General features: G+C 54.8%; 39 protein-coding genes, 1 tRNA gene and 2 rRNA genes. 25 read left to right on the forward strand and 17 right to left on the reverse strand.

Annotated elements, in window-relative coordinates; genetic code table 11:
- Positions 1-157: 157 nt before the first annotated feature.
- Both yhcN (OTG14_RS20345) and yhcN (OTG14_RS20350) read left to right on the forward strand, forming a co-directional pair.
- Positions 158-421, forward strand: a complete 264-nt coding sequence (yhcN, locus tag OTG14_RS20345; RefSeq protein WP_024906333.1) for a peroxide/acid stress response protein YhcN — start codon at positions 158-160, stop codon at positions 419-421.
- Positions 422-532: 111 nt separating this feature from the next.
- Entirely contained in the window at positions 533-799 is a 267-nt protein-coding gene (gene yhcN / locus OTG14_RS20350) for a peroxide/acid stress response protein YhcN (RefSeq protein ID WP_024906332.1), read from the forward strand.
- Between the two features lie 63 nt (positions 800-862).
- Here yhcN (OTG14_RS20350) and OTG14_RS20355 read toward each other — a convergent pair whose 3' ends face one another.
- The 5 genes from OTG14_RS20355 to aaeX all read right to left on the reverse strand — a co-directional run bounded on the left by OTG14_RS20355 (position 863) and on the right by aaeX (position 5841).
- A complete protein-coding gene (locus OTG14_RS20355) occupies positions 863-1135 on the reverse strand; it encodes a barstar family protein (protein WP_008502839.1) in 273 nt (90 codons plus the stop codon).
- Positions 1136-1180: 45 nt separating this feature from the next.
- Entirely contained in the window at positions 1181-2635 is a 1455-nt protein-coding gene (locus OTG14_RS20360) for an NAD-dependent succinate-semialdehyde dehydrogenase (protein ID WP_061716408.1), read from the reverse strand.
- Positions 2636-2724: 89 nt separating this feature from the next.
- Positions 2725-4692, reverse strand: coding sequence for a p-hydroxybenzoic acid efflux pump subunit AaeB (gene aaeB, locus OTG14_RS20365; protein WP_045329685.1), 1968 nt, complete (start codon positions 4690-4692; stop codon positions 2725-2727).
- A 5-nt stretch (positions 4693-4697) separates the two neighbouring features.
- Entirely contained in the window at positions 4698-5630 is a 933-nt protein-coding gene (gene aaeA, locus OTG14_RS20370) for a p-hydroxybenzoic acid efflux pump subunit AaeA (protein WP_023309394.1), read from the reverse strand.
- Positions 5631-5637: 7 nt separating this feature from the next.
- On the reverse strand, positions 5638-5841 hold the full coding sequence (aaeX, locus tag OTG14_RS20375; RefSeq protein WP_003860416.1) for a p-hydroxybenzoic acid efflux pump operon protein AaeX: 204 nt from the start codon (positions 5839-5841) through the stop codon (positions 5638-5640).
- Between the two features lie 179 nt (positions 5842-6020).
- Between aaeX and aaeR the strand changes: the two genes are divergently transcribed.
- Positions 6021-6947, forward strand: a complete 927-nt coding sequence (aaeR, locus tag OTG14_RS20380; RefSeq protein ID WP_023309395.1) for an HTH-type transcriptional activator AaeR — start codon at positions 6021-6023, stop codon at positions 6945-6947.
- A 219-nt stretch (positions 6948-7166) separates the two neighbouring features.
- Positions 7167-7781 carry a YagU family protein gene (locus tag OTG14_RS20385; RefSeq protein WP_267215678.1) on the forward strand — a complete coding sequence of 205 codons (615 nt, stop codon included), beginning with the start codon at positions 7167-7169 and terminating at the stop codon, positions 7779-7781.
- Positions 7782-7827: 46 nt separating this feature from the next.
- Here OTG14_RS20385 and tldD read toward each other — a convergent pair whose 3' ends face one another.
- The 8 genes from tldD to csrD form a co-directional block, all read right to left on the reverse strand.
- Positions 7828-9273: a metalloprotease TldD gene (gene tldD / locus OTG14_RS20390; protein WP_024906327.1), complete on the reverse strand. Its 1446-nt coding sequence runs from the start codon at positions 9271-9273 to the stop codon at positions 7828-7830.
- Between the two features lie 84 nt (positions 9274-9357).
- Positions 9358-13161, reverse strand: coding sequence for an AsmA2 domain-containing protein YhdP (gene yhdP, locus OTG14_RS20395; protein ID WP_248272487.1), 3804 nt, complete (start codon positions 13159-13161; stop codon positions 9358-9360).
- Between the two features lie 41 nt (positions 13162-13202).
- Positions 13203-14672 (reverse strand): ribonuclease G, encoded by a 1470-nt coding sequence (gene rng / locus OTG14_RS20400; protein ID WP_032650437.1) that lies wholly within the window; start codon positions 14670-14672, stop codon positions 13203-13205.
- Entirely contained in the window at positions 14662-15255 is a 594-nt protein-coding gene (locus tag OTG14_RS20405) for a Maf family protein (protein ID WP_032650440.1), read from the reverse strand. Before OTG14_RS20405 ends, rng begins: the two co-directional genes overlap by 11 nt.
- Before the next feature lie 9 nt (positions 15256-15264).
- On the reverse strand, positions 15265-15753 hold the full coding sequence (gene mreD / locus OTG14_RS20410; RefSeq protein ID WP_023309399.1) for a rod shape-determining protein MreD: 489 nt from the start codon (positions 15751-15753) through the stop codon (positions 15265-15267).
- Entirely contained in the window at positions 15753-16769 is a 1017-nt protein-coding gene (gene mreC / locus OTG14_RS20415; RefSeq protein WP_023309400.1) for a rod shape-determining protein MreC, read from the reverse strand. Before mreC ends, mreD begins: the two co-directional genes overlap by 1 nt.
- Positions 16770-16831: 62 nt before the next feature.
- Entirely contained in the window at positions 16832-17875 is a 1044-nt protein-coding gene (gene mreB, locus OTG14_RS20420; protein WP_000913396.1) for a rod shape-determining protein MreB, read from the reverse strand.
- Between the two features lie 282 nt (positions 17876-18157).
- Complete coding sequence (csrD, locus tag OTG14_RS20425) at positions 18158-20098, reverse strand: RNase E specificity factor CsrD (RefSeq protein ID WP_267215679.1); 1941 nt, start codon at positions 20096-20098, stop codon at positions 18158-18160.
- A 182-nt stretch (positions 20099-20280) separates the two neighbouring features.
- On the opposite strand from csrD, the gene acuI reads away from it, so the two are divergent.
- The 14 genes from acuI to OTG14_RS20495 all read left to right on the forward strand — a co-directional run bounded on the left by acuI (position 20281) and on the right by OTG14_RS20495 (position 33198).
- Positions 20281-21255: an acrylyl-CoA reductase (NADPH) gene (acuI, locus tag OTG14_RS20430; protein WP_248272489.1), complete on the forward strand. Its 975-nt coding sequence runs from the start codon at positions 20281-20283 to the stop codon at positions 21253-21255.
- A 77-nt stretch (positions 21256-21332) separates the two neighbouring features.
- On the forward strand, positions 21333-22334 hold the full coding sequence (gene msrP / locus OTG14_RS20435) for a protein-methionine-sulfoxide reductase catalytic subunit MsrP (protein WP_148769722.1): 1002 nt from the start codon (positions 21333-21335) through the stop codon (positions 22332-22334).
- A complete protein-coding gene (gene msrQ, locus OTG14_RS20440) occupies positions 22335-22934 on the forward strand; it encodes a protein-methionine-sulfoxide reductase heme-binding subunit MsrQ (RefSeq protein ID WP_024906321.1) in 600 nt (199 codons plus the stop codon).
- A gap of 234 nt (positions 22935-23168) precedes the next feature.
- A complete protein-coding gene (gene aroQ, locus OTG14_RS20445; RefSeq protein WP_024906320.1) occupies positions 23169-23621 on the forward strand; it encodes a type II 3-dehydroquinate dehydratase in 453 nt (150 codons plus the stop codon).
- Between the two features lie 21 nt (positions 23622-23642).
- Positions 23643-24104, forward strand: coding sequence for an acetyl-CoA carboxylase biotin carboxyl carrier protein (gene accB / locus OTG14_RS20450; RefSeq protein ID WP_010436174.1), 462 nt, complete (start codon positions 23643-23645; stop codon positions 24102-24104).
- A 10-nt stretch (positions 24105-24114) separates the two neighbouring features.
- On the forward strand, positions 24115-25464 hold the full coding sequence (accC, locus tag OTG14_RS20455; RefSeq protein ID WP_024906319.1) for an acetyl-CoA carboxylase biotin carboxylase subunit: 1350 nt from the start codon (positions 24115-24117) through the stop codon (positions 25462-25464).
- 108 nt (positions 25465-25572) lie between these two features.
- Positions 25573-25815 (forward strand): YhdT family protein, encoded by a 243-nt coding sequence (locus tag OTG14_RS20460; RefSeq protein ID WP_267215680.1) that lies wholly within the window; start codon positions 25573-25575, stop codon positions 25813-25815.
- Positions 25805-27256, forward strand: coding sequence for a sodium/pantothenate symporter (gene panF / locus OTG14_RS20465; RefSeq protein WP_032650448.1), 1452 nt, complete (start codon positions 25805-25807; stop codon positions 27254-27256). Before OTG14_RS20460 ends, panF begins: the two co-directional genes overlap by 11 nt.
- Positions 27257-27267: 11 nt before the next feature.
- Entirely contained in the window at positions 27268-28149 is an 882-nt protein-coding gene (prmA, locus tag OTG14_RS20470) for a 50S ribosomal protein L11 methyltransferase (protein ID WP_267215681.1), read from the forward strand.
- A 128-nt stretch (positions 28150-28277) separates the two neighbouring features.
- Positions 28278-29018 carry a carbonic anhydrase gene (locus OTG14_RS20475; protein WP_157189959.1) on the forward strand — a complete coding sequence of 247 codons (741 nt, stop codon included), beginning with the start codon at positions 28278-28280 and terminating at the stop codon, positions 29016-29018.
- Between the two features lie 330 nt (positions 29019-29348).
- Positions 29349-30314 carry a tRNA dihydrouridine synthase DusB gene (gene dusB / locus OTG14_RS20480; RefSeq protein WP_045329658.1) on the forward strand — a complete coding sequence of 322 codons (966 nt, stop codon included), beginning with the start codon at positions 29349-29351 and terminating at the stop codon, positions 30312-30314.
- A 23-nt stretch (positions 30315-30337) separates the two neighbouring features.
- Positions 30338-30634, forward strand: a complete 297-nt coding sequence (gene fis / locus OTG14_RS20485; protein WP_000462905.1) for a DNA-binding transcriptional regulator Fis — start codon at positions 30338-30340, stop codon at positions 30632-30634.
- A gap of 178 nt (positions 30635-30812) precedes the next feature.
- A complete protein-coding gene (locus OTG14_RS20490) occupies positions 30813-30977 on the forward strand; it encodes a DUF2556 family protein (RefSeq protein WP_024906314.1) in 165 nt (54 codons plus the stop codon).
- A gap of 139 nt (positions 30978-31116) precedes the next feature.
- On the forward strand, positions 31117-33198 hold the full coding sequence (locus tag OTG14_RS20495; RefSeq protein WP_024906313.1) for a putative bifunctional diguanylate cyclase/phosphodiesterase: 2082 nt from the start codon (positions 31117-31119) through the stop codon (positions 33196-33198).
- Here the strand turns inward: OTG14_RS20495 and envR are convergent.
- On the reverse strand, positions 33114-33833 hold the full coding sequence (envR, locus tag OTG14_RS20500; protein ID WP_267215682.1) for an acrEF/envCD operon transcriptional regulator: 720 nt from the start codon (positions 33831-33833) through the stop codon (positions 33114-33116). The two genes, OTG14_RS20495 and envR, sit on opposite strands and share 85 nt — an antisense overlap.
- A 387-nt stretch (positions 33834-34220) precedes the next feature.
- Here envR and OTG14_RS20505 point away from each other — a divergent pair, with 387 nt between their 5' ends.
- From OTG14_RS20505 to OTG14_RS20535, 7 genes are all read left to right on the forward strand, one after another.
- Complete coding sequence (locus OTG14_RS20505) at positions 34221-35360, forward strand: efflux RND transporter periplasmic adaptor subunit (RefSeq protein ID WP_248272492.1); 1140 nt, start codon at positions 34221-34223, stop codon at positions 35358-35360.
- 11 nt (positions 35361-35371) lie between these two features.
- Entirely contained in the window at positions 35372-38485 is a 3114-nt protein-coding gene (locus tag OTG14_RS20510) for an efflux RND transporter permease subunit (RefSeq protein ID WP_090418920.1), read from the forward strand.
- Between the two features lie 304 nt (positions 38486-38789).
- On the forward strand, positions 38790-39011 hold the full coding sequence (locus tag OTG14_RS20515) for a lipoprotein (RefSeq protein WP_008502867.1): 222 nt from the start codon (positions 38790-38792) through the stop codon (positions 39009-39011).
- A gap of 473 nt (positions 39012-39484) precedes the next feature.
- Positions 39485-40510, forward strand: coding sequence for an amino acid ABC transporter substrate-binding protein (locus OTG14_RS20520; protein WP_024906309.1), 1026 nt, complete (start codon positions 39485-39487; stop codon positions 40508-40510).
- Between the two features lie 67 nt (positions 40511-40577).
- Positions 40578-41759: an amino acid ABC transporter permease gene (locus tag OTG14_RS20525; RefSeq protein ID WP_090418923.1), complete on the forward strand. Its 1182-nt coding sequence runs from the start codon at positions 40578-40580 to the stop codon at positions 41757-41759.
- A 9-nt stretch (positions 41760-41768) separates the two neighbouring features.
- Positions 41769-42872 carry an amino acid ABC transporter permease gene (locus OTG14_RS20530; protein ID WP_032650459.1) on the forward strand — a complete coding sequence of 368 codons (1104 nt, stop codon included), beginning with the start codon at positions 41769-41771 and terminating at the stop codon, positions 42870-42872.
- A 7-nt stretch (positions 42873-42879) separates the two neighbouring features.
- On the forward strand, positions 42880-43638 hold the full coding sequence (locus OTG14_RS20535) for an amino acid ABC transporter ATP-binding protein (protein WP_014171880.1): 759 nt from the start codon (positions 42880-42882) through the stop codon (positions 43636-43638).
- Positions 43639-43745: 107 nt separating this feature from the next.
- Here the strand turns inward: OTG14_RS20535 and rrf (OTG14_RS20540) are convergent.
- The 3 genes from rrf (OTG14_RS20540) to rrf (OTG14_RS20550) all read right to left on the reverse strand — a co-directional run.
- Positions 43746-43861, reverse strand: a 5S ribosomal RNA gene (gene rrf, locus OTG14_RS20540).
- Between the two features lie 43 nt (positions 43862-43904).
- Positions 43905-43980 (reverse strand) — tRNA-Thr (locus tag OTG14_RS20545).
- 14 nt (positions 43981-43994) lie between these two features.
- A 5S ribosomal RNA gene (gene rrf, locus OTG14_RS20550) occupies positions 43995-44081 on the reverse strand; the annotation flags it as partial.

Below are 44081 nucleotides of genomic sequence, written 5' to 3' on the forward strand. Positions count from 1 at the left end.
TTATGCAATTTGGTTATAAAAAATAGTCTGGTTAACACGTAATAACAATAGAAACCATTAGTCTGGTATTAATTTTTACCGTTATTAGTGTATACTTGATTTTGTGATGAGGGTCACGAAACAAGACCCCACTAAAAAATTCGACGAGGTAAGAATCATGAAAATCAAATCAACTGTAGCGGCGCTGAGCGTCCTGTCTGTCCTGTCATTCGGTGCTTTCGCTGCCGACTCTATCAATGCTGACCAGGCGCAATCCCGCCAGGCCATCGGTACGGTTTCTGTCGGCGCGGTCGGCACATCGCCAATGGACATGCGTGAGATGCTGAACAAAAAAGCGGAAGAACAGGGTGCGTCATCCTATCGCATCATCGAAGCGCGTTCTGGTGACCACTGGCACGCCACCGCTGAGCTGTACAAATAAGTTTTAGTAATAACTGAAAACGTAAATCTCCCCTCAACGGCACCAGGCATAAAAATAGCGGTTCAACCCTTCTCGCCGTTGAGTAAAAAACCCTATTCAGGAGTAAAGACTATGAAAACCAAATTGATCATCGCAACCCTCGGTCTGGCATCCGTTCTCTCTTTCGGCGCAAGTGCAGCCGTACAGCAGGTGAATGCCGACCAGGCACAAAATCTGCAGCCAATGGGCAGCGTATCCGTGACGTCAGTCACCGGTTCCCCGATGGATATTCGTCACGAACTTGCCGCCAAAGCTGAAAAAGCAGGCGCCAGCAGCTATCGCGTCACCGAACTGAATCAGGGTGACCACTGGCATGCAACGGCAGAGCTGTATAAATAAACCCTCGTCGTATCTCATCATACGACTTGCCCCTGGCCTCATGGTCAGGGGCTTTTTTTTGATTCAATGCCGCGCGTTAAAGCGCAGCTGCCCTTCAAGCTCTTCTTCCGCTTCATCGAAAAGTAATATCAGCGCGCCAAAACGTCTGCGAAGCTTATCGGGCAAATGGATGAACTCAATTTCCAGCGGTAGCGGCAGCAGGCTGCCGGTCACCACGTCCCACAGCGTATCCAGATTCGTCACGCTTTCCCGTTCAAGATCAAACACCCGGATAAATTCACGGTAGAAGTCTTCCTGACTGTCGATCTCGTCAAAATCAAACGTATAGGTTTTCATTGCCAGCCACCCAGTCCAGGCGAGCGGCAGATGCCGCCCTGTCTATTATAATCCCCCAATATGCAGGGTTTTAACTTCCAGATACTCTTCCAGCCCCAGCACGGAGCCCTCTCGTCCAAGACCTGACTCTTTTACGCCGCCAAAGGGCCCGAGTTCCGTGGAGACGGCACACTCGTTAATGCCAATCATCCCGCTCTCGATTGCCTGTGAAACGCGGAAGACCCGTGAGAGATTCTGGGTATAGAAGTAAGCCGCCAGCCCATAGGGCGTGTTGTTGGCGCGCTGGATAACTTCATCTTCCGAGGTGAAACGGAAGCACGCTGCCACCGGGCCAAACGTCTCTTCTTCTGCCAGCTTCATGCCTTCATGGCAGTCGCCCAGTACGGTTGGCATCCAGAAATTCCCACCAAGCGGATGGGGCTTACCCCCAGCCAATACGGTTGCGCCCCGGGCAACGGCATCGTCGACATGCTCACGCACCTTGTTGACCGCAGAAGGTTCAATCAGCGGCCCGACGACCACCCCTTCGTCAAGACCATTGCCCACCTTCAGCCCATTCACCGCATCGGCAAGTTTATTAACAAATTTGTCGTAGACGGTTTCCTGAATATAAAAACGGTTCACGCTGACGCAGACCTGCCCGGCATTGCGGAACTTGTTGGCGATCGCCCCCTTAACCGCTGCGTCGATATCCGCATCCTCAAAAACGATATAAGGAGCATTTCCCCCCAGCTCCATCGAGACTTTCTTCATGGTTTCTGCGGCGTTACGCACCAGCGTTTTGCCGACGGAGGTTGAACCCGTAAAGGAGATTTTACGCACGTCCCGGCTTGCCATAATCGCATCGCTGATTTCATGCGTATTCCCGGCCACGGCGTTGAGCACGCCGTCGGGTACGCCGGCCTGTTTTGCCAGGGTAAGCAGCGCAAAGGCACTGAGCGGTGTGTTATTGGCCGGTTTGATCACCCCGGTACATCCTGCTGCCAGCGCCGGGCCTAACTTGCGGGTGAGCATGGCCATTGGGAAGTTCCACGGCGTAATCGCCGCGACCACACCAATGGGTTCACGGGTCGCCAGAATGCGTGAGCCGGGTTTGATCGGCGGAATAATTTCACCGTTGGCGCGTTTGGCTTCTTCGGCAAACCACTGGATAAAGCTGGCGGCGTACTCGACTTCTCCCTCAGCCTCTTTCAGGGGTTTGCCCTGTTCGGTGGTCATTAACCGCCCGAGCCAGCTTTTATTCTCAATAATCAGTTCGTACCAGCGGTAGAGAATCGCCGAACGCTCTTTTGCGGTTTTGGCACGCCAGGCCGGGAAGGCTTTGGTGGCCGCTGCGATAGCGTCTTCGGTTTGTGCTTTACCCGCTTTGGCCACTTTCGCGATGACTTCCCCGGTCGCGGGGTTAAGTACATCGAACGTCGTGTCCAGCGTTTTCCAGATTCCGTTGACCAGATAACCGGTCTGAAAAAGGATGTGATCCTGAAGCGCCTGGGTCGTCATGTGTCCTCCCTTCCTGAAATGTAAGAACGTGCTGGAATAAGTATAGCCACAAAAAAACCGACGCTTTTGGCGTCGGTTTTTTACTTCAGTCAGTTATCCGTGAGGGCATTCTGGTAGCGATGCAGCATAAACACCAGCCGTCCTACCGGCTCGGTCACCTGAGGCGGTGCTTCCCAGTGCTTTAGCTTCTCCTGGTAGATATCGAGCTCTTCAAGCAGCTGCGTAAAGTAACGACGTCGTTTGTCATCGCTGCTGGCGGAAAGCACGTGATCGGCGGTACGACGCAGCTGGCGGTGCCAGGCCGACAGATCGTCGTTGATCGGCACGGGCGCGTTACGCAGACGCTGGTGCGCGATGATCATGGTTAACGCCAGGCGGAACTTCGCGATATCGCCCGGGAACTTGTTCAGCAGTAAAAACAGCTGCTGGTAGAGCGCGGGCAGGTGGTTCTCTTTACGGCGCGCGGTATTGGTTGTCATCGACGACACGGCAGCCGACACGAACTGGTTCAGCAGCACGCGGCCCGTTCTTGCCTGCGAGTTATCCCGAACCAGAAGTATCACCATCATGGCCAGGAAACAGCCCACCAGCTGACCTAACGCGCTGTCGAGGAACTGGCTGAAATGGAAGGTCATCGGGTTATCGAGCACGATGATGTTAATCGTACTTGCCAGCGCCCCCAGCGATCCCAGGCGCCGCTTTTGTACTTCAATGCCGATAAAGAACGCCATTACCGCCAGACTAATACAGAGCAGCAGCATGCTCTGCTGGGTAGACGGGATGATGACCAGAAAATAGAGCGCGCCTATCGGCAGGGCGGCAATGGTGCCGTAGAGGAAATCAATGGCGACCATTCGCGGGTTAGGCAGACGCATCGCCAGTGCGGTCACGACGGCAATCATCACCATCGCGCCGCTGCCGGACGTCCAGCCCGTCCACAGCCAGAACAGCGTGCCGAGCATACAGGCCAGCGTGGTACGCCAGAAGTTGACCATGGCGTGATGGCGCTCGGCGGATTCCGCCTTGATCACCACTTCGCCCTGCAGCACCTCTTCTTCCGCCGCGCTGATTTTGGTATTCCCGATCACGCCGCGCTTCAGCAGCAGGTAGCGCGTCGCGGCGCCGACCCAAGTGTAGATGGTTACCGGCGTGTCGCGCTCCCCTGTCCAGGCGATCACCCTGCGCATACGCTTCAGCTGCTTGTGCACATCCTGCACCGTTTCCACCGGCTCGGCGAACAGTTCGCGGAAGGTATCGGTGACCGCTTCCGGCCGGGTGTTCTGAATCAGATAGGTTTCACATGCCTGGGTAATCAGCGTCAGAGAGACGGTGTTGAGGGCCTTCAGGCGACGATTCGCGCGAGCCCAGCGCGAGGACTCCATATTGAGATTGCTGCGCATCCCCTCCAGCGCCTGCGTGCGGCGAACCAACCCGCTCCAGGCTTTATCCACCTCTTCGCTGTCGCCGTGCTTGATGCAGAGCTGCATCAGCTGGTACTGAGCGACAATCAGCGCGTCAAGCTCACGGTCAACTTCCTGCTTGATAGAGCGCGGGGAGAACAGCAGGTCAGCGACGATTGCACTGACAATACCAATGACAATCTCGCTGCATCGCTCCACCGCAAACTGCGGAGCCAGCAGCGGCTCGGACTGGATGGTGATGATAATAATCAGCGCGGTATAGCCCGCCAGCCCCCAGGCGTAGGAGTTCTCCACTTTCACCAGAGACGAGATCCAGGTGCAAAAGCCCGCCCAGATACAGCAGACCATCAGCATCAGCAGCGGCGTGCGGATCATCAGAATAATAATGGTGAGCGCCGCGAAACAGCCGATAAACGTCCCGATGATACGCAACATCCCGCGATAGCGGATCGCGCCTGAATAGGGTTCCCCACCCGCAGCAAAGGCCGGGCCCGCCGCGACAATCGCAGCCGTCAGCACCGCCCAGCGAGGGGTTTCAAGCTGGAAGTGAAAGCCAACAAACAGCGCCAGCACAATGGCACACGCCAGCTTCACGGCGAAGCGAATGTGTTGGCTGGCGATGGAAAAGATGCCCATAGCGATTAACCAAACTCGCGCAGACGGTGGGCGATTTTACGGAAGAACGAGTCCTGGCTGGCATCCCGATCTTTTTCACCGGTAATCACCACCGTCGCCGTGGTACCCGCAGGCCACAGATTTCCCTGCTGCTCGTCCAGGTGGATGCGCACCGGCACGCGCTGGGCCAGACGCACCCACTCGAGGTTGGAATCTACCGTCGCCATCCCTTTAGCATCGTTAGAGCTGCTGGAGTTAGTCACCCCTGCGGCGACGCTGTCGACGGTGCCTTTAAAGACGCGATTGCTGCCCAGCGGCGTGATCTCCGCGCGATACCCTGGACGTACACCCTCCAGCTTGGTCTCTTCCATATAGGCGAGCACGTAGAAGGAGTTCTGTTTAACCAGCGCCACGGCGGTTGAGCCGCGGGTAATGAATTCCCCGGCGTAGACGTTCAGGTTGGTCACCCAGCCATCAGACGGTGCGCGGATCACGGTGCGCTCCAGATCGAGCTTCGCCAGATCGCGCGTTGCCTGCGCTTTCGCCAGCTGGTGTAGCACGGTTTGCAGCACGTTGTTGGACTGGTCAATCTCTTCACGGGACATTGCCTGAACGCCAAGCTGGTTACGGCGGCCAGCTTCGCGACGTTTCTCCGCAGCCAGCGCCTGGTAATAGGCCACGTCCGCTTCCGCCTCTTCCAGTGCTTTCTGGTAACGAGGCTGGTCGATGGTGAACAGAACCTGATCTTTTTTCACCAGCTGGTTGTCGTGGACGTTGACCGCCGTGATAAGACCGGCCACGTCAGGGGCGATCGCCACCACATCGGCGCTGAAGCGTGCATCACGCGTCCACGGTGATTCGGTGTAATAGACCCAGGCGCGGAAAATAGCGATGAAGGCGAGGATAACCAGCGCCATGGTGATGGCAGTGCGGGAGATTTTTCTTGTTAGCGTTTTCACATCAACCTCAGACAAACATGCGCGATATCAGGTAGAACAGGCAGCAATACAGCGCGGTATTGAACAATGCAGGGTGCCAGACGAAATCGTAGATCCCGGTAGGGACCAGCACCTTGCGCACCAGCCAGAAGATCGCCAGTGATAAAAGAAGCTCGAAAAATATCGGTGGGAAGGACAAACCGAACACCACGATAACGGGAAACAGACTCATGTTGACCTTGATTAGAGAGAGTGCAGGCTTCAGAATTTTTTAGCGCACGCCATCGCAGGAGAGCAAGAAACGCCGGGCGAGAATGGCGCAGCCGTTATGTAATAAATAATATATTAACGTAACTGTTATGCTGTTATCTATAATATGTGATCTAAATCACTTTTAAGCCAGAGTGAACAATGGAACGTTTAAAACGCATGTCGGTCTTCGCAAAAGTGGTTGAACTGGGCTCGTTTACCGCCGCTGCCCGCCAGCTTCAGATGAGCGTCTCATCCATCAGCCAGACGGTGTCCAAACTGGAAGATGAGCTTCAGGTCAAGCTGCTCAACCGCAGCACCCGCAGCATTGGGCTGACGGAAGCGGGTAAAATTTACTATCAGGGCTGTCGCCGCATGCTGCTTGAAGTGCAGGATGTTCACGAACAGCTTTATGCCTTCAATAACACCCCCATCGGCACGCTGCGCATCGGGTGTTCTTCAACTATGGCACAAAATGTTCTCGCTGCCATGACGGCGGATATGCTGAAAGAGTACCCCGGGCTTACCGTCAATCTGGTGACGGGTATCCCGGCGCCGGATCTGATTGCCGACGGGCTGGACGTGGTGATCCGCGTCGGCGCGTTGCAGGATTCCAGCCTGTTCTCGCGTCGGCTGGGCAGCATGCCGATGGTGGTCTGTGCATCGAAAAGCTATCTGGCGCAGTACGGTGTGCCGGAGAAACCCGCCGACCTCACCAACCACTCGTGGCTGGAGTACAGCGTACGGCCCGACAATGAATTTGAGCTGATTGCCCCGGAGGGGATCTCCACCCGACTGCTGCCGGAGGGACGGTTTGTCACCAACGATCCGATGACCATTTCGCGCTGGCTGGTGGCCGGCGCCGGGATCGCCTACGTGCCGCTGATGTGGGTGATCAACGAGATCAACAGCGGCGTGCTGGAGATCCTCTTCCCACGCTACCAGTCCGATCCGCGCCCGGTGTACGCCCTGTATACCGAAAAAGACAAACTCCCGCTCAAGGTACAGGTGTGTATTAACTATCTGACCGAGTATTTTGTGGACGTGGCGGAGCTGTTTCAGGGGATGCGGGGAAGAAGGAAGGAATAATCGATTTATCCCTGAAAGTATATGAGCGATGAATATTTCCAGGATAAAACCCCTCTGCATTCTGGAATATTCCTTCGCCACTATCAGGAATAGCTAATTGACACTGCCGCCGCCCGCCCTTTACTTTATAAACAGTCTGCTGTTCAGACTGTTATTAATTTGTTGCTGATATGAATAATAAAATGTATTCCGCAGGATGACGTTAAACAAGGAAAAGAAATGAATCTATTTGAACAAACACCGCCTTCACGCAGGCGCTATGGGCTCGCCGCATTCGTCGGTTTAATTGCAGGGATTGTCTCCGCGTTTGTCAAATGGGGAGCCGAAGTACCGCTTCCGCCACGCAACCCCACCGATCTATTTACCGGCGCATGCGGGCCTGAGCAATTAATAAGAGCCGCAAGCCAGATTGACTGTTCACGTAATTTTTTAAACCCTCCCTATGTATTTTTACGTGACTGGCTGGGTGTTGTTGATCCTAACGCAGCGGTTTATACATTTGCCGGACATATATTTAACTGGGTCGGCGTGACGCATATTATTTTCTCAATCGTCTTCGCTGTCGGGTATTGTGTCGTTGCTGAAGTCTTCCCGAAAATTAAACTCTGGCAGGGTTTGCTGGCGGGTGCGTTAGCTCAGCTCTTTGTGCATATGATCTCCTTCCCGCTGATGGGGCTGACGCCACCGCTGTTTGAGCTGCCGTGGTATGAACACGTGTCAGAGATCGTGGGCCATCTGGTCTGGTTCTGGTCGATAGAAATCATTCGTCGTGATTTACGTAACCGCATCACGCACGAGCCGGATCCGGAGATACCGCTGGGTCACTTACGCTAAAAGAAAGGCGCTACTGATGTAGCGCCTTTTTTATGAAGGAGTCAGGTCAGGCTGTACCGCCCACCGTCAGGTTGTCCACTTTCAGCGTTGGCTGGCCCACGCCAACCGGCAGGCTCTGGCCCTCTTTACCGCAGACGCCCACGCCGTTATCCAGCTTCAGATCGTTACCAACCATCGAGATCTGCTGCATGGCTTCAATACCGGAGCCAATCAGCGTTGCACCTTTCACCGCTTTGGTCACTTTGCCCTTCTCGATCAGGTACGCTTCTGAAGTAGAGAAGACAAACTTACCGGAGGTGATGTCCACCTGGCCGCCGCCAAAGTTTGGCGCAAAGATACCGTAATCAACGGATTCGATAATCTCCTGCGGCGTGGATTTGCCCGGCAGCATGTAAGTGTTGGTCATGCGCGGCATCGGCAGATGCGCGTAAGATTCACGGCGTCCGTTGCCCGTCGGCGCAACCCCCATCAGGCGCGCGTTGAGTTTGTCCTGCATGTAGCCTTTCAGCACGCCGTTTTCGATCAGCACATTGTACTGGCCTGGCGTACCTTCATCGTCGATAGCCACCGAGCCACGGCGATCGCGCATGGTGCCGTCATCCACCACGGTGCACAGCTCCGAGGAGACAAGTTGCCCGATCTGTCCACTGAATACGGACGTCCCGCGACGGTTAAAGTCGCCTTCCAGGCCGTGGCCTACCGCCTCATGCAACAATACGCCCGGCCAGCCGGCACCCAGCACCACCGGGAATGAGCCCGCCGGCGCCGCGACGGCATTCAGATTCACCAGCGCCATGCGGACGGCTTCTTTTGCCCACGCGTCAGCGCGCGCTTCACCGTCAACGTCGCCCAGGAACCAGTCATAGCCGAAACGACCGCCGCCGCCGCTTGAGCCGCGCTCGCGTTTGCCGTCCTCATCGACCTGCACGCTGATGGAGAGACGCACCAGCGGGCGAACATCTGCCGCCAGGGTGCCGTCCGTTGCCGCCACCAGAATCAGTTCATACACACCGCTCAGGCTGGCTGAAACTTCCTGCACACGTTTGTCCGCCGCGCGGGCGACTTTGTCCACGCGACGCAGGATATCCAGCTTCTCTTCACGGCTCATGCTCTGCAGCGGATCGATGCTGGTATAGAGCGCAGAGTGCTGCACTTCTCCGAGGGTTTTCACGCGACCATCGCCGGTATCACGCACAATAGTACGCGCGGCCTGCGCGCTCTGCTCAAGTGCGGTGAGGCTAATCTGATCGGCATAGGCAAAACCGGTTTTCTCGCCGCTGACGGCACGGACGCCGACGCCCTGGTCGATGTTGTAGGAGCCATCTTTGATGATGCTGTCTTCTAAAACCCAGGATTCGTGATAGCTCGACTGGAAATAAAGGTCGCCGTAGTCGAGACGGCGTTCGGTCAGTTGACCAAGAATGGAGAACAGGTCCTGATGGCTCAGGCCGTTCGCTGCGAGCAAATGTTCACTTACCAGGTTCAGACTCATCGTATTGCTACTCGTTCGTTGCCGCCCGTGGCGGTATTAAGATCGTATTTATTGAGAGTGAGGCAATTACCTGCCCACGTCAAATCATTGCTGTGCATCTTTGCGCGGCTGGCGCAGCACCTCGTTAATCTGCGGTTTATCTACCGGACCGGTAATGCGGTAGCGCAGAATGGAGACCTTGCTCCAGAGTGGCCCCAGCACTTTACTGGCGGCAAACACCGCCGCACCAACAATCGGGTTCACCACGAAAGCTGCCGCCACACCCACGCTCGCGGAAATTTCCGGTGCCACGACGGCTTCCATATCCAGTTCGCGACGCACGAGGTTAACGGAGCCTTTCATGGCGATATCCGCTTCAAGGCCATCCACCAGCGTGTCGTCCGTGTGCAGAACGCCGTCCTTGATCCACGCCGTACTGCGGATGGAATCGTAGTAGAAACCTTCGTTGAAGGTATCACTGAAATCGAAGCGCAGCTTGCGCAGCAGCGCGTCAAAACTCAGCAGGCGCAGGATCTGTCCGGCACGCCCCGTGCTTACGTCGGCGATCTCACCTTTGCCGAAGTGGGTTTTCAGAATGCCGTTAAGCGAGGCCTCATCCGGCTTCCACGGGGCGTCGCGCCAGTGAAGATCGTAATCAACGTCAAATGACGAGCCGCGCAGCGGCGTGCTGATACCAAAGAAACTGGCTGCCGCATCCAGTTTGTTGCCTTTAATGTCGCCCTTCAGGGACGTCCGCTGCTCGCCCGGGTTATTCACCCATTCCCCTGCGGCCGTCATGCGGCCAAATCCGGTATCAACCAGACCGCCGGAGAGCGTAAGCGTGTTTCCCAGGATGGCAAAATCACCGTCGATGCGGCCATATTTCTGCCCCCACAGCCAGCACTCCGCACAGCGCAGCTGGAGATCGGGCCAGCCGCTAAAATCGACGCGGGAGGTATGACTCAGCGGCGACGTCTCTGCCGGGTTATCTTTCCCGCTCGCAGCGCTTGCCGGGTTGTAGTAGAGGTAGCGGATCGCCGCCTGCCACGGAGCGTGATTGCGCATGGTCAGCGTACCGTTGATCTCTCTGCCCTGGGCCTCCACCTTCGTGCCGTTAGCGCCAGGCTGCGAGACAATGCTCAGGTTGTTCCACTGCTGCCCGCCCAGCATCAGCGACGGCGTACGTACGGTAATGGTTTGCGGGAACTGGGCGGTTTCATCAACGTTTTGCCCAACGCCTTTCTGGAACAGCGCCAGCCACTCAGCACCGTCCATCGGCGGGAGGTTCAGCTCAATGCCCGTCTGCTCCGGCAGCGGCGGCGTGGAGCGGCTATCCGTTGTCCAAATGGCTTTATCGAGGGTGAGCTTGCGGTTAAGCAGCCAGCGGCTGTTGAAATGGTTTGTCCCACCCGCGCTGCCGGTCAGCGCGAAGCTGTTCAGGTTGCCATCGACGTTCAGCTTTACCGGCAGCGGCTGTCCGGCCTGTTTATCCAGCGGCGCAGGCAGCTGGCTCTGAAGGTTTTTCAGATCGCCCGTGATGTCGACCTTATACTGGGCACCCGCGTGATAAGGCAGGTCGATTGCCACTTTACCCTGCCAGGCAACCGCCCCCTCCACTGACGCCTCAATGGGCTTCGGCAGGACGTCCATACGTGATGGTTGCCAGTTACCGTCCAGATTGACGGCTACCTGATAGGCCTTTTCACCCTCGGTCGTCGTGAAGTCAATATTAACAGGCTGATTAAACCAGCTCGCCGTAAGCGGCTCGCTCTTCAGGTTACCGTTCTCAAAGCTGAACTGCCCGCTGAGATTTTTCAGCGTGCTCTCAAGGGGTTTGATGAACAGGCTGTTGTTCTTCAGACGGACGTCGCCTTTGGCGGTGGTCATCTTGCCGTCCAGCGGGATATCAAGATGTAAGCGAGCATTCACATCGCCATCAAGCTGCAACTGTTGAAGCGTCGCGGCCAGCGACTCTTTCAGCGGCGTCTCCTCAAAGTACGGTCCGACCGCCTTGCCGGGACCGTTGATGTCGGCATCAATCAGCAGCTTCTCTTTTGAGTAGTCCGGAATGTTGGCCGTCAGGTTACTGGCCGTCACGCCGCCCAGCGCCACGCTGTCGGACTTCATCCACAGGCCGTCATTGAGGAAATTAAGTTCGATATCCAGGTTTTTCAGCGCGGGCCAGCCCGGCTGGAACGCGAAGGTGGCGTTATGCAGCGGCACCAGCACCTGGAACTGGCCTTCATTATGTTTATACGGGAAAAGATGCGGATTTCCGCCGTAGACCAGCGTGGCATTGTCCGCCTGACCGCCCTGAATCGCCCCGCTGAGATAGTCTACCAGCGCTTTTCCCATCAGGTTTTCCGGGAAGTAGCGCCAGGCCTGAGAGCCGTCATCGGTGCTGATCCCGGCGAGAATACCCAGCCACGGCTCATCCCCTTCAGGCTGCAGATAGCGGAAATCGCCGCGCGCGTGCACCGCTTTGGCTTTCACATCGATATGGCGGCCATCAAGCTGGAAACCCTTGTCGTTACGGAGCCAGTTAAGCACCGCGCTGCCCTGTTTGATTTCCAGCGGCGCGCGGAAGACCGTCTCGTAAGGCATTTTGGCGTCGTGCATATCAACCGTCAGCCTGCCGTTTTCCACGCTGCCTTCCAGCTTGCCGCTAAAGTGCTCTGCCCCCGGCAGCAGCTTCCACTGCTTCCAGGCAAGATCTTTCCACGTTGCCTGGAAGCGGGTTTTTTCCGTCGCCTGGAGCGGGATATCCAGCGCCAGAGCGTCTATCTTCCCGCTCGGCTGCGTTGCCAGCCAGATCTCGCCGAGATCGGGAGAGAGCTTTGCCGCCATCGAGCGCAGCCCTTCAATGGCAGCCAAATCCAGGTTGCTGGCACGGATGCGCAGCTCGTCGCTGCGTTTACTGGCCGTGCCACCGACGTCCTGCTCCGGCATCCAGGCCAGCGTCAGCGCACCGCGCGGCCACGGCTTGCCGTCCATCGTGATGCGCGTATCGGGAATGGCAAACTGCCAGCCCTCTTTCTCCTGCGTTACGTGTGCGGTGAGGTTATCGACGGAAAGCTGATGCTGTTGTTTTTCGCCTTTCCAGCTCGCGCCCCCCTGCTTGAGCCAGATATCGCCGCTGGCAAATTCGCCTTTCGTCAGGGTCAGCCAGCCTTCAAGACTGAAGCGGGCTGTTTCCAGCTGCATATTTTGCTGGAGCCAGTCGCCCAGCCACGGCTTGACGTCCACATCGTCGGCCTGCAGCCAGACTTTGCCGTTATTTAACAGGCCGTCATCGTCGCGCAGATCCATGCGCACCTGCATCACGCCGTGCTGGCCGTTCAGGCTTGAGAGATTGACCTGCCCCTCGGCGCGGTGCCGATCCTTACCGTTGAGCCAGGTCAGCTGCGGGATCGCCAGCTCGGCGCGCTGGCCGGAAAGAGTAATAAAGCTCACTTCGCTGTCGCGCAGATCGAAATGATCGAACTGGCGGAGGAAAAGATCGCTGAAGCGGTTGGCTTCAAGCCCCTGACCGCTATCGCTACCGGACAGCGGCGTATTGGTCAGGAACTGGAGCTGATAAAAGGTGAGATCGCGAAACTGCCAGCGCAGATGCAGCAGGCTTTGCCAGACGTCCAGCGCCAGGGTCACGCGTTTGATTTTCAGGTAGCCGCCATCTTTCAGGCGGGCGTTGATATCCCGGACATCGAGCGTCGGGCCAAAATTTTGCCAGTTAGCGCTGACCTGACTGACGTTCACCGGCACGCCGGTGGTGGATTCGATTTTCGCCAGCAGCTGCGGACGCCAGCTGTCCAGATGCGGCAATACGAGGCGTAGCCCGCTCACGAGCAACGCGACAATCACGACCAGCGTTGCCCCTGTAAGCAATAAAATCCCCGGCAATCGCCTCACGCATCTCTCCTTGTCAGCATTCGTCACGCAGCGTACTGCGCTTACATCATCACGACGTCAAACTGCTCCTGGTTATAGAGCGGTTCAATTTGTACTTTTACCTGTTTGCCGACAAAGATTTCCACTTCCGCCAGCGCGTGTGACTCTTCGCCTTTCAGCGCTTCAGCCACCGCAGGGGAAGCATAGACCAGAAAACGGTCGGAGTCGTAGGCATGATGCACACGCACAATTTCACGCATAATTTCGTAGCAGACGGTCTCAACCGTCTTTACCGTTCCGCGTCCATGGCAGGTCGGGCATTCATTACACAGCACATGCTCCACGCTCTCGCGGGTACGCTTACGCGTCATTTCCACCAGCCCCAGCTGTGAGAAGCCGTTGATGCTGGTTTTCACGCGATCTTTACTCAACGCCTGCTCAAGCGAGTGCAGCACGCGGCGACGATGGTCTTCATTACTCATATCGATGAAGTCGATGATGATAATGCCGCCCAGATTGCGCAGACGAAGCTGGCGCGCAATCGCCTGCGTGGCTTCGATGTTGGTGTTGAAGATGGTGTCATCGAGATTGCGATGGCCGACAAACGCGCCGGTGTTAATATCGACGGTGGTCATCGCTTCGGTCTGATCGATGATCAGATAGCCGCCTGACTTCAGTTCAACCTTACGCTCCAGCGCACGCTGGATCTCGTTTTCGACATCATAGAGATCGAAGATCGGCTGACGCCCTGAATAATGCTCCAGCAGGCCAGGCATCTCGGGGATATATTCGGCGGTAAATTCCAGCAGCGCTTCATAGGTCAGGCGCGAGTCCACGCGAATGCGGTCGAGCTGCGCATCAGCAAAGTCACGCAGAACGCGTTGTGCAAGCGCCAGTTCACCGTAGAGCTGGTAGCGGGTCTGGTTGCGTTTTTTACGCTCCATCACTTTGGTCCAGACGCGCTTCAGGTATGCCGCATCCGACGCCAGGTCTTCCTCGCTGATCCCCTCTGCGGCGGTACGGATGATAAACCCGCCCTGCTCATCGCAGTAGGCGCTGACCACTTTTTTCAGACGCTCGCGCTCGCTTTCGCTCTCAATACGCTGCGAAACGCCCACGTGCGACGCGCCGGGCATAAAGACCAGATAGCGGGAAGGTAAGGTGATGTCGGTGGTCAGACGGGCGCCTTTGGTACCGAGAGGATCTTTCACCACCTGCACCATCAGATCCTGTCCCTGACGCACCAGTTCGGAAATGTCGCGCACGGCAAACTGCTTTTGCTCTTCGCCCGCGACGCACTCGGTGTGCGGCATGATATCGGAGGCATGTAAAAATGCCGCCTTATCCAGTCCAATATCTACAAAAGCCGCCTGCATACCCGGTAGTACACGACTGACACGACCTTTGTAGATATTGCCTACTATTCCGCGCCGCGCTTCACGCTCAATATGAATTTCCTGAAGAATGCCACCATCAATATAGGCCACACGGGTTTCCGATGGCGTTACGTTTACCAACAATTCAGCCGTCATAATTATCCCTTCCCTCACGCAGTGAGTTAAAATTGCTCAGCAACTCATACGTTTCCACCAGCGGTAAGCCGACTACGGCGTGATAGCTGCCATGAATCTTCCTGACAAAACAGCCACCCAGCCCCTGAATACCGTATGCACCTGCCTTATCCATTGGTTCACCGCTGGCAATATAAGCGGCGATGTCGTCGTCGGTAAGCACTCTGAACGTCACTTCTGTCACCACCAGGCAATCCAGCACATGCTGGCTGTCAGCCAGCGCGACGGCCGTCATCACCTGATGCGTATGTCCGGACAGTTTGCGCAGCATGCGCGCCGCATGATCGGCGTCGCGCGGTTTCTCAAGCACTTCACCGTTCAGAATAACGATGGTATCTGCTCCCAGCACGGGGAGATCGCATGGCACACTGGCCACGCCCGCCTGCGCTTTCTCACGCGCCAGGCGAGACACGTACTGTTGCGCGCTTTCGCCCTCAGCACGTTTTTCTTCAATGCCGGTCACGATGCGTTCAAAAGAGACCCCTAGCTGCGTCAGGAGTTCCTGACGGCGCGGGGAGCCGGAAGCGAGATACAAAGACGTCATAGAAACCTTTTATTGCACAGCAAACTGCTGGCGAACCTTACGCATCAGCAGGAATAACCATGGCCAGAGCACACCGTTTACTACACTACTCCAGAACACTTCCGGTCGGAAAGAGACGTTGATCACTAAAAACTCTGCCCAGAAAACAACGATATCCGCAGCGAGCGACAATAGCATCACCACCAGGGCCTGTTGCCAGAGCGCAAGGTTACGGAAGAGCTGGAATTTGAGTGCGACGAGGTACGCAATAATGCTCATGGACAAGGCGCGCACGCCAAGCGTAGAGCCGCTAATGAGATCCAGTATGGCACCCATCACGAAACCTGTGCCGACATTTACGCGATGCGGCAGGGCAAGGATCCAGTAGAGCAAAATGAGCAATACCCAGTTTGGCCGGAAAACGAGAATGTCATCCGGCCAGGGCATCACTTGCAGCAACAGTGCAATGAGAAACGAGAGCCAGATGACCCAGCGTCCCTGGCTACGATAGCTTGCCACTACTGCCCTCCCGAAGAGAGTTTAGGCGGTGGCGGCGCATCCGGCAGCGGCTGCGTTAACCCGGTTGCCGGCGCCGGGACTGGCGCAGGCGGCCCCATGGAATCCGCAGGCGGGAGAACCTGCGGCATCATCTGCATCAGGCGCTCATTTGCTACGCGATGCACCTCTTCAGGCGTCATCGGGTTAGCACCGTTACGATCGGCGCCCCACAGCAGCAGCAGATAGCGCAGACGCTGCAAACCGGCGGTTGGACGCGCCTGAATTACGGTATAGGCACGCTGCGTATCCAGCTTCACTGAAGAAACCACCGCAACCGGATAGCCCTCAGGGAAGCGTCCGCCCAGACCGGAGGTCACCAGAACGTCACCCACGCGGATATCCGTGTTAGCCGGCAGGTGTTCCAGCTGCAGGTCGTCCGTACAGCCATTACCGGCCGCAATCACGCGGATGTCGTTACGCAGGACCTGGATCGGCAGCGCATGCGTGGCATCGCAAATCAGCAGCACGCGGCTGGTCAGCTTGGCCACGGCAACCACCTGGCCCACGACGCCTTTATCACTGATAACAGGCTGACCTTCATACACCCCGTTCACGCTCCCTTTGTCGATCACAACCTGATCGCTGTAGGGGTCGTTCACGGTGGAGATCACCTGCGTGACCATTTTCTGCTCATCCTGACGCAGCGGCGAGCCGAGCAGTTCACGCAGACGCGCGTTTTCCTGCTTGTATTGCCCCAGCATCAGCAGTTCGCTGTTTTTCAGCAACAGTTCCTGACGTAATGCCCGGTTTTCGAGTTCGAGTTGGTCGCGCGAAGACAGCGTTTGAGAAACGGAGTCGAGCAGTTCACGGGGACCATTTGAAACAAAGTAGAAAGGACTGACGGCGGTATCCATGTACGTTCTGATCTGGCTGAACGTACCGAGGCGGCTATCGGCAATAATGACCCCAAGCGCAACCAGAACCGCCAGAATGAGGCGAAACTGTAGCGATGGGCCACGGCTAAAAATTGGCTTCATAGGCTATGCGTATTCTCGCGTCAGAGAGAAAGGGTAGCAAATTGCTACCCTCTCAAACTCGACTACTCTTCGCTGAACAAATCGCCGCCGTGCATGTCGATCATTTCCAGCGCCTTGCCACCACCACGGGCGACGCAAGTCAGTGGATCTTCTGCAACTACGACAGGAATACCTGTCTCTTCCATTAACAGGCGGTCGAGGTTACGCAGCAGCGCACCACCACCGGTCAGAACCATACCGCGCTCGGAGATATCGGACGCCAGCTCTGGTGGGCACTGTTCCAGCGCGACCATTACCGCGCTCACGATACCCGTCAGTGGTTCCTGCAGTGCTTCCAGAATTTCGTTGGAGTTCAGGGTGAAACCGCGTGGCACACCTTCAGCCAGGTTACGGCCACGTACTTCGATCTCACGCACTTCATCGCCCGGATACGCAGAGCCGATTTCGTGTTTGATACGCTCTGCGGTGGCTTCACCGATCAGAGAGCCGTAGTTACGGCGTACATAATTAATGATGGCTTCGTCGAAGCGGTCACCACCGATACGTACGGAAGAGGAGTACACCACGCCGTTCAGAGAGATAACGGCCACTTCAGTGGTACCACCACCGATATCCACCACCATGGAACCGGTCGCTTCAGACACAGGCAGACCAGCACCGATGGCCGCCGCCATTGGCTCTTCAATCAGGAACACTTCACGCGCACCTGCGCCCTGGGCAGATTCACGAATTGCGCGACGCTCTACCTGGGTTGCACCAACCGGCACACACACCAGAACACGCGGGCTTGGGCGCATGAAGCTGTTGCTGTGAACCTGCTTGATGAAGTGCTGAAGCATTTTTTCAGTCACGAAGAAGTCGGCGATAACGCCGTCTTTCATTGGGCGAATGGCGGCGATGTTGCCAGGGGTACGACCCAGCATCTGCTTCGCGTCATGACCCACTGCGGCCACGCTTTTCGGCGAGCCTGCACGATCCTGACGAATGGCCACAACAGAAGGCTCATTCAATACGATGCCTTGTCCTTTTACATAAATAAGGGTATTCGCGGTACCCAGGTCAATGGACAGGTCATTGGAAAACATGCCACGAAATTTTTTCAACATACTAAGGGATAATCCTGAAAGCTGGGGCGGAAAACAAAATCCGCTTACTTTACCAACCACACGCAGCAGCGACAAGGCGCAAAAATCATCTGCAACGGTGAAAATTTGTGCAGTACGTTTCCTGATGTTACAAAATCATCCCCTGACTCCCTCAGGGCTGAATAAACAGTAGCGTTCCCCACTGACGTTTGTAACCCGTTAAAGGTCGTTCACTGGCTTTTTGCTCGACATACTCAAAGCTACAGGCGCGATATTCTACGTGAAAACAGCGTAAACGGCAGGTCAAACAGAGTATCTTTGCAAATATTTTTTCACGTTGGTGTCAAGCGGTTGAGAGGCAGCAAAAAAATCCCCCTGACCACCCATCACACCGCGCTCTGTTAACATCTGCCATTCACTTCTGGAGCGCACGCCCGTGGCAAATACTTGTGTTCGCGTTCCCTTGCATGCTTCTACCAGACTCTGTACCAGCAGCTGGTTTTCCGTACGCTTCTCAATATTCCTTACCAGCCCCGGATGTAGCTTTAATAACTCCACATCCAGCTCCTTGATCCAGTTGGTACTGACCAGCGTTAAACCTGCCTGAGTCACCGCCACACGCGCACCGAGCGCATTGATCAAACGTACCACCGGACGTAACCGGCTGATGTGTTGACCTACGTCGGCCTCAGCAAGTTCAAAAATAATGTGTTTGCGTTGCGATTTTTCGCATTGCATTAATGTATCACGAAGCCAGCGCTGAAAACGTGGGCGTATTAATGACTCAACGGTAACCTGTAATGCCAGACTTTCTTCAGGCCAAAAAGATAAAAACGGAATCAATCGGGTAATTTGCTGGCGGTCATACTCTTCGGACAGGCCAAATTGCAGGACCATCGGCAGATATTCCGCCGAGATAACCTCTTCCGTACCGTCAAAAATACGACACATCAGCTCGCGGTGATGAACGTTGCCGTTTTTCATGACCGCGGGTTTTTGATAAATACGTGGTCCACCGCGGCTAAGCATTTGCTCAATCAAAGTACGCCAGCGCACGTTGCCACGCCCTTTTTCCGGCAGCGAGTCGTCATAAACCGCCCATCCGTTCGCCCCCTGCAACACGGCGTTGCGGGTGGCGGCTTCCGCATGTTCCATCACCTGTTCTGTCGATTGTCCGCCACGCCAGGCGCAGATCCCCATGTGGACCATATCGTCCCTGTCGAGCATTTTGCTCTGCGGCAGCGCATCCACCGCTTTCAGCAGCTGGCTGGCGATGCTTTCCGACTCCTTCAGCGTACGATGAGGCAACAATACGGCAAAGTCGCTGCGGTGATAGCGGGCCAGCAGCGCGCCCGGGTAGCGCATAATAAAGGTGGAGAGCAGGTTGATCAGCGTAAAGAGGTTTTCTTCCGCAGCCCGCTGTCCCCAGGTATCGCGCAGGAGATCGAAATCGGGCAGGCGAATCATCATCACCACCCCGTGTGTCCCCACTTTTTCTGAATCGTCGAGCAGCGTCGCGAGTTGATTATCAAAGAAAAGACGGTTGTTAAGGCCAGTTTTATTATCCTGGGCGGCATAAGAGCGAATCAGCGTATCCATTCGGCTGCGCTGGTCGCTGGCAAACTGGATTTCCGAGAGCAGCGTATCCAGCGCGCTGCTGGCGCGTGACGGCCACTCATGGACCGAGCCACGCACCTGCGGACCGCGTTCACCGTTAAGGATCCGCACGGAGCGCATCTCCAGCAGCTCCTGGCCGGAGAGCTGTCGGCGCAGCCAGCGGACCGCGAGAAAGATCAGCAGGACGATAAACGCAACGGCGACGGTGAGCGGTGCGGTGGTCATCATTGAACGAAAATAGCTCGCCATCGGATCGAGGTAGACCATGTGTATGGTCATCCCCGGATTTTTCAGGGAATGCACCGTCACTTCCCGATACTGGCTCACCACGCCCGCAGGACGATAGCTTCCCGGCCGTTCGTGGCTTAAAACACGATGCTTTCCCTGCAGAATGTCGATCTGAACGATATCAACAGGTACCATCAACTCATCGAGCTCACGGGAGAGCACCGGTAGCGGCGTCGTCAGCAGACGCGCATCAATCACCGATGCAACAGACTGTACCCGGTTAACCAGCTTGTCCTGAATGGCGGTGTAAAAGCTCAGGGAGCAGCCCATAAGCGTGACAAAAATGGTAAGCCCCGTCAGCAAGGTGATAAAAGCCGAGAACTTCGTCGTTAATCGCATCCTTGAGATTACTCCGTGGGTTGATGGGGTAGCGAGTAAGCGCTAACTTGCATTCCAAATGCGGCATACTACCAAATCGAGTGTATCTGGCAATTTATTGCGTTAAATCGGCATTGCGTTTCCCTGAGCGAGTATAGTCTTCAGAAATTATTTTCCAATCATCTGAGTCGAGAGGACCCCGTATGCAGGCTTTGATCTTAGAACAGCAGGACGGCAAAACGCTTGCCTCAGTGCAGGCGGTTGAAGAGAGTCGCCTGCCGGAAGGCGAAGTAACCGTCGACATCGACTGGTCCAGTTTAAATTATAAAGATGCGCTGGCGATTACCGGTAAGGGTAAAATCATCCGAAATTTCCCTATGGTGCCAGGGATTGATTTCGCTGGCCGGGTTCATACCAGCGAGGATCCGCGCTTCCACCCGGGCCAGCAGGTGCTGCTCACCGGCTGGGGCGTAGGTGAAAATCACTGGGGCGGGCTGGCAACGCAGGCGCGCGTGAAGGGCGACTGGCTGGTGCCAATGCCGAAAGGCATGGATGGCCGCAAGGCGATGATCGTCGGTACGGCAGGCTTTACCGCCATGCTGTGTGTGATGGCGCTGGAAGAGGCGGGCATCCGCCCTGAGTCGGGTGAAATTGTCGTCACCGGTGCCAGCGGCGGCGTGGGCAGCACGGCTGTCACGCTGCTGCACAAGCTGGGCTATCAGGTCGCGGCGGTTTCCGGTCGTGAAAGCACCCACGATTACCTGCGCCAGCTCGGCGCCAGCCGCATTCTCAGCCGTGACGAATTCGCCGAAACTCGTCCACTGGAAAAACAGGTCTGGGCAGGCGCGGTGGATACCGTCGGTGATAAAGTGCTGGCAAAAGTCCTGGCGCAGATGAACTACGGCGGCTGCGTGGCAGCCTGTGGACTGGCGGGCGGATTTGCCCTGCCCACCACCGTGATGCCATTTATTTTGCGTAACGTCCGCCTGCAGGGTGTGGATTCCGTGATGACCCCAGCGGCTCGCCGTACGCAGGCATGGGAACGTCTGGTACGCGATCTGCCGGAATCTTTCTATACCCAGAGCGCAACGGAGATAACCCTCAGCCAGGCGCCGGAATACGCCAGTAAGATCATGGACAACCAGTTCCACGGTCGTGCGCTGGTGAAAATCGCCTAATCTTCAAATTTTCGTGACATATTCGCGCGAATCCCTCTCCTCCGTCATGCTTAGGAAAACGCATGACGGAGGATGCCATGAAAAACCGAAAACTGACGGAAGCCGACGTAACGTCCGAGTCTGTCTTTATGTTACAGCGCCGCCAGATCCTGAAAATGCTTGGCATCAGCGCCACAGCCCTGACGCTCTCTCCGGCGGCACACGCCGACCTGCTCGACTGGTTTAAAGGCAACGATCGGCCGAAGGCCCCTTCCGGCGCCCCGCTCACCTTTGCGAAACCCGCCCAATGGCAAAATAAACTGACGCTGACGCCAGAAGATAAAGTCACCGGCTACAACAACTTCTACGAATTTGGTCTCGACAAGGCCGATCCTGCCGCCAACGCCGGTAGCCTCAAAACCGATCCGTGGACGCTGAAGATTGATGGCGAAGTGGCAAAACCCCTGACGCTGGATCATCACGATCTGACCACCCGTTTCCCGCTCGAAGAGCGTATCTACCGCATGCGCTGCGTGGAGGCCTGGTCGATGGTGGTGCCGTGGGTCGGCTTCCCGCTGCATAAACTGCTGGCGATGGTTGAGCCCACCAGCAACGCAAAATATGTCGCTTTCCAGACGCGCTATGCGCCGGACGAGATGCCAGGGCAAAAAGACCGGTTTATCGGCGGCGGGCTTGAGTATCCGTATGTGGAAGGGCTACGTCTCGATGAGGCGATGCACCCGCTTACCCTGCTGACCGTTGGCGTGTACGGCAAGGCGCTTCCGCCGCAGAACGGCGCCCCCATTCGTTTAACCGTACCGTGGAAATACGGTTTCAAAGGAATTAAGTCCATCGTCAGCATTAAGCTCACCCGCGAGCGTCCGCCCACCACCTGGAATCTGGCGGCTCCGAACGAATACGGCTTCTTCGCCAACGTGAACCCGCATGTGGATCACCCGCGCTGGTCGCAGGCAACCGAGCGGTTTATCGGTTCCGGCGGTGCGCTGGACGTGAAGCGTCAGCCCACGCTGCTGTTTAACGGCTATGCGGATGAAGTGGCCTCGCTGTACCGTGGCCTCAATTTACGGGAGAACTTCTGAGTGCGTTTAACGGCAAAACAGATTACCTGGCTGAAAGTGCTGCTGCACCTGGCCGGGTTACTTCCTTTTATATGGCTGTTCTGGGCCGCCAGCCAGGGGCTCTTTAGCGCAGACCCGGCCAAGGATATCCAGCATTTTACCGGTCGGATGGCTCTGAAATTTTTGCTGGCCACCTTGCTCGTTTCGCCGCTGGCGCGCTACGCTAAACAGCCACTATTGATACGCACCCGTCGGCTGTTAGGGCTATGGTGTTTTGCCTGGGCGACGCTGCACCTCACCAGCTATGCCCTGCTGGAACTGGGAATTAACAATCTGGCACTGCTTGGCCGCGAACTGGTGACACGCCCTTATCTGACGCTGGGTATTGTGAGCTGGGTGATTTTACTGGCGTTAGCGCTGACCTCCACGCAATATGCGCAGCGAAAACTGGGCAGGCGCTGGCAGCTGCTGCACAACTTCGTCTATCTTGTCGCGATCCTCGCCCCCATTCATTACCTGTGGTCGGTGAAGATCCTCTCCCCGCAGCCGGTCCTGTACGCACTGGCCGCCGTGGCGCTTTTAGCATGGCGTTACAAGAAGTTCCGCCAGTGGTTGCGATAGTTCGCGAAACTGTGCGTTTTCCCGCATATTCCCCGTCAACCGCAAATCTTTTTCGGATAGCGGTTGATAATCTTCCCTGATAAGACCAGTATTTAGCTGCTAAATGCTACGAAATCGTTATAATGTGCGACCTTGGTTCACCTGACAGCGGTTTTAAGCCTCTGAAAAGGTGACATTTGCGTTTCGAAGGTATATTTTGTTTTTTACCCGAAAATCGCAGGAGATAGCGGCATAATGACTGATAAGTTCCATATCTTAGTTTTGAACGGACCGAACCTGAACATGCTCGGAACCCGTGAGCCAGAGAAGTACGGCACGCTGACATTGAGTGAAATTGTTAACCGTCTGGGAACGGAAGCAGCGTCACTGAATGTGGATTTGGATCATTTTCAGTCGAATGCGGAGTACGCAATCATCGACCGTATTCATCAGGCTAAAGACAATGTGGACTATATCCTGATCAATCCGGCCGCGTTTACGCACACCAGTGTTGCTATCCGCGACGCACTGCTCGCGGTGAGTATCCCGTTTATCGAGATCCACCTGAGTAACGTGCACGCCCGAGAGCCGTTCCGCCACCATTCGTATCTGTCAGATATCGCCGCTGGCGTTATCTGTGGACTGGGCGCAGACGGCTATTCATACGCTTTACAGACAGCGGTAAAACGCTTGTCACAATCACACTAAACAAGAGTACGGAACCCACTCATGGATATTCGTAAGATTAAAAAACTGATCGAGCTGGTTGAAGAATCAGGCATCTCCGAACTGGAAATTTCTGAAGGCGAAGAGTCTGTACGCATCAGCCGTGCAGCCCCAGCCGCTAGCTTCCCGGTAATGCAGCAGGCTTATGCTGCGCCAGTGCAGCAGCCTGCGCTCTCCGCAGCCGTTGCGCCAGCAGCTGAAGCCGCACCTGCCGCTGCAGCAGAAATCAGTGGTCACATCGTACGTTCCCCAATGGTTGGTACTTTCTACCGCACCCCGAGCCCGGACGCGAAGGCGTTCATCGAAGTGGGTCAGAAAGTCAACGTAGGCGATACCCTGTGCATCGTTGAAGCGATGAAAATGATGAACCAGATCGAAGCAGACAAATCAGGTACTGTGAAAGCGATTCTGGTCGAAAGTGGTCAGCCGGTTGAATTTGACGAGCCGCTGGTCGTCATCGAGTAACGAGGCGTACATGCTGGATAAAATTGTTATCGCTAACCGCGGCGAGATCGCACTGCGTATTCTTCGTGCCTGTAAAGAACTGGGCATCAAGACCGTCGCTGTGCACTCAAGCGCGGATCGCGATTTAAAACACGTATTGCTGGCGGATGAGACGGTCTGTATTGGCCCGGCTCCGTCCGTAAAAAGCTATCTGAACATCCCGGCTATCATCAGCGCCGCTGAAATCACCGGCGCGGTGGCAATTCATCCGGGTTACGGCTTCCTCTCTGAGAACGCCAACTTTGCTGAGCAGGTTGAACGCTCTGGCTTCATCTTCATCGGCCCGAAAGCCGACACCATCCGCCTGATGGGCGACAAAGTGTCTGCAATCACCGCGATGAAAAAAGCCGGTGTGCCAACCGTACCAGGCTCTGACGGCCCTCTGACCGACGACATGGATGCTAACCGTGCTCATGCTAAACGCATTGGCTACCCGGTTATCATCAAGGCGTCCGGCGGCGGCGGCGGTCGCGGTATGCGCGTTGTGCGTAGCGATGCTGACCTGGCGCAGTCCATCTCCATGACCAAAGCTGAAGCGAAAGCCGCTTTCAGCAATGACATGGTATACATGGAAAAATACCTGGAAAACCCACGCCACATCGAAATTCAGGTGCTGGCTGACGGTCAGGGCAACGCGATCTATCTGGCAGAACGTGACTGCTCCATGCAGCGTCGTCACCAGAAAGTGGTCGAAGAAGCGCCAGCACCGGGTATTACCCCGGAACTGCGTCGCTACATCGGCGAACGTTGCGCCAAAGCGTGTGTCGATATCGGCTATCGCGGGGCGGGTACCTTTGAGTTCCTGTTCGAAAACGGCGAGTTCTATTTCATCGAAATGAACACCCGTATTCAGGTTGAACACCCGGTTACCGAAATGATCACCGGCGTTGACCTGATCAAAGAACAGCTGCGTATCGCAGCCGGTCAGCCGCTGTCCATCAAGCAGGAAGAAGTTGTGGTGAAAGGCCATGCGATCGAGTGTCGTATCAACGCCGAAGACCCGAACACCTTCCTGCCAAGCCCGGGTAAAATCACGCGTTTCCACGCGCCGGGCGGCTTTGGCGTGCGTTGGGAATCTCATATCTACGCCGGTTACACCGTACCGCCGTACTATGACTCAATGATCGGCAAGCTTATCTGCTACGGCGAAAACCGTGACGTGGCGATTGCCCGCATGAAGAACGCCCTGCAGGAGCTGATCATCGACGGTATCAAAACCAACGTTGATCTGCAGATGCGCATTATGAGCGACGAGCACTTCCAGAATGGTGGAACCAACATCCACTATCTCGAGAAGAAACTCGGTCTTAACGAGAAGTAAGACTGCGCGCACACGAAAAGGCCGGATTATCCGGCCTTTTTTATTTCTGGGGCCTGGAAAGCCTCATCATGTACAATCCCCGCTTTCTTCATCCACAAGGGACAAAAAATGGACAAACGTTTTGTTCAGGCCCATAAAGAAGCGCGCTGGGCGCTGTGGCTGACCCTTCTCTATCTCGCCGCATGGTTAGTAACTGCTTACTTACCGAATTCAGCATCCGGCATAACCGGCCTGCCGCACTGGTTTGAAATGGCGTGTCTGCTGGTGCCGTTGGTTTTCATTTTGCTCAGCTGGCTGATGGTGCGCTTTATCTTCCGCGATTTCCCGCTGGAGGACAGTGATGCAAACTGAAATCATCACCGTACTGGTTGTCTATTTGATCGTGGTATTTGGCCTATCTTTCTATGCCATGCGCAAACGCAGTACCGGATCGTTCCTGAGCGAATATTTCCTCGGCAGCCGTTCCATGGGCGGGTTTGTGCTGGCGATGACGCTGACCGCCACCTATGTGAGCGCCAGTTCGTTTATCGGCGGGCCGGGAGCCGCATACAAATACGGCCTGGGCTGGGTATTGCTGGCCATGATTCAGGTGCCCACGATTTGGCTGTCACTGGGTATTCTGGGCAAAAAATTTGCCATACTCGCTCGCCGCTATAACGCCATTACGCTGAACGACATGCTGCAGGCGCGTTATCAGAGCCGCGCGGTGGTCTGGATTGCCAGTATCAGCCTGATTGTCGCCTTCGTCGGCGCCATTGCCGTTCAGTTTATTGGCGGCGCGCGCCTGCTGGAAACGGCGGCGGGTATTAAGTACGAGACCGGGCTGCTCATCTTCGGGATCACGATTGCGCTGTACACCGCGTTTGGCGGTTTCCGCGCCAGCGTGCTGAACGACACCATGCAGGGCATGGTGATGCTGATAGGTACTCTTGTGCTGCTGGTTGGCGTCATCTACGCGGCCGGCGGGTTACACAATGCGGTGCAAACGCTGGAACAGATCGATCCTAAGCTGGTTAGCCCTCATGGTGCTGACGATATCCTGACGCCCGCGTTTATGACCTCCTTCTGGGTGCTGGTTTGTTTTGGGGTTATCGGTCTGCCACACACCGCCGTGCGCTGTATCTCCTATAAAGACAGCAAAGCCGTTCACCGCGGGATTGTGATTGGTACCGTCGTTGTCGCCCTTCTGATGCTGGGCATGCATCTGGCGGGCGCGCTGGGTCGAGCTGTATTACCTCACCTGACCGTGCCGGATCAGGTGATCCCAACGCTGATGGTGCAGGTTCTGCCGCCGTGGGCCGCAGGTTTATTCCTTGCTGCACCGATGGCGGCCATCATGTCCAACGTTAACGCGCACCTGCTTCAGGCTTCCGCCACCATTATCAAAGATCTGTGGCTTAGCGCGCGTCCGGCTAAAATGCATAATGAGCAGAAGCTGAAACGCATCTCAACCTGGACCACGCTGGTGCTCGGTATTCTGATGATGCTCGCCGCATGGCGTCCGCCGGAGATGATCATCTGGCTGAACCTGCTGGCATTTGGTGGGCTGGAAGCGGTATTCCTGTGGCCACTGGTGTTAGGGCTCTACTGGGAACGCGCAAACGCGGCGGGCGCGCTGAGCGGCATGATCGTCGGCGGTGTGCTGTATGCCGTCCTCGCAACGTTTAAGATTCAGTACCTGGGCTTCCATCCGATTGTGCCTTCGTTACTGCTAAGTTTACTGGCGTTTGTGGTGGGGAACCGTTTCGGTCAGCCTGTCCCACAACCCGCTATGATTTCTACTGATAAATAAAGAGTTTTGCCATGCCGTGGATCCAACTAAAACTGAACACAACCGGCGCTAACGCCGAGGAACTGAGCGATGCGCTGATGGAGGCCGGCTCGGTCTCTATCACCTTCCAGGACACGCATGACACGCCGGTCTTTGAGCCGCTGCCGGGCGAAACCCGCCTGTGGGGCGATACCGACGTTATTGGCCTGTTTGATGCCGAAACCGATATGAAAGAGGTGGTCGCGATTCTGGAAAACCATCCTCTGCTGGGCGCGGGATTTGCGCACAAAATCGAACAGCTGGAAGACAAAGACTGGGAACGCGAGTGGATGGATAATTTCCACCCGATGCAGTTCGGCAAACGTCTGTGGATCTGCCCAAGCTGGCGCGACGTCCCGGACGAGAATGCGGTCAACGTGATGCTCGACCCGGGCCTTGCATTTGGTACCGGCACTCACCCAACCACATCCCTGTGCCTACAGTGGCTGGATGGTCTCGATCTGGACGGGAAGACGGTGATCGACTTCGGCTGTGGATCCGGGATCCTCGCGATTGCCGCCCTGAAACTGGGCGCAGCTAAAGCCATCGGGATCGATATCGATCCGCAGGCGATTCAGGCCAGCCGCGACAACGCCGAGCGTAACGGCGTGTCCGATCGTCTGGAGTTGTATCTGCCGGATGCGCAGCCAGACGCCATGAAAGCCGATGTGGTGGTCGCAAACATTCTGGCGGGCCCACTGCGCGAGCTGGCCCCGTTAATCAGCGTGCTGCCCGTTGAGGGCGGTCTGCTGGGGCTTTCCGGTATTCTGGCGAGCCAGGCCGACAGCGTGTGTGAAGCCTACGCCGATCTTTTCACCCTCGACCCGGTGGTTGAGAAAGAAGAGTGGTGCCGCATCACCGGCCGTAAAAAATAAGCATTTGGCGTGGTCATCTGACCACGCCTTTCACCCTCTGATTATTCTCTCTCCCTCTGCCATTCTTCGGTAAAATAACCACACAAATCATGTTGATTTGTATTATAAAAATTCACCGGAAGAATATGATGAAACACATTACAGGCAAGGCAGCGCTGCTGGCGCTGAGCATGGTTTCGGCTTCAGCATTTGCGTCACACTGGAGCTACGAAGGGGAAGGTTCACCGGAACACTGGGGCGAGCTGGACGAGGCATACAAGACTTGTCAAAGCGGGATGAACCAGTCTCCGATTAATATTGATTCGACCGCTAACGCCCATCTCCCTCCGCTTAAAACGCACTACATTGATGGCCCTGTCGGGCTGACAAACAATGGCCATACCATTCAGGCCAGCGAAAAGGCAGATACCCGCAACACGATAACCCTGGACAAGCAAACCTGGACGCTACAGCAGTTCCACTTCCATGCACCGAGCGAAAACACCGTGCACGGCAAAAAGTACGCGATGGAGATGCATCTGGTACATAAAAACAGCGCGGGTGAGCTGGCCGTGGTGGCCGTCATGTTTGATAAAGGTGCTGCGAATCCCGAGCTGGAAAAGCTGTGGAGTGTGATGCCTCAGCAGGCTGAACAGAATGTATCTATTGAGAAGGATCTCAACCTGAACAAACTGCTGCCAAAGGTGAAAACTTACTGGCGCTTTAGCGGCTCCTTGACCACGCCACCGTGTTCTGAAGGGGTCACCTGGATCGTGCTCAAACAGCCGTTAACCCTCTCAGCAGAACAGCTTGAGAAATTTACTCATACCATGCATCACGATAATAACCGTCCGGTACAGTCGCTGCACGGGCGCGTTGTGGTCGAATAAGACGCATTTTTCGCATGACGATCATGTTCTAAAATGCGACGCAGATCGCAAAGAAGTGGGGAAATCTGCTGCTAAAAACAGCAGATTATCCCGCTTCATCGAAGCATTTATTCAGAAATGATGAGAAGTTACGGGAAATTGTAAGCGCCCATAAAATAGCCATTCCCACATAACATAATGATTTAAATAGTGAATAATTCTTAACGGAAAGATTGAGCGGCGATTCCTTGATCTACAACAGTGGATTGTTCAAAGTTTGGCCTTTCATCTCGTGCAAAAAATGCGTAATATACGCCGCCTTGCAGTCACAGTATGGTCATTTCTTAACTCATGCGCATCGGACACCACCAGCTTAGAAATCGCCTGATCGCAGCCCCTATGGCAGGTATTACCGACCGGCCGTTCAGGACGCTGTGCTATGAGATGGGAGCCGGTTTAACCGTATCCGAGATGATGTCGTCTAACCCGCAGGTTTGGGAAAGCGATAAATCCCGCCTTCGGATGGTGCACATTGATGAACCGGGTATTCGCACCGTGCAAATTGCCGGAAGCGTGCCTGAAGAGATGGCAGATGCCGCGCGTATCAACGTGGAAAGTGGTGCCCAGATTATTGATATCAATATGGGGTGCCCGGCCAAAAAAGTGAATCGCAAGCTTGCAGGTTCAGCCCTTCTGCAATACCCCGACCAGGTGAAAGCTATCCTGACGGCGGTTGTCAGCGCAGTGGACGTTCCTGTTACGTTAAAGATTCGCACGGGTTGGTCGCCGGAACACCGTAACTGTGTAGAGATTGCCCAACTGGCCGAAGACTGTGGCATTCAGGCCCTGACCATTCATGGACGCACGCGCGCCTGTTTGTTCAACGGTGAAGCTGAATACGACAGCATTCGGGCAGTTAAGCAGAAAGTTTCCATTCCGATTATCGCGAATGGCGACATAACTGACCCGCTTAAAGCCAGAGCTGTGCTCGACTATACGGGAGCTGATGCTCTGATGATAGGACGTGCCGCTCAGGGAAGACCCTGGATCTTCCGGGAAATCCAGCATTATCTGGACACTGGGGAGCTGCTTGCCCCGCTGCCTCTGGCAGAGGTTAAGCGCTTGCTTTGTTCGCATGTTCGGGAACTGCATGACCACTACGGTCAGGCAAAAGGGTACCGAATTGCGCGTAAACACGTCTCCTGGTATCTCCAGGAGCACGCTCCAGATGACCAGTTTCGGCGCACATTCAACGCCATAGAGGATGCCAGCGTACAGCTGGAGGCGTTGGAGGCATACTTCGAAAATCTTGCGTAATGAAATAAAGAGCTGACAGAACTATGTTCGAACAACGCGTAAATTCTGACGTACTGACCGTTTCTACCGTTAACTCTCAGGACCAGGTAACTCAAAAGCCCCTGCGTGACTCGGTTAAACAGGCACTGAAGAACTATTTTGCTCAACTGAACGGTCAGGATGTTAATGACCTGTATGAGCTGGTACTGGCTGAAGTTGAACAGCCACTGTTGGACATGGTGATGCAATACACCCGCGGTAACCAAACCCGCGCTGCGCTGATGATGGGTATCAACCGTGGTACTCTGCGTAAGAAACTGAAAAAATACGGCATGAACTGATACTAATCAGTTAAATGCTTGTTTAAAAAGGCGCTCTTCGGCATGGGGAAGCGCCTTTTTTATTACCTGTACCTCTCCGTCAACGCAGTGTAAACCTCCGCTTCTCCCGCTTTTAAACCACGGTTTTTCGTGTATATTTTTCCCCATCCTACAGGCGCTCTTCTCGCGGAATGACACAATGATTCGTAAATACTGGTGGCTGATTGTCTTTGCAATCTCCGTTCTCATTTTCGATGCACTCCTGATGCAGTGGATTGAACTGATGAGTACCGAAACCGATAAGTGTCGCAATATGAACTCCGTCAATCCGCTGAAACTCGTGAACTGCTCCGAGCTCGACTAACCGCCCGATTGCGCAAATCGCCCCGTTATTACCCACTAAAAACGGGGATTTAAATCCCTTTGAGCCATTACCTGACGGTGATAATGTCTCGCCCTTCTCAACCGCTCTAGCGTAACCCCACACTCGAGTAGAACCGTCCATGCTGGTCAGCCAATACAACCATATCCTTGTCGTCCTCTCCTTTGTTGTTGCCATCCTTGCGGCGTATACCGCGCTGAACATGGCTGCACGCGTCGCCGGGAGTGAGGGCGTCGCTGCCCGCGTCTGGCTGGCTGGCGGCGGTATTGCAATGGGTATTGGCGTGTGGGCCATGCACTTTATCGGCATGCTGGCGATGGACCTCTCCATGAGCATGAGCTACAACGCCACCCTGACGGTGTTATCCATGGTCATCGCCGTGGGTTCATCACTGTTTGCGCTATGGCTCGTGAGCTGCGAGCAATTACGCCTGCGCCGACTGCTGCCCGGCGCGCTGGTGATGGGGAGCGGTATTGTTGCTATGCATTACACCGGCATGGCGGCGCTGGAAGTGATGCCGGGGATTATCTGGGACAAGGTCTGGGTGGCCATTTCGGTCGCGATTGCGCTTGCCGCTTCTCTCGCGGCGCTATGGCTGACCTTCCGCCTGCGTCGCGAAGCCGCGCAGGTCGTGCTGATGCGCATGGGGGCCGCCATCACGATGGGGATTGCCATTGCCGGTATGCACTATGCCGGGATGAAAGCGGCGCAGTTTCCCATGTCCACAATGGTTCATCATGAGGGGATTAACGGGAGCTGGCTGGCGGTGCTGGTCAGCGTTGTCGCCCTCTCTATTCTTGGGATTACCCTGCTGGTGTCGATGCTGGATGCCCGCCTTCAGGCACGTACCGCCCTTCTGGCCTCGTCGCTGGCAGAAGCTAACCGGGAGCTCGCTCAACTGGCGCTGCACGATACCCTGACGCGTCTGCCCAATCGTATCCTGCTGGAAGACAGACTCGATCAGGCCATCAGCAAAGCCGATCGTGAAGGGAATCACTTTGCCCTGATGTTCATGGATCTCGACGGCTTTAAAGCCATCAATGACGCCTACGGCCATGATGTTGGTGACAGGCTGCTGGTCGCCGTTACGCAGCGTCTGCTGCTTCTCCTGAAAGGCCAGTTCACCCTTGCACGTATCGGCGGTGATGAGTTTGTTCTGCTGGCAGAGGGAGAAGGTCCGGACGACGCGGCATCGCTGGCAAATTCGCTGGTCCGCGCGATCGATAGCCCGTTCAATCTCGGCCCCTATGAACTGGTGGTGACTCTCAGCATTGGTATCGCACTGTACCCTCACGACGGCAAAACTGAGCGTGAACTGATGTTTAACGCCGACGCGGCGATGTATCACACGAAGCATATGGGCCGTAACGGTTACCACTTTTTCCAGCCCTCTATGAACACCCTGGCGCAGACCCATCTCCAGTTAATGAACGATCTGTGGATGGCGATCGATCGCAATGAGCTGCGCCTGCTGTATCAGCCAAAATTTCACGCCCCCGCGGGTCCTGTCCTCGGATTCGAGGCGTTATTGCGCTGGCAGCATCCTAAGCAGGGGTTACTGACGCCGGAGCTTTTTCTGCCGCTGGCGGAAAAAACGGGGCTGATCATCCCCATTGGCAACTGGGTGATTAATGAAGCCTGTCGCCAGCTGCGGGAATGGCATCTTCAGGGGCATCAAAGCTGGTCAATGGCGGTAAACCTGTCGACACTGCAGTTTGAACAACCTTCGCTGGTGAAAACGGTTCTCGACTGCCTGGCTCTTCACCATGTGCCACCGGAAATGTTGATCCTCGAAGTGACGGAAACCACGGCGATGAGCAACCCGGATGAGAGCGTACGGGTGCTGACAGAGCTAACGGATGCGGGCGTGAAGGCCTCCATTGATGATTTTGGCACCGGATATTCGAGCCTGCTATATCTCAAGCGGTTACCGGCCTGTGAATTGAAAATCGACAGGGCGTTTGTGAAAGAGCTCAGCGGCGAAAGCGAGGATGCCACTATTGTCTCAGCGATTGTCGCCCTTGCCAAAACGCTTAACCTGAAAGTCGTGGCAGAAGGTGTAGAAACCGAAGCACAGCAAGCCTTTTTAACCGAGCTGGGCTGTAACACCCTTCAGGGTTATCTGTTAGGTAAACCCACCAGCGCGCAGACCATAGAAGCACTTTGTGCCCGAGGGGAAATGTTACCTGGCGCTGAGCTGTAAGCATCCTCATCAGGCGACACGCGAATGACAGGGAGTGTCGCCAGTATGCTATCAACCAGAGCGGGAGCCTGCTGATAAAGATTAAAACTGTCGTTATTCATTAACCAGTTTTTAATTATTCCGCTAAAAAAACCGTGGAATACAATCAAGGTGAGATCAACATTCACCTTTGGCGAAATGATATTCTGCGAAATACAGGTCTCCAGCGTGGCGCGTAGCGTGTCATCATTGAATCCAATGCGGTTTCTGATTTCACGCTCTGAAATCATATCACTGCTAAATTCACACTTATGATACAGAATTTGTAAAAGCGCACATTGCCGGGGTTCACGGGCAATATACTGCAGCGCAGTAATAAATTGCTCACGAAGTTTTAACAATGGGTCGTCGCTATCGGAAAGGGAAAGCCTGTCACGAATAATGTCGCGAAGCGGTAATTGCTGTTCCCAGATGGCATTAAATATTTCTGATTTACTGGTGAAGTGCCAGTAGATCGCGCCGCGCGTCACCTTTGCAGCATCAGCGATATCCGTCAGCGTCGTACTGGCTACGCCACGCGTCGCAAACTGTCCTATAGCCGCCTCAATCAGGTGCTGCCGGGTTTGTTGAGCCTCTTCTTTCTTTTTACGCGCCATAGGCAACTACTCGTTACTCACAAGGTTTAAAGGTAATATTGCGTTCATGCAAATGTAAGTATTCACTAAAATCCGTTTTAATTTTGCACAAAAAAAGTCACCTCTCTTAATTTATAATCAATACAAATACATCGAGTCAATTAAATTGACGGGATGAATAACCAAACAACATAAACCCCATTTACCTGATTAACATGCCTGAAGTATATCCCGAAATGGACCAGGTCTGATTCTGATTTTCTCCAGAAGCATGGTCATTCGCACTTATAAATTAAAAAACATTAAATACCCTCATTATTATACGCAGCTACATTTTATTTTTTATCCCTCTGCCCCAGCTACCGGTTCGCGGCATATATCGGTTAATGGGTATTTAAAGGAACAGTAATGACGAATCATTTCAGACGCTTGCCCTTATCCGGTTTCATTGTCTGCGCGGTACTGCTCACAGGATGCGATGGTCAGGAAAATCAACAACAACACCTGCAGGCGCCTCAGGTCAGCGTGCACATTGTGAAAAGCGCACCTCTGGCTGTCACCACTGAACTCCCGGGCAGAACAGATGCATTTCGCGTTGCGGAGGTTCGTCCTCAGGTTAGCGGCATTATCCTTCGCCGCAACTTCGCGGAAGGTAGCGATGTAAAAGCGGGTGAGTCACTTTACCAGATTGATCCTGCGACCTATCAGGCAGCCTATGACAGCGCGAAAGGCGAACTGGCGAAGGCTCAGGCGGCGGCCAATATTGCGCACCTGACGGTAAAACGCTATCTCCCGCTGGTAGGCACCCAATATGTCAGTAAGCAGGAGTATGACCAGGCCGTGGCGACGGCTCAGCAGGCAGATGCCAGCGTGGTTGCCGCGAAAGCCGGCGTTGAAAGCGCACGTATCAACCTTGCCTACACCAAAGTAACCTCGCCTGTTGATGGTCGTATCGGGAAATCCAGCGTGACCGAAGGGGCGTTGGTGACGAACGGACAGGCCTCAGCGCTGGCAACGGTCCAGCAGCTCGATCCGATTTATGTCGATGTCACCCAGTCCAGTAATGATTTTATGCGCCTGAAACAGACTAGCCTGCAAAAAGGCGATACCGCCAGCAGCGTTGAGCTACTGATGGAGAACGGGCAGCCCTATCCGCTGAAAGGCACCTTGCAGTTCTCTGACGTCACGGTCGATGAAAGTACCGGCTCAATTACCCTGCGCGCCATTTTCCCGAACCCTCAGCATATGCTGTTACCCGGCATGTTTGTTCGCGCCCGCATCGATGAAGGTACCCAGCCGGATGCGATTCTGGTTCCCCAGCAAGGCGTGACCCGCACACCGCGAGGTGATGCAACCGTCCTGGTGGTGAACGATAAAAACCAGGTTGAGCCGCGTACCGTCGTCGCCCCGCAGGCAATTGGCGATCGCTGGCTGGTGACGGAAGGGCTGAAAAACGGTGACCGCGTGATTGTCAGCGGGCTACAGAAAGTCAGACCAGGGGTAACCGTCGTCGCCACGCCGGATACCACCACGACTCCAGCCGGTTAAGGGACGACGACATGGCTAACTTCTTTATTCAGAGACCGGTTTTCGCCTGGGTACTTGCCATCATCCTGATGATTGCAGGCGGGCTGGCCATTCTCAAACTTCCGGTCGCACAGTATCCGACCATCGCCCCTCCCGCCGTGGCGATATCCGCGACCTACCCGGGAGCGGACGCTCAAACGGTGCAGGATACCGTGACCCAGGTTATCGAACAGAACATGAACGGTATCGATAACCTGATGTATATGTCCTCCACCAGTGATTCAGCGGGTAACGTCACCATCACCCTGACCTTCGAGTCAGGCACCAACCCGGACATCGCTCAGGTGCAGGTACAGAACAAGCTGCAGCTCGCCATGCCGCTGCTGCCGCAAGAGGTTCAGCAGCAAGGGATTGGCGTGGAGAAATCCAGCAGCAGCTTCCTGCTGGTCGCCGGTTTTGTTTCTGACAACAAAAATCTCACGCAGGATGACATCTCTGACTATGTCGCCTCAAACGTCAAAGATGCCATCAGCCGAACGTCTGGCGTCGGTGACGTTCAGCTGTTTGGCGCTCAGTATGCGATGCGCATCTGGCTCGACAGCAACGCGATGAACAAATACCAGCTGACGCCGCTGGATATTATCAACCAGCTGAAAACCCAGAACGATCAGATAGCGGCAGGCCAGCTGGGTGGAACGCCGTCCATTCCCGGGCAACAGCTGAATGCCTCGATCATCGCGCAAACTCGCCTGAAATCGCCGGAGGAGTTTGGCCGCGTGACGCTCAAGGTGAACCAGGACGGCTCGATGGTTCATCTGAAGGACGTGGCTCGTATTGAGCTGGGCGGCGAAAACTACAACATGGTCACTAAAATCAACGGGCAGGCGGCAACCGGTCTGGGGATTAAGCTGGCAACCGGGGCCAATGCGCTGGACACTGCGGCAGCCATCAAAAGCAAGCTGGCGCAGCTGCAGCAGTTCTTCCCACAGGGGCTGAAAGTTGTCTATCCCTATGACACCACGCCTTTTGTGAAAATCTCCATTCACGAAGTGGTGAAGACCCTGTTTGAAGCGATCGTTCTCGTCTTCCTGGTCATGTACCTGTTCCTGCAAAACCTGCGGGCGACGCTCATCCCGACTATCGCGGTGCCGGTCGTTCTGCTGGGCACCTTTGCGGTTCTGGCGGCGTTTGGTTTCTCCATCAATACCCTGACGATGTTCGGCATGGTGCTGGCGATAGGTCTGCTGGTCGATGACGCTATCGTGGTCGTTGAGAACGTCGAACGTGTCATGGTCGAGGACAAGCTGCCGCCGAAAGAGGCCACGCAGAAGTCGATGGAGCAGATCCAGGGCGCACTGGTCGGGATCGCCATGGTGCTCTCGGCGGTCTTTATTCCGATGGCCTTTTTTGGCGGCTCGACGGGGGCGATCTATCGCCAGTTCTCGCTGACTATCGTTTCCGCTATGGCGTTGTCCGTACTGGTTGCGCTCATCCTGACGCCCGCACTCTGCGCAACGTTGCTTAAGCCCGTATCCGGCGACCATCATGAGAAAAAAGGGGGCTTCTTCGGCTGGTTTAACGCGCTCTTTGATAAAAGCGTGGAGCACTACAGCAACAGCGTGAGCGGTATTTTGCGTAAGACAGGGCGCTATCTGGTGGTGTACGTCATTATTGTCGGTGGGATGGCGGTACTCTTCCTGCGCCTACCCACCTCCTTCCTGCCCGAAGAGGATCAGGGGGTGTTTATGACGATGGTTCAACTCCCGGCAGGTGCAACCCAGACGCGTACTCAGCAGGTCCTCGACCAGGTTCAGGACTACTACCTGAACAAAGAGAAGGCGAACGTTGAATCCGTCTTTACCGTAAACGGCTTTAGCTTTAGCGGCCAGGGTCAGAACTCCGGTATTGCATTCGTCAGCCTGAAGCCCTGGGAGGAGCGCCCGGGGTCGGAAAATGGTGTCGAGGCCATTGTGGGCCGCGCGACGAAAGCCTTCAGTCAGATTAAAGATGGCCTTGTTTTCCCGTTTAACCTGCCTGCAATTATTGAGCTGGGTACCGCCACGGGCTTCGACTTTGAATTGATCGATCAGGCTAACCTGGGGCATACCCAACTGACGCAGGCGCGTAACCAACTGCTCAGCATGGTGAAAGAGCACCCTGATCTGCTGGTTCGCGTGCGCCCTAACGGTCTTGAAGATACGCCGCAGTTCAAACTGGATGTCGATCAGGAGAAAGCGCAGGCGCTGGGCGTCAGTCTTTCTGACGTCAACCAGACGATTTCGACGGCATTAGGTGGTACCTATGTGAACGACTTTATCGATCATGGGCGCGTGAAAAAGGTCTACGTACAGGCCGACGCCAAATTCCGTATGTTGCCAGGCGATATTAACAACCTCTACGTGCGCAGCGCGAATGGGGAAATGGTCCCGTTTTCTGCCTTTAGCAATGCTCATTGGGTCTATGGTTCACCTCGCCTGGAGCGCTATAACGGGATGCCCTCTATGGAGATCCTCGGTGAATCAGCCCCGGGTAAAAGTACCGGTGAGGCCATGGTTATGATGGAAAGTCTCGCGGCAAAACTGCCTTCCGGCATCGGCTATGACTGGACGGGAATGTCCTATCAGGAGCGGCTCTCAGGTAACCAGGCGCCTGCACTGTACGCCATTTCGCTGATCGTGGTGTTCCTGTGTCTGGCAGCGCTGTATGAAAGCTGGTCCATTCCGTTCTCCGTTATGCTGGTTGTACCGCTGGGGGTCATTGGGGCGCTTCTCGCAGCGTCGCTGCGCGGGTTAAACAATGACGTCTATTTCCAGGTCGGCCTGCTGACGACGATTGGTTTATCGGCGAAAAACGCCATCCTGATCGTCGAATTTGCTAAAGACCTGATGGAGAAAGAAGGCAAAGGCATTATTGAAGCCACGCTGGAAGCATCCAGGATGCGCCTTCGACCGATCCTGATGACGTCTCTGGCCTTTATCCTTGGCGTCATGCCGCTGGTGATCAGCTCCGGGGCCGGGAGCGGCGCGCAAAACGCCGTCGGTACGGGCGTTATGGGGGGAATGCTTTCCGCAACGCTTCTGGCGATTTTCTTCGTGCCCGTCTTCTTTGTGGTTGTTCGACGACGGTTTACTCACCATAAAGAGTAATATTCCCCCTAAAAGGCACCTTTGGTGCCTTTTTTATTTTTAACATAAACAATGAATTACGCTTTACATAAAGGCAGTGTTAAAAATATGATGATTTGCATTAAGTAAAAACAGTCTCTTGCAGCTCCATAATGTCTCCATTAATTCCGCCTGAAACCGATTTTTCTCCACGATTTTTACAAACTACATAATTTGAGATTATTCCTCGTGTAACGAGGACTTACCCCGGTGGTAAAATAACCTCCAGTTCGTTAATAGCCCTCCTGGCTTTATAGCGGATGAGAAATAATACTGAGGTAACATCATGAAAAGATTCATTTCCGTTGCACTTCTCGCTGCGCTGCTGGCTGGTTGCGCGCACGACTCTCCATGTGTACCGGTTTACGATGACCAGGGCCGACTGGTTCATACCAATACCTGTATGAAAGGCACCACCCAGGATAATTGGGAAACTGCGGGTGCTATCGCTGGCGGTGCTGCCGCAGTAGCGGGTTTGACGCTAGGTATTGTTGCCCTGACGAAGTAACATCTGTTAAGAAAGCGCGGCTCTGGCCGCGCTTTTGCTTTTAATGAGTGCAGTATTTTCAAATAAGTAAAAAAATAGCCCCGTATTTATTCACGTAATTAATCTAAGCCTGAAGTCAGTCACATCTTTTTCGCATACTCATTCAAATTACTTATTCTATCGTGATGATTTTCACACATTAATATTATTGAATACCCTGCCAATATTCACTTTGGAAACTATCTCCCCTTTTTCCTGACCCGACGCATAACTTTTGCTCCGATTTGTGGCACAGGTTGTAATTTCGCACCATTTCAGGGCGCTCGTTTTATTTAAGCCTGTCTACACTCAGCATTAAGCGTTCACTCGTCTCTTATTTTGTCGAACGCAAAACTGGCATTACGTTTGCTTTATAAACGTTGGCCAAAGCCACAGACAGGTTAAGCGTTTAAAAACGCCTCTATAACGATAAATTTCGCCACACAGGATGCATTATGAAAAAGACGATGATAGCCAGCCTGGCCGCTGCAGGCATGTTGTTTGCCGTAGCCGGTCAAGCCCATGCGGGAACGACACTGGATGCCGTTAAAAAGAAAGGTTTTGTTCAATGCGGTATCAGTGACGGTTTGCCTGGCTTCTCTTATGCCGATGCGAACGGCAAATTTACCGGTATCGATGTGGACGTCTGCCGTGGCGTTGCGGCCGCCGTTTTCGGTGATGACAGCAAAGTAAAATACACCCCGCTGACGGCGAAAGAACGCTTTACGGCGCTGCAGTCCGGCGAGGTCGACATGCTCTCCCGTAATACCACCTGGACGTCCTCACGTGATGCAGGCATGGGGATGTCATTTACGGGCGTGACCTATTATGACGGCATCGGCTTCCTGACCCACAATAAAGCAGGCCTGAAAAGCGCCAAAGAGCTGGATGGCGCCACCGTTTGTATTCAGGCGGGCACCGATACCGAGCTGAACGTCGCCGATTATTTCAAAGCAAACAACATGAAATACACCCCAGTGACATTCGACCGCTCGGATGAGTCGGCCAAAGCGCTGGAGTCCGGCCGTTGCGACACGCTGGCCTCTGACCAGTCACAGCTGTATGCCTTACGTATTAAGCTGAGCAACCCGGCAGAATGGATTGTTCTGCCTGAAGTGATCTCCAAAGAACCTCTCGGACCGGTCGTACGTCGTGGCGATGAAGACTGGTTCTCCATTGTTCGCTGGACGCTGTTCGCCATGCTGAACGCAGAAGAGATGGGCATCAACTCGAAAAACGTTGATGAGAAAGCCGCTAAGCCATCCAACCCGGATATGGCACACCTGCTCGGTACAGAAGGTGATTTCGGCAAGGATCTGAAGCTGGATAACAAGTGGGCCTACAACATCATCAAACAGGTGGGCAACTACTCTGAGATCTTTGAGCGCAACGTGGGATCGGAAAGCCCGCTGAAGATCAAACGCGGCCAGAACAATCTCTGGAACAACGGCGGTATTCAGTACGCGCCACCAGTACGTTAAGTCATAGCTGTAACGGGCACTGCTCAGGCAGTGCCCACTCCAGAGTCATGGTTACTGAGGTTTCTTTATGTCCCATCGCCGCTCAGCCGTAAAAGGATCGCTATCCTTTTCTCATCCCGCGGTCCGCGCCTGGCTATTCCAGATTATTGCTATTGTTGCGGTTGTTCTCATCGCCGTGTATCTCATCCATAACACCATTACCAACCTGAATAATCGTGGCATTACCTCCGGTTTCGCGTTTTTAGATCGCAGCGCGGGGTTTGGCATTGTCCAGCATCTTATTGATTACCAGGAAGGTGACACGTATGGACGCGTGTTCGTGGTCGGTTTGCTGAATACGCTGTTGGTATCGGCGCTTTGTATCGTCTTCGCGTCGATACTGGGCTTCTTTATTGGCCTGGCACGTCTTTCTGAAAACTGGCTTCTGCGGAAACTGTCGACTGTTTATATCGAGACGTTTCGCAATATCCCCCCGCTCCTGCAGATCTTCTTCTGGTATTTTGCCGTATTGCGTAACCTACCCGGCCCCCGTCAGGCCGTCGACGCGTTTGAGCTGTTTTTCCTGAGTAACCGTGGGTTGTCCATTCCTTCTCCTCAGACGGGTGAAGGGCTGTACGCTTTCATTGGCGCGATTGTGATGGCGCTTGCTCTTTCAGTTGGCGTATTTCGTTTTAATCGCAAGCACCAGATCAAAACCGGTCAGCTTCGTAGAACCTGGCCAACGGCAGTCGTCCTGATCGTTAGTCTCCCGCTATTGGCACACTGGCTGTTTGGGGCTGCGCTGCACTGGGACATTCCCCATCTGCGTGGCTTTAACTTTCAGGGTGGGATGGTATTAATTCCCGAGCTGGCAGCGCTGACATTGGCGCTGTCGATTTATACGTCCGCGTTTATCGCAGAGATTATCCGTGCCGGGATCCAGGCCGTACCTTACGGACAGCACGAGGCGGCACGCTCGCTGGGATTACCCCATACCGTGACGCTTCGCCAGGTCATCATTCCGCAGGCTTTACGGGTCATCATCCCGCCCCTGACCAGCCAGTATCTCAATATTGTCAAAAACTCGTCGCTGGCCGCTGCCATTGGTTACCCGGATATGGTGTCACTTTTCGCCGGAACCGTGCTTAACCAGACCGGACAAGCCATTGAAACCATCGCCATCACGATGTCTGTCTATCTGATCATCAGCCTGGTGATTTCACTGCTGATGAACCTTTATAACCGTCGTATAGCACTGGTCGAGCGCTAAGGATCTATGATGACAAAAGCGATACTGTCGCACTCCTCGCGCCCTGCCAACTCGACAGGTGGACGTTTCATTCTCTGGGCGCGTAAGAATCTGTTCTCCAGCTGGAGTAACAGCCTGCTGACGATTGTCTGCCTGTGGCTCATGTGGGAATTGATTCCTCCCCTGCTGAACTGGGCGTTTTTACAGGCCAACTGGGTCGGTTCAACCCGAGCAGACTGCACAAAAGCCGGTGCCTGCTGGGTGTTTATCCACGAGCGATTCGGTCAGTTCATGTATGGGTTGTATCCGCATGAACAGCGCTGGCGGATTAATCTGGCGCTGGTTATCGGCCTGCTCTCTGTCGCGGCCATGTTCTGGAAAAAGCTGCCTCATCGCGGACGCTATATTGCCGTCTGGGCAGTGGTTTATCCGATTATTGTCTGGGTACTGTTGTATGGCGGTTTTCTGGGGCTGGAACGCGTAGAAACACGCCAGTGGGGCGGTCTGACGCTGACGTTGATTATCGCTTCAGTGGGGATAGCCGGTGCTCTGCCGTGGGGGATTTTACTGGCCCTGGGACGGCGTTCAAAAATGCCGATCGTCCGTGTGCTCTCCGTTATCTTCATTGAGTTCTGGCGCGGCGTACCGCTTATCACCGTCCTGTTTATGTCGTCGGTCATGCTGCCGCTGTTTATGGCAGAAGGGACCACCATCGACAAGCTGATCCGTGCCCTGGTGGGGGTGATTCTCTTCCAGTCCGCCTATGTCGCTGAAGTTGTGCGCGGAGGTCTGCAGGCGCTGCCTAAAGGCCAGTACGAAGCGGCGGAATCACTGGCTCTCGGTTACTGGAAGACGCAGGGACTGGTCATTCTTCCACAAGCACTCAAGCTGGTCATTCCAGGGCTGGTCAACACGATCATTGCCCTCTTCAAGGATACCAGCCTGGTGATCATCATTGGATTGTTCGATCTCTTTAGCAGCGTGCAGCAGGCAACCGTTGACCCTGTCTGGCTGGGTATGTCCACCGAGGGATATGTCTTTGCAGCTCTGATCTACTGGATCTTTTGTTTTAGCATGTCGCGCTACAGCCAGCATCTGGAAAAGCGCTTTAACACCGGGCGTACACCGCACTGAGGAAATTATGAGCCAAATAACTATGACACCCGCCGACGCGATGATTACGCTGGAAAACGTGAATAAATGGTACGGACAGTTTCATGTCCTGAAGGACATTAATCTTAAGGTCAAGCAGGGAGAGCGCATTGTCCTGTGCGGCCCTTCCGGATCCGGGAAATCCACAACCATTCGCTGCATTAACCATCTTGAAGAGCATCAGCAAGGACGTATCGTGGTTGACGGTATCGAGCTGAATGAAGATATCCGCAATATTGAACGCGTTCGTCAGGAAGTGGGAATGGTCTTTCAGCACTTTAATCTGTTTCCGCACCTGACCGTTCTGCAGAACTGTACGCTTGCACCGATTTGGGTACGAAAGATGCCGAAAAAGGAAGCGGAGGCATTAGCCATGCACTACCTGGAGCGCGTACGTATCGCAGAGCATGCGAATAAGTTCCCTGGCCAGATATCGGGTGGCCAACAGCAGCGTGTGGCTATCGCCCGTTCTCTGTGTATGAAACCGAAAATTATGCTGTTTGACGAGCCGACATCTGCCCTCGATCCGGAAATGGTGAAGGAGGTTCTGGATACCATGATTGGGCTGGCGCAATCCGGCATGACCATGCTGTGCGTCACGCATGAGATGGGGTTTGCGCGAACCGTGGCCGACCGGGTGATCTTTATGGACCGTGGGGAGATTGTTGAGCAGGCGCCGCCGGACGAGTTCTTTGCCCATCCGAAGTCAGAACGTACGCGAGCATTCCTGTCGCAGGTGATTCATTAGTCGTTAGCTCTGCCGGGTGGCGGCTTCGCCTTACCCGGCCTACCGTTTTTTTCGGCGCATGAACGCAAAAAGGCCATCCTTTCGGATGGCCTTCTCACTTATTTGATGTCTGGCAGTTCCCTACTCTCACATGGGGAGACCCCACACTACCATCGGCGCTACGGCGTTTCACTTCTGAGTTCGGCATGGGGTCAGGTGGGACCACCGCGCTAAAGCCGCCAGACAAATTCTTTTACTTCTTGCCGAACTTTAACCTAAGTATAAAGTGGTGCTGATACCCAGAGTCGAACTGGGGACCTCACCCTTACCAAGGGTGCGCTCTACCAACTGAGCCATATCAGCACGCTAAATTTGATGCCTGGCAGTTCCCTACTCTCACATGGGGAGACCCCACACTACCATCGGCGCTACGGCGTTTCACTTCTGAGTTCGGCATGGGGTCA

It is taken from the genome of Enterobacter pseudoroggenkampii (assembly GCF_026420145.1).
Classification (GTDB): domain Bacteria; phylum Pseudomonadota; class Gammaproteobacteria; order Enterobacterales; family Enterobacteriaceae; genus Enterobacter; species Enterobacter pseudoroggenkampii.

Coding starts and splice junctions, on each gene's coding strand:
- yhcN (WP_024906333.1), top strand. CDS start 158: ATGAAAATCAAATCAACTGTAGCGGCGCTGAGCGTCCTGTCTGTCCTG.
- yhcN (WP_024906332.1), top strand. CDS start 533: ATGAAAACCAAATTGATCATCGCAACCCTCGGTCTGGCATCCGTTCTC.
- OTG14_RS20355 (WP_008502839.1), bottom strand. CDS start 1,135: ATGAAAACCTATACGTTTGATTTTGACGAGATCGACAGTCAGGAAGAC.
- OTG14_RS20360 (WP_061716408.1), bottom strand. CDS start 2,635: ATGACGACCCAGGCGCTTCAGGATCACATCCTTTTTCAGACCGGTTAT.
- aaeB (WP_045329685.1), bottom strand. CDS start 4,692: ATGGGCATCTTTTCCATCGCCAGCCAACACATTCGCTTCGCCGTGAAG.
- aaeX (WP_003860416.1), bottom strand. CDS start 5,841: ATGAGTCTGTTTCCCGTTATCGTGGTGTTCGGTTTGTCCTTCCCACCG.
- aaeR (WP_023309395.1), top strand. CDS start 6,021: ATGGAACGTTTAAAACGCATGTCGGTCTTCGCAAAAGTGGTTGAACTG.
- OTG14_RS20385 (WP_267215678.1), top strand. CDS start 7,167: ATGAATCTATTTGAACAAACACCGCCTTCACGCAGGCGCTATGGGCTC.
- tldD (WP_024906327.1), bottom strand. CDS start 9,273: ATGAGTCTGAACCTGGTAAGTGAACATTTGCTCGCAGCGAACGGCCTG.
- rng (WP_032650437.1), bottom strand. CDS start 14,672: ATGACGGCTGAATTGTTGGTAAACGTAACGCCATCGGAAACCCGTGTG.
- OTG14_RS20405 (WP_032650440.1), bottom strand. CDS start 15,255: ATGACGTCTTTGTATCTCGCTTCCGGCTCCCCGCGCCGTCAGGAACTC.
- mreC (WP_023309400.1), bottom strand. CDS start 16,769: ATGAAGCCAATTTTTAGCCGTGGCCCATCGCTACAGTTTCGCCTCATT.
- mreB (WP_000913396.1), bottom strand. CDS start 17,875: ATGTTGAAAAAATTTCGTGGCATGTTTTCCAATGACCTGTCCATTGAC.
- csrD (WP_267215679.1), bottom strand. CDS start 20,098: ATGCGATTAACGACGAAGTTCTCGGCTTTTATCACCTTGCTGACGGGG.
- acuI (WP_248272489.1), top strand. CDS start 20,281: ATGCAGGCTTTGATCTTAGAACAGCAGGACGGCAAAACGCTTGCCTCA.
- msrP (WP_148769722.1), top strand. CDS start 21,333: ATGAAAAACCGAAAACTGACGGAAGCCGACGTAACGTCCGAGTCTGTC.
- aroQ (WP_024906320.1), top strand. CDS start 23,169: ATGACTGATAAGTTCCATATCTTAGTTTTGAACGGACCGAACCTGAAC.
- accB (WP_010436174.1), top strand. CDS start 23,643: ATGGATATTCGTAAGATTAAAAAACTGATCGAGCTGGTTGAAGAATCA.
- accC (WP_024906319.1), top strand. CDS start 24,115: ATGCTGGATAAAATTGTTATCGCTAACCGCGGCGAGATCGCACTGCGT.
- OTG14_RS20460 (WP_267215680.1), top strand. CDS start 25,573: ATGGACAAACGTTTTGTTCAGGCCCATAAAGAAGCGCGCTGGGCGCTG.
- panF (WP_032650448.1), top strand. CDS start 25,805: ATGCAAACTGAAATCATCACCGTACTGGTTGTCTATTTGATCGTGGTA.
- prmA (WP_267215681.1), top strand. CDS start 27,268: ATGCCGTGGATCCAACTAAAACTGAACACAACCGGCGCTAACGCCGAG.
- OTG14_RS20475 (WP_157189959.1), top strand. CDS start 28,278: ATGAAACACATTACAGGCAAGGCAGCGCTGCTGGCGCTGAGCATGGTT.
- dusB (WP_045329658.1), top strand. CDS start 29,349: ATGCGCATCGGACACCACCAGCTTAGAAATCGCCTGATCGCAGCCCCT.
- fis (WP_000462905.1), top strand. CDS start 30,338: ATGTTCGAACAACGCGTAAATTCTGACGTACTGACCGTTTCTACCGTT.
- OTG14_RS20490 (WP_024906314.1), top strand. CDS start 30,813: ATGATTCGTAAATACTGGTGGCTGATTGTCTTTGCAATCTCCGTTCTC.
- OTG14_RS20495 (WP_024906313.1), top strand. CDS start 31,117: ATGCTGGTCAGCCAATACAACCATATCCTTGTCGTCCTCTCCTTTGTT.
- envR (WP_267215682.1), bottom strand. CDS start 33,833: ATGGCGCGTAAAAAGAAAGAAGAGGCTCAACAAACCCGGCAGCACCTG.
- OTG14_RS20505 (WP_248272492.1), top strand. CDS start 34,221: ATGACGAATCATTTCAGACGCTTGCCCTTATCCGGTTTCATTGTCTGC.
- OTG14_RS20510 (WP_090418920.1), top strand. CDS start 35,372: ATGGCTAACTTCTTTATTCAGAGACCGGTTTTCGCCTGGGTACTTGCC.
- OTG14_RS20515 (WP_008502867.1), top strand. CDS start 38,790: ATGAAAAGATTCATTTCCGTTGCACTTCTCGCTGCGCTGCTGGCTGGT.
- OTG14_RS20520 (WP_024906309.1), top strand. CDS start 39,485: ATGAAAAAGACGATGATAGCCAGCCTGGCCGCTGCAGGCATGTTGTTT.
- OTG14_RS20525 (WP_090418923.1), top strand. CDS start 40,578: ATGTCCCATCGCCGCTCAGCCGTAAAAGGATCGCTATCCTTTTCTCAT.
- OTG14_RS20530 (WP_032650459.1), top strand. CDS start 41,769: ATGACAAAAGCGATACTGTCGCACTCCTCGCGCCCTGCCAACTCGACA.
- OTG14_RS20535 (WP_014171880.1), top strand. CDS start 42,880: ATGAGCCAAATAACTATGACACCCGCCGACGCGATGATTACGCTGGAA.